At 43.5% G+C, this 57,142-nt stretch carries 59 protein-coding genes, 1 tRNA gene and 1 riboswitch (1 of these 61 cut by a window edge); of the genes, 27 read left to right on the top strand and 33 right to left on the bottom strand.

Annotated features, from left to right (window positions below):
* Nucleotides 1–366, top strand: partial view of an adenylyl-sulfate kinase gene (gene cysC / locus IQO02_RS03360; RefSeq protein WP_010435090.1) — the 3' portion only. Its footprint begins 255 nt before the window's first position; only the last 366 of its 621 coding nucleotides appear in the window; the start codon falls outside the window, past its left edge; the stop codon is at nt 364–366.
* Between the two features lie 164 nt (nt 367–530).
* On the opposite strand, the gene IQO02_RS03355 is transcribed toward cysC, so the two are convergent.
* From IQO02_RS03355 to IQO02_RS03325, 7 genes are all read right to left on the bottom strand, one after another.
* On the bottom strand, nt 531–1,439 hold the full coding sequence (locus tag IQO02_RS03355) for a TIGR03899 family protein (protein WP_010435089.1): 909 nt from the start codon (nt 1,437–1,439) through the stop codon (nt 531–533).
* A 351-nt stretch (nt 1,440–1,790) separates the two neighbouring features.
* Entirely contained in the window at nt 1,791–2,306 is a 516-nt protein-coding gene (locus IQO02_RS03350) for a DUF3299 domain-containing protein (RefSeq protein ID WP_010435088.1), read from the bottom strand.
* A 14-nt stretch (nt 2,307–2,320) separates the two neighbouring features.
* Complete coding sequence (locus IQO02_RS03345) at nt 2,321–3,580, bottom strand: ABC transporter permease (protein ID WP_010435087.1); 1,260 nt, start codon at nt 3,578–3,580, stop codon at nt 2,321–2,323.
* Complete coding sequence (locus IQO02_RS03340; RefSeq protein WP_016783717.1) at nt 3,577–4,293, bottom strand: ABC transporter ATP-binding protein; 717 nt, start codon at nt 4,291–4,293, stop codon at nt 3,577–3,579. Before IQO02_RS03340 ends, IQO02_RS03345 begins: the two co-directional genes overlap by 4 nt.
* Before the next feature lie 138 nt (nt 4,294–4,431).
* A complete protein-coding gene (zrgA, locus tag IQO02_RS03335) occupies nt 4,432–5,247 on the bottom strand; it encodes a zinc uptake protein ZrgA (RefSeq protein ID WP_065107004.1) in 816 nt (271 codons plus the stop codon).
* Between the two features lie 41 nt (nt 5,248–5,288).
* Nucleotides 5,289–5,579, bottom strand: coding sequence for a DUF2607 family protein (locus tag IQO02_RS03330; protein WP_010435081.1), 291 nt, complete (start codon nt 5,577–5,579; stop codon nt 5,289–5,291).
* Nucleotides 5,580–5,669: 90 nt separating this feature from the next.
* Nucleotides 5,670–6,221: a YtfJ family protein gene (locus IQO02_RS03325; RefSeq protein ID WP_010435079.1), complete on the bottom strand. Its 552-nt coding sequence runs from the start codon at nt 6,219–6,221 to the stop codon at nt 5,670–5,672.
* Between the two features lie 252 nt (nt 6,222–6,473).
* Here IQO02_RS03325 and IQO02_RS03320 point away from each other — a divergent pair, with 252 nt between their 5' ends.
* Nucleotides 6,474–6,674, top strand: coding sequence for a DUF1107 family protein (locus IQO02_RS03320; protein ID WP_010435077.1), 201 nt, complete (start codon nt 6,474–6,476; stop codon nt 6,672–6,674).
* A 108-nt stretch (nt 6,675–6,782) separates the two neighbouring features.
* On the opposite strand, the gene msrA is transcribed toward IQO02_RS03320, so the two are convergent.
* Nucleotides 6,783–7,412 carry a peptide-methionine (S)-S-oxide reductase MsrA gene (msrA, locus tag IQO02_RS03315; RefSeq protein ID WP_010435076.1) on the bottom strand — a complete coding sequence of 210 codons (630 nt, stop codon included), beginning with the start codon at nt 7,410–7,412 and terminating at the stop codon, nt 6,783–6,785.
* Nucleotides 7,413–7,625: 213 nt separating this feature from the next.
* Here msrA and IQO02_RS03310 point away from each other — a divergent pair, with 213 nt between their 5' ends.
* The 4 genes from IQO02_RS03310 to IQO02_RS03295 all read left to right on the top strand — a co-directional run bounded on the left by IQO02_RS03310 (nt 7,626) and on the right by IQO02_RS03295 (nt 13,954).
* Nucleotides 7,626–9,338, top strand: coding sequence for an autotransporter assembly complex protein TamA (locus tag IQO02_RS03310; RefSeq protein WP_029203017.1), 1,713 nt, complete (start codon nt 7,626–7,628; stop codon nt 9,336–9,338).
* Entirely contained in the window at nt 9,335–13,087 is a 3,753-nt protein-coding gene (locus tag IQO02_RS03305) for a translocation/assembly module TamB domain-containing protein (RefSeq protein WP_016793859.1), read from the top strand. The genes IQO02_RS03310 and IQO02_RS03305 overlap by 4 nt, the downstream gene beginning before the upstream one ends.
* A 73-nt stretch (nt 13,088–13,160) precedes the next feature.
* Nucleotides 13,161–13,520 carry a gamma-glutamylcyclotransferase family protein gene (locus IQO02_RS03300; RefSeq protein ID WP_010435072.1) on the top strand — a complete coding sequence of 120 codons (360 nt, stop codon included), beginning with the start codon at nt 13,161–13,163 and terminating at the stop codon, nt 13,518–13,520.
* Between the two features lie 77 nt (nt 13,521–13,597).
* Nucleotides 13,598–13,954, top strand: a complete 357-nt coding sequence (locus tag IQO02_RS03295; RefSeq protein WP_010435071.1) for a DUF2799 domain-containing protein — start codon at nt 13,598–13,600, stop codon at nt 13,952–13,954.
* A 98-nt stretch (nt 13,955–14,052) separates the two neighbouring features.
* Here IQO02_RS03295 and fbp read toward each other — a convergent pair whose 3' ends face one another.
* Nucleotides 14,053–15,063: a class 1 fructose-bisphosphatase gene (gene fbp, locus IQO02_RS03290; RefSeq protein ID WP_010435070.1), complete on the bottom strand. Its 1,011-nt coding sequence runs from the start codon at nt 15,061–15,063 to the stop codon at nt 14,053–14,055.
* 270 nt (nt 15,064–15,333) lie between these two features.
* On the opposite strand from fbp, the gene mpl reads away from it, so the two are divergent.
* From mpl to thiQ, 5 genes are all read left to right on the top strand, one after another.
* Nucleotides 15,334–16,692 (top strand): UDP-N-acetylmuramate:L-alanyl-gamma-D-glutamyl-meso-diaminopimelate ligase, encoded by a 1,359-nt coding sequence (mpl, locus tag IQO02_RS03285; RefSeq protein WP_010435069.1) that lies wholly within the window; start codon nt 15,334–15,336, stop codon nt 16,690–16,692.
* 38 nt (nt 16,693–16,730) lie between these two features.
* Nucleotides 16,731–17,354, top strand: a complete 624-nt coding sequence (locus IQO02_RS03280) for a flavin prenyltransferase UbiX (protein ID WP_016787846.1) — start codon at nt 16,731–16,733, stop codon at nt 17,352–17,354.
* 43 nt (nt 17,355–17,397) lie between these two features.
* Nucleotides 17,398–17,517: riboswitch (TPP riboswitch) on the top strand.
* Between the two features lie 53 nt (nt 17,518–17,570).
* Complete coding sequence (gene thiB, locus IQO02_RS03275; protein WP_016793858.1) at nt 17,571–18,563, top strand: thiamine ABC transporter substrate binding subunit; 993 nt, start codon at nt 17,571–17,573, stop codon at nt 18,561–18,563.
* A gap of 85 nt (nt 18,564–18,648) precedes the next feature.
* Entirely contained in the window at nt 18,649–20,244 is a 1,596-nt protein-coding gene (thiP, locus tag IQO02_RS03270) for a thiamine/thiamine pyrophosphate ABC transporter permease ThiP (protein WP_016791196.1), read from the top strand.
* 10 nt (nt 20,245–20,254) lie between these two features.
* Entirely contained in the window at nt 20,255–20,959 is a 705-nt protein-coding gene (gene thiQ / locus IQO02_RS03265; RefSeq protein ID WP_010435064.1) for a thiamine ABC transporter ATP-binding protein, read from the top strand.
* A gap of 113 nt (nt 20,960–21,072) precedes the next feature.
* Here the strand turns inward: thiQ and yjgA are convergent, their stop codons facing one another.
* Entirely contained in the window at nt 21,073–21,597 is a 525-nt protein-coding gene (yjgA, locus tag IQO02_RS03260; protein WP_010435062.1) for a ribosome biogenesis factor YjgA, read from the bottom strand.
* Nucleotides 21,598–21,715: 118 nt separating this feature from the next.
* Here yjgA and pmbA point away from each other — a divergent pair, with 118 nt between their 5' ends.
* Nucleotides 21,716–23,059: a metalloprotease PmbA gene (pmbA, locus tag IQO02_RS03255; RefSeq protein WP_016793857.1), complete on the top strand. Its 1,344-nt coding sequence runs from the start codon at nt 21,716–21,718 to the stop codon at nt 23,057–23,059.
* Between the two features lie 114 nt (nt 23,060–23,173).
* Here the strand turns inward: pmbA and mgtE are convergent, their stop codons facing one another.
* The 12 genes from mgtE to IQO02_RS03195 all read right to left on the bottom strand — a co-directional run bounded on the left by mgtE (nt 23,174) and on the right by IQO02_RS03195 (nt 32,443).
* A complete protein-coding gene (mgtE, locus tag IQO02_RS03250) occupies nt 23,174–24,529 on the bottom strand; it encodes a magnesium transporter (protein ID WP_010435057.1) in 1,356 nt (451 codons plus the stop codon).
* Nucleotides 24,530–24,676: 147 nt separating this feature from the next.
* Nucleotides 24,677–24,952 (bottom strand): HPr family phosphocarrier protein, encoded by a 276-nt coding sequence (locus IQO02_RS03245; protein ID WP_010435056.1) that lies wholly within the window; start codon nt 24,950–24,952, stop codon nt 24,677–24,679.
* A 2-nt stretch (nt 24,953–24,954) separates the two neighbouring features.
* The gene (gene rapZ, locus IQO02_RS03240; protein ID WP_010435053.1) at nt 24,955–25,824 is read right to left on the bottom strand and encodes an RNase adapter RapZ; all 870 of its coding nucleotides are present in this window, start codon (nt 25,822–25,824) and stop codon (nt 24,955–24,957) included.
* 1 nt (nt 25,825) lies between these two features.
* Nucleotides 25,826–26,287, bottom strand: a complete 462-nt coding sequence (gene ptsN / locus IQO02_RS03235; protein WP_004738707.1) for a PTS IIA-like nitrogen regulatory protein PtsN — start codon at nt 26,285–26,287, stop codon at nt 25,826–25,828.
* 1 nt (nt 26,288) lies between these two features.
* Nucleotides 26,289–26,576, bottom strand: coding sequence for a ribosome hibernation promoting factor (gene hpf / locus IQO02_RS03230; RefSeq protein ID WP_010435048.1), 288 nt, complete (start codon nt 26,574–26,576; stop codon nt 26,289–26,291).
* Nucleotides 26,577–26,636: 60 nt separating this feature from the next.
* The gene (locus IQO02_RS03225; RefSeq protein WP_016793856.1) at nt 26,637–28,097 is read right to left on the bottom strand and encodes an RNA polymerase factor sigma-54; all 1,461 of its coding nucleotides are present in this window, start codon (nt 28,095–28,097) and stop codon (nt 26,637–26,639) included.
* Between the two features lie 54 nt (nt 28,098–28,151).
* Nucleotides 28,152–28,877: an LPS export ABC transporter ATP-binding protein gene (gene lptB, locus IQO02_RS03220; RefSeq protein ID WP_004735304.1), complete on the bottom strand. Its 726-nt coding sequence runs from the start codon at nt 28,875–28,877 to the stop codon at nt 28,152–28,154.
* A gap of 2 nt (nt 28,878–28,879) precedes the next feature.
* On the bottom strand, nt 28,880–29,374 hold the full coding sequence (gene lptA, locus IQO02_RS03215) for a lipopolysaccharide transport periplasmic protein LptA (RefSeq protein WP_010435043.1): 495 nt from the start codon (nt 29,372–29,374) through the stop codon (nt 28,880–28,882).
* On the bottom strand, nt 29,355–29,918 hold the full coding sequence (lptC, locus tag IQO02_RS03210; protein WP_010435041.1) for an LPS export ABC transporter periplasmic protein LptC: 564 nt from the start codon (nt 29,916–29,918) through the stop codon (nt 29,355–29,357). Before lptC ends, lptA begins: the two co-directional genes overlap by 20 nt.
* Complete coding sequence (gene kdsC, locus IQO02_RS03205) at nt 29,915–30,472, bottom strand: 3-deoxy-manno-octulosonate-8-phosphatase KdsC (protein WP_016768636.1); 558 nt, start codon at nt 30,470–30,472, stop codon at nt 29,915–29,917. The genes lptC and kdsC overlap by 4 nt, the downstream gene beginning before the upstream one ends.
* Nucleotides 30,472–31,443 (bottom strand): arabinose-5-phosphate isomerase KdsD, encoded by a 972-nt coding sequence (gene kdsD / locus IQO02_RS03200; protein WP_010435037.1) that lies wholly within the window; start codon nt 31,441–31,443, stop codon nt 30,472–30,474. Before kdsD ends, kdsC begins: the two co-directional genes overlap by 1 nt.
* Before the next feature lie 34 nt (nt 31,444–31,477).
* Nucleotides 31,478–32,443 (bottom strand): calcium/sodium antiporter, encoded by a 966-nt coding sequence (locus IQO02_RS03195; RefSeq protein WP_010435036.1) that lies wholly within the window; start codon nt 32,441–32,443, stop codon nt 31,478–31,480.
* A 264-nt stretch (nt 32,444–32,707) separates the two neighbouring features.
* Here IQO02_RS03195 and mlaF point away from each other — a divergent pair, with 264 nt between their 5' ends.
* The 8 genes from mlaF to IQO02_RS03155 all read left to right on the top strand — a co-directional run bounded on the left by mlaF (nt 32,708) and on the right by IQO02_RS03155 (nt 38,184).
* Nucleotides 32,708–33,502, top strand: coding sequence for a phospholipid ABC transporter ATP-binding protein MlaF (gene mlaF / locus IQO02_RS03190; RefSeq protein ID WP_016787842.1), 795 nt, complete (start codon nt 32,708–32,710; stop codon nt 33,500–33,502).
* Between the two features lies 1 nt (nt 33,503).
* Nucleotides 33,504–34,283 (top strand): lipid asymmetry maintenance ABC transporter permease subunit MlaE, encoded by a 780-nt coding sequence (gene mlaE, locus IQO02_RS03185; protein WP_010435033.1) that lies wholly within the window; start codon nt 33,504–33,506, stop codon nt 34,281–34,283.
* Between the two features lie 2 nt (nt 34,284–34,285).
* On the top strand, nt 34,286–34,777 hold the full coding sequence (gene mlaD, locus IQO02_RS03180) for an outer membrane lipid asymmetry maintenance protein MlaD (RefSeq protein ID WP_010435031.1): 492 nt from the start codon (nt 34,286–34,288) through the stop codon (nt 34,775–34,777).
* 58 nt (nt 34,778–34,835) lie between these two features.
* Nucleotides 34,836–35,459, top strand: a complete 624-nt coding sequence (locus IQO02_RS03175) for an MlaC/ttg2D family ABC transporter substrate-binding protein (protein WP_022570894.1) — start codon at nt 34,836–34,838, stop codon at nt 35,457–35,459.
* Complete coding sequence (locus IQO02_RS03170) at nt 35,459–35,767, top strand: STAS domain-containing protein (protein ID WP_010435029.1); 309 nt, start codon at nt 35,459–35,461, stop codon at nt 35,765–35,767. The genes IQO02_RS03175 and IQO02_RS03170 overlap by 1 nt, the downstream gene beginning before the upstream one ends.
* A 13-nt stretch (nt 35,768–35,780) precedes the next feature.
* A complete protein-coding gene (gene ibaG, locus IQO02_RS03165) occupies nt 35,781–36,035 on the top strand; it encodes a BolA family iron metabolism protein IbaG (RefSeq protein ID WP_010435028.1) in 255 nt (84 codons plus the stop codon).
* An 8-nt stretch (nt 36,036–36,043) separates the two neighbouring features.
* Nucleotides 36,044–37,309: a UDP-N-acetylglucosamine 1-carboxyvinyltransferase gene (gene murA / locus IQO02_RS03160; RefSeq protein WP_016768634.1), complete on the top strand. Its 1,266-nt coding sequence runs from the start codon at nt 36,044–36,046 to the stop codon at nt 37,307–37,309.
* 149 nt (nt 37,310–37,458) lie between these two features.
* A complete protein-coding gene (locus tag IQO02_RS03155) occupies nt 37,459–38,184 on the top strand; it encodes a 1-acylglycerol-3-phosphate O-acyltransferase (RefSeq protein ID WP_010435026.1) in 726 nt (241 codons plus the stop codon).
* A 126-nt stretch (nt 38,185–38,310) separates the two neighbouring features.
* Here IQO02_RS03155 and IQO02_RS03150 read toward each other — a convergent pair whose 3' ends face one another.
* The 5 genes from IQO02_RS03150 to arcA all read right to left on the bottom strand — a co-directional run bounded on the left by IQO02_RS03150 (nt 38,311) and on the right by arcA (nt 42,909).
* On the bottom strand, nt 38,311–38,700 hold the full coding sequence (locus tag IQO02_RS03150) for a RidA family protein (protein ID WP_004735319.1): 390 nt from the start codon (nt 38,698–38,700) through the stop codon (nt 38,311–38,313).
* A 136-nt stretch (nt 38,701–38,836) separates the two neighbouring features.
* Complete coding sequence (gene pyrI, locus IQO02_RS03145; protein WP_010435025.1) at nt 38,837–39,298, bottom strand: aspartate carbamoyltransferase regulatory subunit; 462 nt, start codon at nt 39,296–39,298, stop codon at nt 38,837–38,839.
* A gap of 12 nt (nt 39,299–39,310) precedes the next feature.
* Complete coding sequence (pyrB, locus tag IQO02_RS03140) at nt 39,311–40,240, bottom strand: aspartate carbamoyltransferase (RefSeq protein WP_004735321.1); 930 nt, start codon at nt 40,238–40,240, stop codon at nt 39,311–39,313.
* A 287-nt stretch (nt 40,241–40,527) separates the two neighbouring features.
* Entirely contained in the window at nt 40,528–41,532 is a 1,005-nt protein-coding gene (locus IQO02_RS03135) for an ornithine carbamoyltransferase (protein WP_102282696.1), read from the bottom strand.
* Nucleotides 41,533–41,688: 156 nt separating this feature from the next.
* The gene (gene arcA / locus IQO02_RS03130) at nt 41,689–42,909 is read right to left on the bottom strand and encodes an arginine deiminase (protein WP_010435019.1); all 1,221 of its coding nucleotides are present in this window, start codon (nt 42,907–42,909) and stop codon (nt 41,689–41,691) included.
* Between the two features lie 577 nt (nt 42,910–43,486).
* Here arcA and rraB point away from each other — a divergent pair.
* Nucleotides 43,487–43,903, top strand: a complete 417-nt coding sequence (gene rraB / locus IQO02_RS03125; protein WP_010435017.1) for a ribonuclease E inhibitor RraB — start codon at nt 43,487–43,489, stop codon at nt 43,901–43,903.
* 124 nt (nt 43,904–44,027) lie between these two features.
* A complete protein-coding gene (locus tag IQO02_RS03120; RefSeq protein WP_010435015.1) occupies nt 44,028–44,822 on the top strand; it encodes a glycosyl hydrolase 2 galactose-binding domain-containing protein in 795 nt (264 codons plus the stop codon).
* 25 nt (nt 44,823–44,847) lie between these two features.
* Here IQO02_RS03120 and IQO02_RS03115 read toward each other — a convergent pair whose 3' ends face one another.
* The 5 genes from IQO02_RS03115 to pepA all read right to left on the bottom strand — a co-directional run bounded on the left by IQO02_RS03115 (nt 44,848) and on the right by pepA (nt 51,058).
* Entirely contained in the window at nt 44,848–45,342 is a 495-nt protein-coding gene (locus IQO02_RS03115; RefSeq protein ID WP_010435013.1) for a GNAT family N-acetyltransferase, read from the bottom strand.
* A 49-nt stretch (nt 45,343–45,391) separates the two neighbouring features.
* A complete protein-coding gene (locus IQO02_RS03110) occupies nt 45,392–45,796 on the bottom strand; it encodes a DUF2061 domain-containing protein (RefSeq protein WP_016783722.1) in 405 nt (134 codons plus the stop codon).
* A 216-nt stretch (nt 45,797–46,012) separates the two neighbouring features.
* On the bottom strand, nt 46,013–48,886 hold the full coding sequence (locus IQO02_RS03105) for a valine--tRNA ligase (protein WP_016793855.1): 2,874 nt from the start codon (nt 48,884–48,886) through the stop codon (nt 46,013–46,015).
* 102 nt (nt 48,887–48,988) lie between these two features.
* Nucleotides 48,989–49,438, bottom strand: coding sequence for a DNA polymerase III subunit chi (locus tag IQO02_RS03100; protein ID WP_010435007.1), 450 nt, complete (start codon nt 49,436–49,438; stop codon nt 48,989–48,991).
* A 99-nt stretch (nt 49,439–49,537) separates the two neighbouring features.
* On the bottom strand, nt 49,538–51,058 hold the full coding sequence (gene pepA / locus IQO02_RS03095) for a leucyl aminopeptidase (RefSeq protein ID WP_010435005.1): 1,521 nt from the start codon (nt 51,056–51,058) through the stop codon (nt 49,538–49,540).
* Between the two features lie 192 nt (nt 51,059–51,250).
* Here pepA and lptF point away from each other — a divergent pair, with 192 nt between their 5' ends.
* On the top strand, nt 51,251–52,351 hold the full coding sequence (gene lptF, locus IQO02_RS03090) for an LPS export ABC transporter permease LptF (RefSeq protein WP_010435003.1): 1,101 nt from the start codon (nt 51,251–51,253) through the stop codon (nt 52,349–52,351).
* Between the two features lie 3 nt (nt 52,352–52,354).
* The gene (gene lptG / locus IQO02_RS03085) at nt 52,355–53,425 is read left to right on the top strand and encodes an LPS export ABC transporter permease LptG (RefSeq protein WP_010435002.1); all 1,071 of its coding nucleotides are present in this window, start codon (nt 52,355–52,357) and stop codon (nt 53,423–53,425) included.
* Nucleotides 53,426–53,489: 64 nt separating this feature from the next.
* Here lptG and IQO02_RS03080 read toward each other — a convergent pair whose 3' ends face one another.
* Nucleotides 53,490–53,966 (bottom strand): RDD family protein, encoded by a 477-nt coding sequence (locus IQO02_RS03080; RefSeq protein ID WP_010435000.1) that lies wholly within the window; start codon nt 53,964–53,966, stop codon nt 53,490–53,492.
* 195 nt (nt 53,967–54,161) lie between these two features.
* On the opposite strand from IQO02_RS03080, the gene IQO02_RS03075 reads away from it, so the two are divergent.
* From IQO02_RS03075 to IQO02_RS03065, 3 genes are all read left to right on the top strand, one after another.
* Nucleotides 54,162–54,246, top strand: a tRNA-Leu gene (locus tag IQO02_RS03075).
* A 474-nt stretch (nt 54,247–54,720) separates the two neighbouring features.
* Nucleotides 54,721–55,128, top strand: a complete 408-nt coding sequence (locus tag IQO02_RS03070; RefSeq protein ID WP_010441580.1) for a VOC family protein — start codon at nt 54,721–54,723, stop codon at nt 55,126–55,128.
* An 83-nt stretch (nt 55,129–55,211) separates the two neighbouring features.
* Entirely contained in the window at nt 55,212–56,465 is a 1,254-nt protein-coding gene (locus IQO02_RS03065) for an HD-GYP domain-containing protein (RefSeq protein ID WP_016783725.1), read from the top strand.
* The last annotated feature ends 677 nt before the right edge of the window (nt 56,466–57,142 follow it).

Below are 57,142 nucleotides of genomic sequence, written 5' to 3'. Positions count from 1 at the left end.
CGTAGAGAGAATATCCGACGTATTGGTGAGCTGGCTAAATTGATGGCGGATGCAGGTTTAATTGTACTGTCTGCTTTTATTTCTCCTCATCAAGCGGAGAGACAGTTAGTGCGAGACCTGCTACCGGAAGGCGAGTTTTTAGAGGTGTTTGTTAACACGCCGCTCGAGGTGTGCGAGCAGCGCGACCCTAAAGGCTTGTATAAAAAAGCACGTGCTGGAGAAATCCCGAATTTCACGGGCATTAGCTCTGCTTATGAAGCCCCTCAGAACCCAGAAATCGATCTACCGGCAGGTGAGAAGACACTCGATGAACTGGTCGAATTGTGTATTGATGCGTTAGAGAAGCGTAATATTTTAGCCAATTAATAGGGTTGGTATGACTAAGGCTACCCATTTACTTATCTGCATATTTACGCTTTCATAAGTAATCCAGCTTGGGTTTATCGAGACACGAAACCTATCTACTAGATTTCTATTCCTCTCAATAATCGTCACTTTTTATATTGTCTATTGCTTACACCGTCTATTGTCTAGACGGTGTAGTTTACGGTGCTTTTAACTTCTGTTTGTACCGTAAATTTTTGGCTTAATAAAGCAATAAGTTGGTCGTAGTACTGCCCATTGGGTTTATTCCCAAGCAAGGCGCACAGCTCATTTCCAGTAGGACTGAATCGGTAGTAAATCAGCTTCACCCCTTTTGACAACGGTGCCAGTGACATACCTTTCCCTTGATAGGTTAGGTGCAAGGCTGGATCGAAATCAATCTCCCCAGACTCTAGCTCAGTCCCCAGAATAATCCCGAGTTCAATCAGATGTAATAGGCTTGAATAGGGTAGGTTATGCCCACCAAGGTTAATGGTATTGGTGGTGTCTCTTTTGCCAAAGCTGAATATCCCTGCATGGTTTTTGAAACCGAGTAATAGCTTCCTGCTGTTATCACTACCAAAACTACAACCCAGTGACGCTGCTCGTTGCAGGGTGAGCGCTTCTTTTGGTGTCATGTCTTTTAAGATCTGAAGCGCCTTCATTGACGTCGATCCTGGGTTGGTGACTTCTCGTTTCAGTACTTGAGCCCATAGCCTCTGCATCGATGTATTGTGGATCTCTTGTGCCATATCGAAGAAACGGTATAGCCAGTCCTGATCAGGGTCTCCAGCCGCTTCATCCTTACATGAAGAGTGTGCCAACTTTAGAATCTGCTCTAGGTTCTTTTGACGCTGCTCTCTACGTTTTTTTTCTCGTAACAGTGCCCGCTCGATAAGTGTACTTTCACTTTTATCAGTTGGTTTTGCACTATGGCTGATTAAGGAATCTAAACCGAAGCTTTGTGCGATGTGCAACATTCTGCTGGCACTGTCGGCAATGTGAGGCTTTTTTTCATGCTTATGCTGGGTATCGCTAGCATGTTCGATGATTACTGGCTGTTTGGTTTCTGACATAAGAGTACCGTTACGAGACGACTTAACTGTCTAAAATGTAACTCTTTATCTTAATGGTGGCTAGATTTTGCGTGCAGAGTTGAAGACTTCAACAAAATTTTACTTTTGCTAATGATAATAAAATGTTAAATTTGTTGTAATTCTCAAGGAGGAGTTATGAATCAAGTCAATGATAACAAGCTGAAGAAACAGCTTGGCATAGGGCTATTACTCGTTACATATGTCGCTGTGCTAGCTTATTTATCTGATTACATCGCGTAAGTTAGATAAACAACATCGTTATTAAACTGTTGTTGAATAAGATCATTTGTTCAGTGACCGCAGCTCATCCATGAGCCACCCTTCTAATGACTACATGTCGTCGTATTCTTCAATCGCTGTACCTTCAATAAGATAACCTGTTTGCGCTAATTCGTGGCTGATCGACTCTGTTTTCAGCGTGCCTACTAAATAGATCACATCCCATAATTGCTGTATTGGTGCTCCTTGTGGGAATTTCACGTAGATGATTTGGTTTGGTGGCGGTGGTGGTACGTGGATACATGCGCCAAAGTACGGTACCAGTAGAAATTCTGTGATCATGTTCTCATCACCCTCCAATGGAATGACAAAACCAGGAATCTTCACTGTGCTGCCATTCAACTCGGGGCGAACAGCACCAATTGTCGATTGCTGAGGTTTGTCCATACTGTCGTGGTTAACCATCGGCATGCCAAATGAGTCTAGTTGTGCTCGCTCTGATTCTGGAATTAAGTCAATCCAATCGAGTGTTAATACCGATTCGTCAGTCTGAGTTGTGTCAGCGTGAGCTGTGCTGATAAATGGAAATAAAAGCAGTCCAAGTATCAGTAGGAATTTGCGTTGCATCGTAGGTTCCTAATTTAGATTCGAATAGTCATGCCATCAGACAATGACTGACGGTAAGCCCGGAAAGCGGGAATAAAGCCGATAATAATACCTGCAATTTGAACCAACATAAGTAGTTTCCATTCATGAGGTGTGATTGCGGATATCGATATGTTGATACCATAACTTTGTTGCACAATTGGAGCAACTACTGCGATCAGTGCAAACAAGAGTGCGACACCTAAGGTTATGCCAAGGAAGGTTAGGGCACTAGCTTCACTAATCAGCAAACCGAAAACATGTCGAGGCCTTGCTCCCATTGCTCGGAGGATGGCCATTTCTCTACGTCGCTCTTGTAAGCTAGTGAGTAGGCTACTCAGCATACCCAATAATCCAGCAACGACAACAAATCCTGACACAATCAGCAGTGCTTGTTCAGCAACGGCCATCATGCCCCACAATTCATGCAATGCAATGCCCGGCATAATTGCGCTCAAAGGTTCTTGACGGTAGTTATTGATTTCTCGTTGCAGTGCAAAGGTTTGAATCTTCGAGTTTAGTCCCAGCATCATTGCGGTAATTTGTTTAGGCTGGAAGTCACGTTGCTTCAATACTTCAGCGTTCGGTGTATGCCCTAGATTTGCTCCAGATTCCCAGCCGACATGAATTGCTTCAATGGCTTCTAATGAAACGTGCACGGTTTTGTCTACTGGCGTTCCAGTTGGAGAAAGGATTCCTACGATAGTGAAAGGCAGGTTATCGTGTCGGCTGAAGGCGACGTCGCTGATGCCATGAGCAAGAATGATATTATCACCGATCTTGTAATCCAATTTTTTCGCGACATCAGCACCAATCACAACATCAAATAGCTCTTCGAACTCTTTGCCTTTTTGAAAAGTAAGTGGCTGCTTACTTCCATAGCGATAATTCTCGAAGTAGCTATGGTTGGTGCCCATTACGCGGAAGCCTTTATGTGAATCACCCAATGAGATTGGTATGGCCCACTTTACAGCGTTGTGCTGGCTAAATTCTTCATAGCTTTTCCAGTCGATGTTGTTGGTGGCATTGCCGATTCTAAATACCGAATAAAGCAGTAGGTTGACCTGACCGGATCGACCTCCGACAATAAGATCAGTGCCTGAAATCGTATTAGCAAAGCTGCTCTTAGCTTCGGTTCTTACACGTTCCACACCGAGTAATAGAATGACTGACACCGCTACGGTAAGAATCGTCAGAATGGCTGTGGCTTTACGGTTGAGTACGCTTTTTAGGGCTAAGTGAGTAATTACTTTCATACGACAACCTTAGCTTGATTAACGGTTTTTAAATCTATGGTTCGAGTGAACAGTTTCTCTAATGTCGGATCGTGACTAACAAAGATGAGAGTGGAACCTGCTTGGTTCGCTTGTTCTAGTAACAACTCGATAAAGGCTTCTCGGTTGTTATGATCCAGAGCCGATGTCGGTTCGTCGGCAATGATGATTTTAGGTTGGCCTATCAAGGCTCGAGCTGCAGCGACACGTTGCTGTTGGCCTATACTCAACTCAGTAACGGGTTTATCCATCAAGGCTTGAGGCAGCTTTAGTCTGATCAACAATTCTTGAGCGGTTGCTTGTAGGCTGTTCTGACTTTCAATGACTTGCTGTCTACGAATTTTTGAAAATTGGCAAGGAAGTGTCACATTGTCGATTACTGATAAGTAAGGCAGTAGATTAAATTGTTGGAATATATAACCGATATGATCGGCTCTAAACTTATCCCTCTGACGTGGTGTCAATTGGGTAAGGTCTTGGCCTAAGATAGACACTTCGCCTTGTTGCGCTTGGTTTATCCCCGTAAGTAACCCTAACAGTGTTGATTTACCACAACCACTTGGCCCCTTAATAAAAAGGTGCTCTTTAGGTTGAATATGTAATGAAGGTATTTCTAACGTTGGGGGTAATTCAGGTTTCCAACGAAAACTGATATTTTCTAGTTTGACCACAAGTGATGAACTGTCAAAAGACATACTAGCTCCAATATTTAAAGCGGTGTCTCTTCTGGACAGTCTAAAAGACAATTAATTCCCCAAGTACACCGGTTTTAACAACCAAGTAAGTGAATACTTACTTGGTTGTTTATCTACGCAAAATCTATCGAATTCTTATTAGAATCGGAAGCTAACACGTTCTGCATTAAGAACTTCTTGCGTTTGAACACTATCTGTCAGTAAGTTCACGGTCATTGACTTTGTATTACTGAATTTCGAGAACCATTGGGTATTAACAGTATTCAGATTAGCAATATCTGAACATTGGTAGTGGTACTCGGCTGTAAATTCACCGTGGCCGCCTTCTGAGTGGTCATGGCCTTCATGGTCATCATGATCGTGTTCTGCATGGTCATGGCCTTCGTGGTCATCATGATCGTGTTCTGCATGGTCATGGCCTTCGTGGTCATCATGATCGTGTTCTGCATGGTCATGGCCTTCGTGGTCATCATGATCATGTTCTGCATGGTCATGGCCTTCGTGGTCATCATGATCGTGTTCTGCATGGTCATGGCCTTCGTGGTCATCATGATCATGTTCTGCATGGTCATGGCCTTCGTGGTCATCATGATCGTGTTCCGCGTGGTCATGGCCTTCATGGTCATCATGATCGCCTTCCAGTGTGTTAGTCACTGACTTGAACTTCAGCGTACAGCTAGTGTTATTGAAACCAAATAGCTCTTCTGGCTTGTTTAATTGTGCGATAGCTTGCTCAAACAAAGCTTTCTGCTCTGCAGTTTTTGGAGCATGTTCAAAGCCAACCACATCAGCGCCTGGAGCCGTCACTTCAACAAGCAGTTCTTGCCCATCTTGAGCTATGTTCACTTCAACTTTACCGTGCACATGTGCGTCGTGAGAGCGGAATTCTTCGTTTGCTAAAACGTTCGTAGACACAGCCATGCCGATAACAACGGCTAAAATAGTAGGTTTCATGTTTTTTTCCTGAATAAAGGTTAATTAAAAAGTAATGGTAATTAAGCGATCTTTACAGGAGGTGAGCGTGCTAAATAGGCAAAATATAAGCGCTGTAACGAAATTATTGACTCTGTGGTAGCGACAGTAAACTCTGAAGGGAACTCTGGAACCTGTGGAAGTGAGTGCGCCGTGATGAATTGGTTTATCGAAAACAGTTCACAGTGGTGTGAAGTATGATGCCCTGGATCAGAGTCTACCATATGTGTGGCTGCTAATACGCTGAGCAAGAGCATCAGCCCGAGCAAAAAGCCTATTTTGCGTTTCACATTGTTAGGTGTGTTTTGCCACATGAAGATGATTTACCACAGAATTAAAAAAAGATACTGTTATAATATAACAATATCCTTTGGTTAGGTCTCGAAAAAGACGCGAATATCTGATTAAAGACTCGCTTTAATCAGCTCAATGACTTGAGTGACTTCAGTTTCGTTAAGTGCGCCTTCTTTAACAAACAAGATTTTACCTTGCTTGTCCTGAACGATAATCGCTGAGCTCTCTTCTTTTAGAGCCCATGATGACGCTACCGTTCCGTCTTCATCTAGCACCATCGAAGACCATGGAAATTCTTCTTTACTGCTTTCTGCTGACGATTTAACAAAAGACCCAGTACCCCAAATGGCATCATCTTGGTTGATGATTGTGGTGGTTTGGTAGCTGTCTTCTGAGAATTTCGATGCTGTAATTGCAGCCATCAGTGGTGCGTTTAGCTCTTTAGAGCTGCTACGACCAGCGATAGCTTGAACGACGCGAACTTTTCCTAGGAGCTCATTGGTTGCCCAAGTTTGATATCCTGTTTTACCGTCGTTTATGACAATTTCACCATAATTGCTAACATCGACAGCAGGCAGAGAAGAGCCTACAGATAGATTGTGAGCGTTGGCGAGGAGTGGAGAGGCTGCGGCTAAAAAAGCCAGTAGAGTTTTGTTTTTCATTATATTTTTGTTCCGCTTATTGGTTTGCATTGGAAGTATAATATGAAATCTGAAAAATGCCTCTTTAACTTTTTTATCGTACGGTGTAGAAACAAGTTGCGGGCTTGTTACTAAAAGGTATAATGCGACAGTATCAGGGTAAACAATAGATTATCTTGCTGTTAGCTAACGGATTTAGCAATGAGATGTGCTTTGAATAAGGCTTTGTTCAGAGAAGCAGCAGTTGTACTCAAATGGAATTGAGGTTGTATTATGTTAAGAGAGTTTTCTACTTACCGTCCACATCAGGTGGCGCGTTTCGTTAAAGTCCTATTCAAAGGCCAGTTTGCTATTGAAGGTATCGGCGAGTTTCGCTTCGACCAAGGCAAGGTGCTTCTCCCTGAAGTTTCAGATAAACAAAAATTGATTATTTTTAAAGAAGTTAATGGCACGATAGCTGCGTTGCCCGTGTAACTTAACTTCGTTTATTGTCGTACCTAAAACATGCTAACAATTGAAAAGGGCTTCGTTAATGAAGCCCTTTTTAATGCGAGTCGTTCTAGTTTTATATCCGGTTATACTTTATTGCGGTGGGAAACAAACACCTGTTCCACCTAGTCCACAATAACCATTCGGATTTTTTGCTAGGTACTGCTGATGGTAAGTTTCGGCGAAAAAATATTTTCCAGCAGGCAGAACTTCCGTTGTGATCTCGTTGCCTAAAGATTCAGTCATTGCTCGCTGGTATTCACGTTTAGAGTGCTCAGCGATAGCCTGTTGCTCTTCACTGAAAGTATATATGGCTGAGCGATATTGAGTGCCTAAGTCATTACCTTGGCGCATCCCTTGAGTTGGGTCGTGACGTTCCCAGAATGTTTCAAGTATTAGTGCTAAAGACGTTTGCTCACTATCAAAAATAACTCGAACAACTTCTGTATGGCCTGTTTGCCCGGTACATACTTGCTCATAAGTTGGATTAACTGTGTATCCGCCAGCGTAACCAACGGAGGTAGAAATTACACCATCAAGTTGCCACAACAGTCGCTCTGCTCCCCAGAAGCACCCCATACCAAGTAATACTTCTTGTTGGGAACCTGTAGGCGCATCGAGTAAGTCGGTTTGATTGATGAAATGGCGTTCAGTGATACGGATTGGATCAGCATTCCCCGGTAATGCGGTTGTAGCGGAAACCAGTTGTTGTTTATTTAGCATGTTGTATTCCTTTTCGCATACGTTTACCGCGTTAGTTAACATTAGATCTAGGTTTATATTAACTGTAGGCTCATATTTACTGTTGGTTTATATTGAATCAGTCTTTAAATTAGACCTTGTTATTCTAGGATTTATTACAGACTCAATGCCTTTTTAGCGGTATTATTTCTATTCACTTTATTAACGTATTTATAACTTCTGCACCAATTAAACATGATAAGAAAAACTTTACCAGTTCTGATTAGCACTCTATTGTCATCGACGCTTGCTTTCGCTGATGTTTCCCTTGAGATTAAAGGGCTTGATGGAGCGCTTGAGGATAATGTTGATGCTTATCTGAGTGCGATCCCCGAAGAAGAGTATTCGGCTTCATTGAGGTTCCAATCTCGCTTGGAGTCTATTATTAAAGAAGCGTTGAATGCGTTAGGCTACTACCAACCTCGTATCGCTTTTTCCCATTCCGAAGACGACATTGAATTGACCGTTACGGTTGAACCAGGTGAACCCGTTGTTATTTATACCTCAGATATCGTATTAAGTGGTGAAGCAGAAGATGATCCTGATTTTCTAGCACTGATCGCCAAGAGCAAACTGTCGAAAGGTTCGATTCTTAACCACGGCAATTATGACTCTTTGAAATCATCTATCCGTAATCTTGGATTAGCCAAAGGCTATTTCGATGGCTCGTATGAGCTTAGTAAGTTAGAAGTTGCGCCCGAATTAAATCGTGCTTATGTTCGCCTTCACTATAACAGTGGCATTCGATATCACTTTGGTGCTACCCAGGTGACGGGTAGCCAAATTGAAGATGAAAAGGTGCAATCCCTTAAACCATTTGAAGATGGTGAACCGTACTCGATCACAAAAGTAGGCGAGTATAACCAAAATCTCTCTAATACTGATTGGTTCTCATCTGTTTTTGTTGAGCCTGATTTAAGTCAGTTGGGTGATGGCAGAGAAATTCCGATGAAGGTGAGCCTTGCTCCGCAAGCGCGTAACCAAATCGAAACAGGTATCGGTGTATCTACTGACCTTGGCGTAAAAGGTACCCTCAAATGGAAGAAACCTTGGGTAAACTCACTTGGTCATAGTTTCAATAGCAGTTTGTCTATCTCTAAACCAGAGCAGACGATAACAGCAACGTATAAAATCCCTTTGGATGATGTACTTAATGATTACTATCAAATTAAGTACGGTATGAAGAATCTGGATAATCGTGATACCAAGAGTTTGGAGTCAAACCTCGCTTTGGAAAGATATTGGCGATTAGATAACGGCTGGCAACGTACGGTGTTCATTCGATACCTAGTTGAAAACTATGAACAAGGTCTACAAGACGATTTAGCGCAATTTGTGTTACCAGGCGTGGCGTTTTCCCGAACTCGAACTCGAGGTGGTTCGATGCCGATGTGGGGAGATAAACAGAGCGTCATGATTGAAGCGGGCGATGACACAATATTGTCTGAAACTAAGGTGGTTCGTTTCCAAGGACAAACTGCATGGATCAGAAGTATTGGCGATAATCATCGAGGTTTAACTCGGCTTCAGTTTGGCGGTAACTTTGCTGACGAGTTTGATAAATTATCACCTTCACTAAGATTTTTCGCGGGTGGTGATAATAGTCTCCGTGGTTATGGCTATGAGTCTATATCTCCTAAAGATGAAAGTGGTGCATTAACCGGTGCAAAATTTATTGCAACCAGCTCGTTTGAATACCAATACCGCCTAGTTGGAAATTGGTGGGGAGCGGCCTTCTACGATATTGGTGATGCCTTCAATGATAAACCAGAATGGAAGCGCGGTACTGGTGTTGGCGTTCGTTGGGCATCGCCCGTTGGACCGGTAAGTTTAGATTTTGCGTGGGGGCTTGATGCTGACCCAGGTGATGAGTTTCAAGTGCACTTCAGTTTAGGGCCTGAATTATGATCAAAGTGATGGGTAAGTGCATTAAGTGGACATCGATATCTTTGACGTCGATTCTATTGTTATTGATAGCACTTTTAGGTTTTGTTTTATTTACTAACCTAGGACTTAACACGGTGTTGTGGGGGGCTGAAAAAGCGCTGCCACAGCTTAAAGTTGAAAGTACTAATGGGGCACTTTTTCCGAGTTTTACTCTCCATAACGTTCAATTTAAAGATGACAGTCTTCATATTGATACCAAGGTTCAAAAAATGGCATTGGCTATCAACCCTCGCTGTTTGCTTGATCCTAAGTTGTGTGTCGATCGTTTAGCGATTCAAGGATTGGACTTCGCATTTACTGAATTGCCTCCTGCCTCTACAGAAGAAACAGAACCGACTCCGCCAGTGACATCGGTGAAAACACCGCTGCCAATCGTGATCAACCGTATTGCTTTGTCTGATATTAAACTGAATATCTTGGGGCATGAGATTGAATGGGGGTTGTTTTCAACGGCTTTGAGTATGCAGGGTGAGAAGCTGACTGTATCGCCAACCTTATTTAATGATCTTAAGGTTAAACTTGCAGAGTCTACCGAAGAGCCGCAAGCAGAAATCGTCGAACCAGAGACTGCAACTAAGGCTGCTATCGAGTTGCCTGAAGTTTGGGTCCCTTTACAGATTGTGCTGGAGCGTTTTGACCTCAACCGTTTCACCTTAGAACAAGAAACACCGATTGTGGTAAACCACCTTGGGCTTGAAGCTCGAGCGGGTAAAAACACGGTCGAAGTTTCTACTCTTGAACTTGATATGCCACAAGCAAGCGCTAACCTTGCCGCTAAAGTTGAGCTTAAAGATGGCTATCCGTTAGACCTTTCTTTAAATGCACAGGTGAAAGAAACTGATCTTACAGGTCAAAAACTGTCGCTGAAAGCACAAGGGAGTGTCGCGAAGCTACACTTCGATTCTCAGTTTTCTGAACTGATTGAGGCAAAGCTGTCAGGAGATATTCAATCTTTAGAGCCGACTCTGCCATTTGACCTTCTTTTAGAGGGAGGTAAAGCGCAATGGCCTCTTACTGGTAAAAGTGATTACCAAGCGGTTATCGAGAAGTTTAAAGCCGATGGCTCATTAGATGGTTTTAATGTGCAGTTTAAAGGTGAAGCGGATGGTCAGGAGATACCTGCCTTAACCATCGACCTAGAGGGTAAGGGCACCACCGAGCAGATTGAACTTGAGCGCTTAAAACTGAACACGCTGGGTGGTGAACTCAATGGTGTGGTTAAAGCGAGTTGGAAGAAGCTTATTAACTGGCAAGCCGATGTGACGCTGAAGGATATTCAGCCGGGTCTGCAGTGGCCAGAAGCCGAAGGTAACATTAGCGGAAGCATCGTTACTTCGGGTGAGTTGACCGAAGCGGGTGGTTGGGCGATTGAGCTGCCTAAGTTAGATATCGAGGGGATCTTGCGAGAATATCCTCTGGATATCGAAGGCCAGTTATCAGCGTCTGACCGCAGCGCGAGCGGTGAGCCTAAACTAAAAACCAGCGGCCTGAGCTTAGCTCACGGTGTTAATTCTATAAAAGCACAGGGTCAACTCGACAAGCAGTGGGATATGGGCGTTGCTATTAACCTTCCCCAATTGACGAAAAGTATTCCTGAACTGAAAGGTACAGTGATTGGCGATATTGGTCTCAGCGGGCCTTTCAAAGAGCCGGAAGTTGACATGGTTCTTAACGTCGACCGTGTCGATTGGAACGATGAAGCTACATTAGAATCTCTATCTCTTCGTGGTTCAGTGATTCCATTGCCTGCGCCTCAGGCTGATTTGGTATTGAAAGCGAATAACCTAGCCTATCAAGAGCAAAAGGTTGACAGCATTGATCTCACCGTGAAAGGTGGTGAGAAGCAGCATACCGTGACGCTCGACGTGGTATCCGACGTGATTTCCACAAGCTTGGCTATTTCGGGTGAGCTGATTCAAAAGCCTTCTATTATTTGGAATGGGTCGTTAGATCGAGTCAAAATCGCCACGGAACAAGGACCTTGGGTGCTAGATCAACCCGTCGCAATTAAAGCCGATGCCGACAAGCAGTTTGCCGATATTCAAGCTCATTGTTGGAAACAGGCCGGTTCTAGTGTGTGTTTGGATGAAGACGTTCGTGTTGGAAATTCGGGTGAGGCCAAGTTGGCCATCAACCAATTCGACTTCGATCAGATTAAAGCCTTTGTGCCTAAAGAGACGCAACTAGAGGGCTTAGTGAATGCGACCGCTCATGCCAAATGGTCGAAACAAGGTGAACCTGAAGTAACGGTTAGCGTCGATATGCCAAAAGGTCAGGTTGTTCAGCAAGTCGGAGAGCCAATCACACTGGGGTGGGAAAGTGTTGCATTGAATGCACGGCTGAAAGACAACAAACTGGATGCCGACTTTAAGTTGGATGTTTCTGATAATGGTGACTTATCTGGCACGGTGTCGTTACCAGATATTGTTGCTGAAGACAAAATGGTCGATGCGGCAATTAAACTAACGACATTCCATTTGGACTTCTTACAGCCGATCCTTGGTGAATACAGCATGCTGAAGGCTGATCTTGAGACTGACTTAAAGGTCCAAGGTTCTTTGATGCACCCCCAAGTTTTTGGTCAATTCTCGGTTAATGGGATTCAAGTTAAAGGGGATGTGACGCCTGTGGATGTTAAAGACGGTCGTATTGATCTCGACTTTAACGGTTACAGCGCAAAGCTTGATGCGAATGTCGAGACTCCAGACGGCCACCTTGATATTGAGGGCTCCGGAGATTGGCAGGATCTTCAAGCATGGCGATCAAATGTCCGAATCTTTGCTGATGAGTTGATGGTTGATATTCCACCGATGGTCAAGGTTAAAGTAGTTCCTGATATGACCATTGATGTTACGCCGGAGCTTGCAAAAATTACGGGTGACATTGCATTGCCATGGGGGCGAATTGTCGTAGAAGATTTACCTCCGTCAGCAGTTGGTGTGTCTTCTGATCAAGTTATTTTGAATAAAGACCTTCAACCAGAAAGTGAAGATACGATTCCATTCAATGTGATGACTAATATTAATATTTCAATTGGTGATGACTTTAAGCTTTCAGCCTTTGGCCTTGAAGGTGATTTAGTGGGTAAGTTGAATGTGGCTCAAAAAGATCAAGGCCCGTTTATCACCGGAGAAGTAAATATCGTAGATGGTACTTATCAATCATTCGGTCAAGACCTCCTGATTGAAGAGGGCAAGATCCTAATGAATGGGCCACCGGATCAGCCATATGTAGCGATAAATGCGATTCGCAACCCTGATAATACTCAGGATGACGTGACTGCTGGGATTCGAGTTACAGGCCCTGCTACAGAGCCGACCATCGAGATTTATTCTGACCCTGCGATGCCGCAAGCCAACGCGCTATCCTATATCTTACGGGGCCAAGATATCGATGGAGAGTCGAGTGGTTCTATGACGACCACATTAATTGGTTTGAGCTTAGCGAAGAGCGGTAAGGTCGTTGGCGAAATTGGCGAGGCATTTGGCGTACAGGATCTACAATTGGATACCGCAGGCTCTGGAGATGACTCTCAAGTGACGGTGAGTGGTTATATCCTTCCGGGGTTACAAGTCAAATATGGCGTGGGTATCTTCAACTCATTGGGTGAGTTTACCGTTCGTTATCGATTGATGCAGGATCTCTACGTGGAAGCAGTATCTGGCCTTGATAGTGCTGTGGACCTTCTTTATCAATTTGAATTTGAGTAAATTCATTTGAATTCGAGTTGCTGTGGTTTCATACATTGATTGGTACACAAATAGAAAGGGTCATGGAGGGCGTATGCAGCATCTTGTTTTTGTATATGGAACGTTGAGACAAGGTCAATCTAACCATCACTATTTGCAGCAGTGCGAGTACTTAGGAAGGTTTGATACACCTGAATATTATGCTATTTTTGATTTAGTTGCATATCCAGCGATGGTTTTTGGAAAGAAAAGTGTCGCTGGTGAGGTCTATTTAATTAACGACGAAGTTCTGGCATCGCTCGATCGGTTAGAGGATGTCCCGGTTGAGTATCGTCGCGAGCAAATAGAAACTATATTTGGATTAGCATGGGTATATTTGTATCAGCTTGATCTAGCAGAGAATAAAGAAATACTTTCGGGTGACTGGTGTAAGCGAAATAACCGCTTTAGTTGATGAACTACTGAGAGCATTCTGACGTAATAGTTAAAAGTCTCGATATAGGCTAATCATATTTTCAAAAGGAGGAAATTATGAAATATCTACTAGTGGTATTTTCGGTAATGCTATTTGGTTGTGCGCAAACTCCACCGCCAACATCATCCAACACCATGGATTGGCAGAGTTTTGGTGAAGAGATGGCACTAAAAGGAAAAACAAAACAGACGGAAGAAAGTTTGGCTGAAGCTGCGTCTTCACCTTCTATTGATGCAAATTTGTATGCTGCTTATGGCCAAGGTTATGAAGTCGGTAAAACTCAGTATTGTTCTCAGAACCCAAGAACGCTAGGACGCCGAGGTGAGACTTATCTGGGGATTTGTGATGATGTAGACAAATGGTTCCGTTTTAACTTTGAACGGGGCGCAGAATCGAAGTTTAGTGTTCGATAATACTGTTTTATCCTAAAACAGATACAATGAATAACAAAAAGCCAGCATGTAAATGCTGGCTTTTTTAATGACGTTATTTTGATAATTAATCGAGAAAACTAGTCTCGGTTAAGCTCAAGAAACTCTTCTACTTTACGTACCATACTTGTTGAGCCAACGAAGAAAGGCACACGTTGATGTAACTCAGTTGGTTTGATATCCATGATGCGTTGAACACCATCTGATGCGATGCCACCAGCTTGCTCCATAAGGAAAGCAATTGGGTTGCACTCGTACAACAGACGTAGTTTTCCTTGAGGGTGACTTTGTGTACTTGGATACAAGTAGATGCCACCTTTCAGTAGGTTACGGTGGAAATCCGATACTAGAGAACCAATGTAACGAGAGGTGTAAGGACGGTTGTCACTCGGCTCATCTTCTTGGCAGTACTTAATGTACTTTTTAACACCCGTAGGGAAACGGAAGTAGTTACCTTCGTTGATTGAGTAAATCTTACCTTCATCAGGGACCATCATGTTTTCATGAGACAGACAGAAAGTACCCAATGATGGGTCGTAGGTGAAGCCATTTACACCAGCGCCTGTCGTGTAAACAAGCATGGTTGAAGAACCGTAAATCACGTAACCTGCGGCTACTTGCTTGTGTCCAGGTTGTAGGAAATCTTCTTCTGTTGGCGGAGTGCCAATCGGTGATACTCGACGGTAGATAGAGAAAATTGTACCAACAGATACATTCACATCGATGTTTGAAGAGCCATCAAGTGGATCCATCAAAACAACGTATTTTGCATTTTTGTTTAGCTCTTTATTGAAGGCAACTGCTTCGTCTTCTTCTTCACTTGCTACACCACAAACTTGATCGCGAGCTTCTAGAGCTGCTTTAAATTTGTCGTTAGCGTAAAGGTCTAGCTTCTGCTGCTCTTCACCTTGAACGTTGTCTGTACCAACAGCGCCAGTAATGTCGACAAGACCTGCTTTGTTGATTTCACGGTTAACAATTTTTGCAGCAAGACGAATTGATGACAAAAGGGATGATAGATCACCACTTGCATGGGGAAAGTCATTTTGTTTTGCAACAATGAACTCACCAAGGGTGCGCATCTCAGACATGTTATTTCCTTAAACTTCTCTCAATATTAGGGGGGATTTGAGCACTGTAGATTCTGCCTCTTGTGTGGGCTTTATTCATCTAGACGCTTACCTAAATTCTACGGCTTAGATCTTTTTAATGGTAATGAACTAAGCGACACAGATCTCACTTACTATGTCGACTAAATTTGTTTTGCATTGCCACTCGCTTTTAATCGTCAATTCATGATAATGAAGGCTGATAGTTTGATTTAAACATGGTTCATTTAGCCAAGCGTTTGGAAGCAATATATGCATATTCATATCTTAGGAATTTGTGGCACCTTCATGGGTGGTGCTGCGGTATTGGCTCGTCAATTAGGTCACAAGGTTACGGGTAGTGACGCGAATGTTTATCCTCCAATGAGCACGCTGTTGGAATCTCAAGGGATTGAAATTATTGAAGGGTTCGACCCGAGCCAATTAGAGCCAAGGCCGGACCTAGTGGTTATCGGCAATGCGATGAGCCGTGGTAATCCGTGCGTTGAGTATGTATTGGATAATAATCTTAGATACACATCTGGCCCGCAATGGTTGCAAGAGTTCCTACTGCATGACCGTTGGGTTCTGGCGGTGTCGGGTACGCATGGCAAAACTACAACATCAAGTATGTTGGCTTGGATCTTAGAAGATTGTGGTTATGCGCCAGGCTTCTTAGTGGGTGGCGTATTGGGTAATTTTGGTATATCGGCTCGCCTTGGTGAAAGTATGTTCTTCGTGGTGGAGGCCGACGAATACGACAGTGCTTTTTTCGATAAGCGATCTAAGTTTGTTCATTACCACCCAAGAACTTTGGTAGTGAATAATCTAGAGTTCGATCATGCTGACATCTTCGATGATCTTGAAGCGATTAAGCGACAGTTCCATCATTTGGTGCGCACTGTACCAAGTAACGGTCGTATTTTTTCACCTAAGCAAGACACCGCTATTCAAGATGTTCTAGCTCGCGGTTGCTGGAGTGAAAGAGAATCGAGTGGTGAGCAAGGCGACTGGGATGCTAAGAAGCTGGTTAAAGATGGCTCTCAATTTGAGGTTTACCTCCAAAATGAATGTGTTGGAACGGTAAACTGGGATTTAGTGGGCGACCACAACGTAAATAATGCTTTGATGGCGATAGCTGCTGCACGACACGTGGGCGTGACACCAGACCTAGCTTGTGAATCGTTAGCTACTTTTATTAATACTAAGCGTCGTTTGGAGTTTAAAGGCGAGGTGGCAGGTGTTTCTGTTTATGATGATTTTGCACATCACCCAACGGCGATTGAACTTACTCTGGGCGGATTACGTAATAAGGTCGACACGAAAAAAATCATTGCCGTTTTAGAGCCTCGTTCTGCCACAATGAAACGTGGTGTGCACAAAGAAACTTTGGCTGATTCGTTGAAACAGGCGGATTCTACCTACTTATTCCAACCGGATAATATTGATTGGTCGGTTCAAGATGTCGCAGACGCTTGTCACCAACCTGCGTATGTGAGTGATGATATGGATGCATTCGTTGCTAAAATTGTCTCAGAGGCACAAGCGGGCGACCAAATCTTGGTAATGAGTAATGGTGGCTTTGGTGGCATTCACCAAAAACTGTTGGATGGATTGGCACTCAAAGGCTAACGACATCCACGACCTTATAATTTGAAGTAATTGAGAACATGACAAAACACGATAAAGCGATAACCCTCGCTTTCACTGGCGCATCTGGTGCGCCTTACGGACTGCGTTTACTTGAATGCCTACTGGCGGCAGATTATCAGGTTTATTTGCTGATATCGTCGGCAGCTCGAGTGGTGTTGGCGACCGAGCATGAACTTAAGTTACCTGCTGGGCCAGATGCTGCGAAACAAGCTTTAGTTAAGCATTTAGGTTGCGACCCAGAAAAGCTGGTGGTGTGTGGCAAAGATGATTGGTTCTCACCGGTTGCCTCTGGTTCAGCAGCACCGAAGCAGATGGTGGTGTGTCCATGTTCTGCTGGAAGCTTGGCATCCATTGCTCACGGCTTATCGGACAACCTGATCGAGCGAGCAGCGGACGTGGTTATGAAAGAGCGAGGCCAGCTGTTGTTAGTGGTTCGTGAGACGCCATTTTCTACGTTGCACTTAGAGAACATGCACAAACTCTCGACCATGGGCGTAACGATCATGCCCGCGGCTCCGGGTTTTTATCACCAACCTAAGTCGATCGAAGATCTGGTCGATTTTATGGTGGCGCGTATTCTCGATCATCTTGGTATCGAGCAAGGTTTAGTGCCACGTTGGGGGTACGATCAACGTAATTGATCCAAACTTGATAGCTTATTGTTAAAATTCGAATTACAATTCTGAACACTCATCGGGGAGCAAACCATTCAAATAATGAATGCGAGCTGAGATCAAGCAAGTGCTTGGGACCCGTAAACCTGAACCAGATAATGCTGGCGTAGGAATTGAGTTAGGAACAACTTCTACCGTTCTCCTCCCTCAAACCTGTGCCGCTCAGACCATGGAGAGCGTCCAGTGAAATTAACATTTACAACTCTTGCTGTTACTACAGCTATCTCTTTCTCTGCCGTTGCTGCAGACAATACTCTAACTGTATATACCTATGATTCTTTTGCTGCGGATTGGGGCCCTCGTCCTGCCGTTGAAAAAGCATTCGAAGAAAAGTGTGGTTGTGATGTGAATTTTGTCGCGCTAGAAGATGGCGTGTCTATTTTAAATCGCTTGCGTCTTGAAGGTGGTAACAGCAAAGCTGATATCGTGTTAGGCCTAGATAACAATCTAATGGCTGAAGCGAAAGCGACGGGCTTATTGACTGAGCACAGTGTTGATACGTCATCAGTAACGCTTCCTAATGGTTGGAGTGACAGCACTTTTGTTCCATATGACTTTGGCTACTTTGCTTTTATTTACAACAAAGAGAAGTTGGTAAATCCACCTAAGAGCCTTAAAGAACTGGTTGAGCAGCGTGATGATCTTAAGGTTATCTACCAGGATCCACGTACATCAACACCAGGTCAAGGCATGATGCTATGGATGAAGTCTGTTTACGGTGATGAAGCGACAGACGCGTGGAAGAAGCTCGCTCAGAAAACGGTTACTGTGACTAAAGGTTGGTCTGAGGCTTACTCTATGTTCCTAAAAGGCGAGTCGGACTTAGTCCTGTCTTACACGACTTCTCCGGCTTACCACATCATTGCAGAAGGTGATTCTAAGTACGCAGCAGCAAGCTTTGAAGAAGGTCATTATACTCAAGTCGAAGTGGCAGCTAAGGTCAAAGGCAGCAAGAACGAAAAGCTGGCTGATGAATTTATGGTATTTATCCTGAGTGACGAGTTCCAATCAGCGATGCCAACGGGTAACTGGATGTACCCAGTGACAGATATTGAGCTTCCAAAAGGGTTCGAGCAACTTACGGTTCCTCAAAAAGCGCTAGGTTTCACGCCTGAAGAAATAGCATCTAAGCGTAAGCCATGGATTCGTGAATGGCAGAGTGCACTTACTTTTTAACTTACTATTAAAAAGATGAGCGCCCTGTACTTAAAGGCTCATTCGTGATGTTTGGAATGAGCCATTTACGGTAAATAATTAATTTATGATAAAGAAAACACCTAAGGTCGGGATCTGGGTTGCGATACTCATTACCGCCTTCGTGGTTTCAGCAGTTGGGGCATTGCTTAGCAATGCCCCTTCTCTTGATATCAGCCTAGTATGGTCTGATCCTTACTATTGGCATGTAACGAAATTCAGTTTTTATCAGGCGACACTCTCAACTGTGCTGAGTGTTGGCTTTGCTATACCTATTGCGCATGCTCTGTGTCGCAGACAGTTCTTTGGAAGAGCCTTGTTATTAAGGTTGTTCGCGTCAACCTTGGTTCTACCTGTGTTGGTCGGCGTATTTGGCTTGCTGGCGATTTACGGCAACAGTGGTTGGTTAGCTAAGTTCTTAGCGAACTTCGACATAGAGCTACCATTCTCGATTTATGGCTTGAATGGTATTTTGCTAGCGCATGTTTTTTTCAACCTGCCTTACGCCAGCCGTTTACTTCTGCAAGCTTTGGATACCGTGCCTGCCGAGCAGCACAAGCTGTGTGCTCATTTAGGCATGAGCCATTGGAATAAATTTAAATGGGTTGAATGGCCGAGGTTAAGACAGCAGCTGCCGCATGTGTGCGGTTTGGTCTTCATGTTGTGCTTCACCAGCTTTGCTACCGTGATGGCGTTGGGTGGTGGTCCGAAATCAACCACCATTGAGCTAGCCATCTACCAAGCAATTAAATTCGACTTTGACCTGCAGGCTGGCGCGTTACTCGCGATATGGCAAATGCTGTTGTGTGGCGTATTAGCGGTGAGTATTCAGCGTTTGTCTAAGCCCATCTCTGTGACGGCTAGTCAGCTGTCGGAAGATAAATATTTGGTTAAGGACAGCTGGTGGTCAAAAGCTTGGGATAGCTTTTGGATCATCATAGTCTCAATACTGGTATTACCGCCATTAGCCATGGTTGTTCTAGGTGGTATTAACTCCCAGGCACTCACTGTACTGAGCAGTGAGCCGTTTTGGGCTGCGCTAATGACCTCGGTTCGTGTTGCTTCCCTCGCAAGCATTATCGCCGTTGGTATTGGTATCGCAATCCTTCTAACTAGTCGCGCATGGCGTTTGCAAAACAAGAACTATAGAGCGGATAAGATTGAGCTGATTGGCACTATTATTTTGGTGACGCCTGGCTTAGTGATCAGTACGGGCCTCTTCTTATTACTGCGCTCATTTACCGATGTGTTCAGTTTGGCTTTCTTTATTGTGATTGCTGTAAACAGCTTGATGGCGCTGCCTTACGTGATTAAAACCTTGGCCCAACCTATGCTGCATCTTTCTCAGCAGTATCAGTATGTGTGTGCAAGCTTAGGAATGACAGGGTTCACTCGCTTTAGGCTCGTGGAGTGGCGCGCATTGCGCAAACCGATGGCGCAAGCATTCTCAATCAGCTTTATGCTGGCGATGGGCGACTTAAGTGCGATAGCCTTGTTTGGTAGCCAAGACTTTAGAACTTTGCCTTTGTATCTATTTCAATTGTTAGGCAGCTATCAAATGGAAGCGGCGGCAGTGGTGTCAGTGAGTTTATTGTTACTGAGTGTGGGCAGCTTTAGTTTGATTGAATTTTTGTTTACTCGAAGCTCAAAGCTAAAGAGTTAAGGAACCGATGATGTTAGTGATGAAAAATGTGGATTACCATTATCACCAAGAGTTGTTTAGTTTTGATTTCCAAGCAGAGCAGGGCGATATTGTTGCTCTTATGGGGCCAAGTGGTGCGGGGAAATCAACGCTACTCGCATTGGTTGCTGGCTTTATTGAGCCAACATCGGGCGAGATCTCGGTGGCAGGCCAATCGCTGATTGGCAAAGAAGCACATCAGCGCCCATTGGCGATGTTGTTCCAAGAACACAACCTATTTGCGCACCTCACGGTGCGTGAAAATATTGGCCTGGGTTTGCACCCAGGATTAAAGCTTACGGTAACCCAAAAGCTAGAAGTCGAACAAGCTGCTACACAAGTAGGGGTTGCTGAGTATTTAGATCGGCTGCCAGAGCATTTATCGGGTGGTCAGCGTCAGCGTGTTGCGCTAGCTCGCTGTTTTGTACAGCCGCATAATATTTGGCTGCTTGATGAGCCATTTTCTGCGCTTGATCCTTTGCTTCGTGAAGAGATGCTGAGCTTAGTGAAGCGATTAGCGGCAGAGCGAAACATTACTGTTTTGATGGTGACACACCATTTAGGTGATGCGCGCAGTATCGCGAACAAGTTTGTGTTTGTGGCATTGGGTAAGGTTTTAGTCGAAGACTCGATAGATGCGCTAACTGTCGATCACCCACAAGTCGAATTGAGTTCCTTTGTTCGAGCAGGTGAGTGAAGACTCATTCAGCCTTGATATTGAATACTTCTTGATATTGAGAGCGTCGAAAACAAAAAGACCTAGCATGTGCTAGGTCTTTGATTATCTTTACAAGTAAAGCGAGACGAAGATTAGTCGCCTAGCTTTAGCTCTTTTAAGATTTGGAAGATTTCACGAGAAGCTTTGGCTGGCTTGTTCGCTGATTTTTCTTTGTTAGCTTGGCGAGCGAGCTGACGAAGACGTTGACGGTCTGCTTCAGGGTACATCTCCATAACGTCTGAAATGGCAGTATCGCCTTCAGCTACAACACGGTCACGCAGTTGCTCAAGCTTATGTAGCTCAGCGGTTGCTTGTGAGTGCTTGTTACGTACTTTATCCAAAGCCGCTTGAATTGGCTCAGGATCGACACTACGCATTACTTTACCAATGTACTGAAGTTGACGGCGCTTCGCTTCATTTTTAAAGCGTTGTGCATCTTTAATCGCTTGTGCCAAATCTTCAGACAGAGGAAACTTGTCTAATACAGAAGGCTTTAAACCAACAAGCTCTTCTCCCAGCTTTTGCAGGGCATCCATGTCCGTTTTCATTTCTGTCTTACTTACCCAGATGATTTCTTCTTCTGGTTCCCATGGGGCTTTTTGGTTTTTGCGAGCCATCTTTTCTGCCTATGTCACTATCTCAAACGAATATATTGCCTATTTTAGCAAGAATCTTGGGGAGAAAGCGAAATTCTTGTTATCCTACCTAATATTGACCTACAAAATTAGAATAGATATGGATGTAAAACAGCAAGTCGCCCAGCAAAGAGTTGAGCTAGAAGCCGCAGTAGCTAAAGCGTTGGATATGGCATCAGTGAGTGCAGACGCAGCTGAGGTCGCTATTACTAAGTCAACGGGTTTAAGTGTTTCAACACGTATGTGTGAAGTGGAAAACGTTGAATTTAATAGTGATGGTGCACTAGGTATTACTGTTTACCGTGGCCAGAAGAAAGGCAGCGCATCCACATCTGATCTAAGTGAGAAGGCTATTGCTCAAACTGTCGCAGCGGCACTAGACATTGCTCAATACACTTCGGAAGACCCATTTGCTGGCCCTGCCACAAAAGAATATATGGTGAAAGAAATTCCAGATTTGGATCTTTTTCACCCTGATGAACCAAACCCAGACTATGCCGCGGAGATTGCGATAGCTGCTGAGAAGCAAGCATTAGCTTATAGCGACAAGATCAAGCAAAGTGATGGTGCAAGCTACGACAGTCACTATGGCGTTAAAGTTTATGGTAACAGTCATGGCTTGCTTGCGAGCTACGCTTCCAGTCGCCACAGTACGAGCTGCTGTGTGATTGGGCAAGGCACTAACGGTGAAATGGAACGAGACTACAGCTACACAGTTGCACGTCACCGTGACGAGCTCTGGACGCCTGAGCGTGTAGGTCAAGAAGCTGCAGAAAAAACGATCAGTCGTTTGGATGCTAAAAAACTACCAACAGGCCAATACCCGATTATGTTCGCTAACGATGTCGCAACTGGCTTAATTGGTCATCTTGTGATGGCAATCAGTGGTGGCAACCTTTACCGTAAATCATCTTTCTTGTTGGATCACCTCGGTCAGAAAATTCTACCAGATTGGTTCAATATCTCAGAGCGCCCACATCTTTTACGTGGTTTGGCTTCGAGTCCATTTGATAGTGAAGGTGTTTACACTCAAGACCGTGAAATCATCACCGATGGTGTTTTAGCCACTTACCTACTGACGAGTTACGCTGCTCGTAAAATGGATATGACGCCAACAGGCCATGCCGGTGGCATCCATAACTGGTTCGTTAAATCGACAGGTCAAAGCTTTGAGCAAATGCTAAAAGAATTAGGCACAGGTTTCCTTGTGACTGAAGTGATGGGTCAAGGTGTGAATACCGTTACTGGCGATTACTCTCGTGGCGCTGCGGGTTTCTGGGTTGAGAATGGAGAAATCCAGTACCCAGTATCTGAAGTGACGATCGCGGGCAATCTAAAAGACATGTTCACTCAGATTGTTGCGGTTGGTAACGACGTAGAAACACGTTCGCAAATTCAAACCGGTTCTATCTTGCTTGAGTCGATGAAAGTCGCAGGCGAGTGATTTGCTTAATTTGCTTAGGTTTAAACATAAGATTTAAACCTGAAGCTTAAATCTGATGTATTAAAAAAGGGAGCCAATGGCTCCCTTTTTGTATTTACCGAGTCGGTAATCAAGCTAGATAAGTATGGTGGCTAAGCCTAAGAACACCGATAGGCCAATTACATCGGTTACCGTTGTGAGTGCCATACCACCAGCAAGGGCAGGGTCGATATTCATCTTCTTCAGCATCACTGGAATGGTTACGCCTGCAATACCCGCGACAATCAAGTTTGTCATCATCGCTGCAGAGATAATGCCTCCCAAGATCCAATTGCCTTTCCAAGCAACCACTATACCGCCAATGATAACGGCCCATAGAATGCCGTTAAGGAAGCCTATAGAGGCTTCTTTGAGTAGTAATTCACGTTTGTTACTGTCACCAATGTGACCAAGTGCTAAACCTCGAATGACCAGAGCAACGGTTTGGTTACCAGCAACACCACCCATGGACGGTACGATGGTCATCAAAACAGCGATGGCTGCCATCTCATTCAGTGTCGCCTCAAACATATTAGACACAGACGCTGCTGCGAGTGCCGCCAAAACATTTGCGCCTAACCACACACTACGACGACGAGCGGATTTGACGACCGGAGCGAAGGTGTCTTCGTCATCGTCCATACCCGCCATACTCATCATAGAGTGTTCAGCATCTTCACGAATGACATCAACCACGTCATCGATCGTAATACGGCCAACAAGGTGTTGATTTACATCGACAACAGGAGCTGAAACCCAGTTACGACGTTCGAAGAGGCTGGCGATATCAGAAGCACTGGTTTCCACAGCGATAGCTTCGTCGGCATCTTCCATTACTTCCGAAACCGCCACATCGGGTTGTGTTGTGATCAATGTACTGAGTGAAAGGTTACCAATGAGACGTTCATCGTCGTCGATAACATAGAGAGCATCAGTTGCGTCAGGTAATTCACCACGCATACGTAAGTAACGCAAGACAACTTCAACATCGACATCACCACGGATTGTGATTACGTCAGTGTTCATTAACGCACCCGCTGAATCTTCGGGGTACGATAGTGCGGTTTCAACTAAAGCACGATCAACGGAGTCCATTTGAGAAAGTACTTCGCGAGAAACATCGTCGGGTAGGCTTCGAAGTACGTACGCGACGTCATCGGTTTCCATGCCTTCGGTTGCTTCTGCCAAGGTTTCTGGTGCCATTTTCGACACAAGAGCATCTTTGACGTCTTCGTTTAGCTCATCAAGAATTTCACCGTAGTCTTCAGGATCGGTGAGTTGCCAGAGTACATCACGACTTTTGCGAGGGGAGGCTTCTAAAAGGTGTGCAATATCTTCAGGTTCCATGTCCTGAAGCTGTCGGCGTACATGAACAAATCGGCCGTTTTCTAGGGCTTCGCTGACTTCTTGGAGGGTTTGGTGAGCTTGGTCGAATTCTAATTGCTCTGCCATATTTTCCTCCTATCTCATTATTTTAACAATGCTTGGAATAGTAACTTAATTCTGGGGCTTATTTAAATCATTAACTTAGGTAGAACTAAGATTTAATATTGGTTGGTTCGTTGTTTGAGTTTTTGGCGGCGTGAGTGACGTATTTCGTTACTCACCCTCATCAAACTTTGCTTCAATTAGCTGACAGACAGCATCAAGAGCTTGCTGAGAATCAGAGCCTGCCGCTTGAATGGTAATGTGTTGCCCTTGCGCTGATTCCAGCATAAGTAGCCCCATCACGCTATCTGCAGTCGCGATCTTATCTTCTTCGCTATGGATAGTAATGGTCGCATCAAAGCTTTGCGCTAGCTCAACCAACTTGACGGCTGCTCTAGCGTGAAGACCCAAGCGATTTTGGATCAGTACAGTTCGAGTTAATTCCATGGTTAGCCCTGTTGGTGCTTCTCTAGGGAGGCGTGTCTGATCTGAACTTGATGGCCAAGTTGATCGAAATACTCACCAATTTTCTGAGTCAGATAAACCGAGCGGTGTTTGCCGCCAGTACAGCCAATCGCGACCGTTAGGTAACTGCGATTATTCTTTTCTAGCATTGGTAACCACTGCTCGATAAAGCCTTGGATTTGTTGCTTGAGCTCTAGAACTTCCGGGTGCTTTTCTAGAAAAGAGTGAATAGGGGCATCAAGACCTGTTAATGGTCGTAGAGCGGGTTCCCAATGAGGGTTCGGCAAGAAGCGTACGTCAAACACATAGTCAGCATCGCTTGGTAGACCATATTTAAAGCCGAAAGACTGAAAAACAATGATCAGCTCTTGCTTCTCTTTACCTTCAACTTTAAAGCGAACCTTTTCACTCAATTCGTAGAGGTTGCAGTCGCTGCTATCAATTACAATGCAGGCTTGTTCAGCAAGCGGTGTTAGGAGTGTCTTCTCTAAATCGATAGCTTGTTCAAGAGAGAGCTTTTCTTGGCCAATCGACAAAGGATGGATTCGGCGAGTTTCACTGTAGCGTTTAAGTAGCGTTTGCTTGCTCGCATCTAAGAACAACACGTTCACATCGATGTCGGTTGCAGACTCAAGCTGCTCAAGCGTATCTGTGACTAATTGAGGCTCTTTCGGTAAGTTACGAATATCAATGCTAACGGCGACGTTTTGATTGATTTCACGAACTGACTCGACGAAGTCGTTGAGCAGATTTACTGGAAGGTTATCGACACAGTAATACCCCAAGTCTTCAAGGACTCGTAGCGCGACACTTTTACCTGCTCCTGATTGGCCACTAACAACGATTAACCGCATGTTATTGCTCGCAAGTTGGCACTTGAATCATGATGTCGTAAAGCTCTTGATCGCTTTGAGCATTACGCAACTGTTTAAGAGTCTGCTTGTCGTTAAGTCGTTCTGCCATGCAAGAAAGGGTTTTTAGATGCTCCTTACATTGTTCACTTGGAACAAGCAGAGCAAATAGTAGATCGACAGGACGGTTATCAATCGCATCAAATTCGATGGGATCTTGGCATTGCAGTAATACAGCAATTGCTTTGTCACTGACGTTCATACGAGCATGGGGAATAGCAATGCCATTACCAATACCTGTACTGCCCATTTTCTCGCGGCTCAACATGCACTCAAACAGTTCTGTTGAATCTTGACCACAGCTTTCTGCTGCGATCTGACTGATGAGCTCAAGGGCTCTTTTCTTGCTTGTGCATTGGACTGCACTTTTGGTGCAGTCCAATGAAAGTACTTCGCTTAATTGCATGTTAGTGACTACTTAGCTTTTCTTTGTGCTTGTTGAGTTGACGGACGAGTTTATCAACCAATGAATCAATCGCAGCATACATACTTTCATCTGTTGCTGTTGCATGAATCTCTCCTTGGTTTACATGAAGGGTCGCTTCTGCAATTTGATTGATTTTCTCAACTTTTAAAACAACCTGAATGCTATTGATGTGATCAAAAAAGCGTTCAAGTTTTTCGAATTTGGTGTGAACATAGTCTTGCATTGAATCGGTAAGATCAACGTGATGGCCTTGAATATTGATTTGCATAGACTTTCCTTTTCAGTTGGTTGCCTGACTATAACTAAATCTATAGCTAACTAAATTAGCCTACAGCAGGCGTTTACGCTGACTAGATGGGGCGATGCCCAGAGACTCACGGTATTTTGCTATGGTACGTCTAGCTACCTGAATTCCTTGGTCAGCCAGTAAAGCAGCAATCTTACTATCACTTAGAGGTTTCGCGGTATTTTCCGCCGCGACAAGCTTCTTAATGAGCGCACGAATTGCTGTCGATGAACACTCTCCGCCATTGTCTGTACTGACGTGGCTCGAGAAAAAATATTTGAGTTCGAAGATGCCACGTGGTGTGTGCATGAATTTTTGAGTCGTCACACGAGAGATTGTGGATTCATGCATATCAACGGCTAACGCAACATCGTTGAGAACCATAGGTTTCATCGCTTCTTCGCCATGTTCGAAGAAATCATGTTGATGTTCAACAATACATCGTGCAACTTTGAGTAGCGTCTCATTTCGACTTTCTAAGCTCTTAATTAGCCATTTTGCTTCTTGCAAATTTGAGCGAATGTACTGGTTGTCGGCGCTGCTACCTTTGCTTCCAAGGTCGGCGTATTGTTGATTCACTTTCAGTTTAGGCACGCTGTCTGGATTTATGGTGACTAACCACTTACCAAGATCTTTGAATACTGAAACATCAGGAACAACATATTCGGTTTCATCTGGTGTAATCTTACTGCCAGGTCGTGGATCCAGTTGTTGAATCAGTTGCAAAACCTCACGCAGTTCTGCTTCTTTCAACTTAGTTTCTTTGATAACCAGTTTGTAATCACGGTTACCTAGTTGGTCGATATGGCTAGTAAGTACTAACTTAGCTTCATTAAGCCAAGGGGTATCTTGCGGGAAGGTAGCCAGTTGTAGTAACAAGCAATCTTGCAGGTTGATTGAACCGACACCTAAAGGGTCAAACTGCTGAATACGTTTGCGAACGGCTTCAATCTCATCAAGCTCTACTTCTTCTCTATCGAAGTTTTCAAGAATATCTTCACAAGATACGGTGAGGTAGCCATAGTCATCAATGGCATCTATTAAAGCAAAAGCGATGCTTCTATCTGTTTCAGTGAATGGTGTTAGGTCGAGCTGCCAAAGTAAGTAATCATGTAGGCTTTCAGTCGTCTCACCTTGGTAAACTGGCATGTCATCATCAATCGCAATACCAGTGTTTCCGGTGTTTGCACTGTAGACATCCTCCCAAGTTGTGTCGATTTCTAGTTCATTACCAATCTCTGATTTTTCGATTAAGTCTGAGCTATCAGGTAAGTCTTGCTCTGTGGCTTCAACTGTTTCTTTCTCGTCACTGCTAGGTTTTTCTTCCGATGCAGGCGTTTCTTCATTGCCTTCTTCGACATCGAGTAGTGGGTTAGATTCAAGTGCTTCTTGAATCTCTTGCTGCAAATCTAATGTAGACAACTGCAACAAACGAATCGCTTGCTGCAATTGAGGAGTCATTGCTAACTGTTGGCCTAGCTTAAGTTGTAATGAGGGTTTCATTCAGTGTGACTTACCTAGTTATTATTCTTAGAATTCTCGATACTCTCTATCTAATCATAGACGGAATTGTTCGCCTAGATAAACTTGTTTAACTTGCTCGTTATTGAGAACATCTTCAGGAGTACCTTCAGCAATCAGGTGCCCTTGGCTTACGATGTAAGCTTTTTCACACACGTCTAATGTTTCACGGACGTTGTGGTCGGTAATTAGAACACCTAAGCCGCGATCGCGTAGGTGAACAATGATTTTTTTGATATCAATAACCGAGATTGGGTCAACACCAGCAAAGGGTTCATCCAATAGAATGAACTGAGGGTTTGCCGCTAGAGCTCGAGCAATCTCAACACGACGACGCTCACCACCTGACAGAGCCATACCATTACTGGTGCGGATATGTTGGATGTGGAACTCTTCTAGAAGGTCTTCTAACTTATCTTGACGCTGCTCGTTGGTCATCTCGTCACGCGTTTGTAAAACGGCCATGATGTTGTTCTCAACGGAAAGCTTTCTGAAAATAGAAGCTTCTTGAGGTAGGTAACCGATACCAAGACGCGAGCGACTGTGCATTGGCAAAATACTGATGTCTCGGTCATCAATGCTAATCGTGCCTTCATCACGAGCGACCAGACCTACAATCATATAGAAAGAGGTCGTTTTGCCTGCCCCGTTAGGCCCAAGTAGTCCAACGATTTGACCAGACTCTACCTGCAGGCTTACGTCGGTTACAACTTTACGCTTGCTGTACGTTTTTGCTAGGTTTTTTGCTTTAAGAACAGCCATGGCTACTTATTCACTTCCGCAGGTTGTAAGACCGTTGATACACGTTCGCTACTATCACTATCGGCAACCAGTTTTTGAGAAGCGATTTGATAAGTAATCTTAGAGCCACGGATGATACTGCCATCTTGAGAGAGCATTGCATTCTTGGTCATGATCAATTTATCGGCAATCAGTTGATAATGTAAATCATCAGCTTCACCGTAAAGTGTTTTTCCATCATCAGTGAGTTGAGAGAAAGTCGCAGGCTTGCCATAGCCTTGAATTTCTTCTATCTCACCGTTGACCGCATTTCGAGTAACAATGACCTTATCGGCATTGATGTTGATGCTACCTTGCTTAAGGTTTACATCACCAAGGAAGGTCACTTGGTTACTTTTCATATCCAATTGCTGGCTGTCTGAGTCAATGTAGACAGGCTGCTCACTATCCGAAGATAGGGCATAGACATTAGGTGCCGCAAGGGTCAAAGCGAATAAACTAAGGTGTAAGAGTTTCATATCTACCTTGAACAGAATTAAAGAGAGTCGCATTGTTGGTACCGAAGTTACCCTTCATTGCTTGACCCTCAGTTTCAAAAAATGTACCGATCATATGGACCGGAGTCTCTGAATAAAAATCTCGGCTAGTCAGCTCAACAACCATTTTATCTGTGGTCATAGTATCGAAACTGGCTTCTGGCAATAGATTCTTTGCCACAACGTTGTCATAGAACGTGACAACTTGATTCTCATCCATAATCGCGCGATCAGCGGTGACTTGCCATTCAATCGTATGTCCTTCCCGGAACACCGAAAGAACAGGATTTTGAAAATGTGTATCACCAACTACTGAATAGTGTTCTAAATACGTCGACTCAACTTGATAGCTACGGATACCTGATTGGTCATAGCTTATGTTGTTTAGACTTTTGCCGCTAAAAGCGGGCAGCTCCAAATTTGGAGCCACTTGTATTGTCGAAGCTTGCTCTTTGTCGAACAAATAATAGGTCGACCAAGAAGCAATAAATATGAGTATTAAATAGATAATACGAGTAAAACTCATATGCTTAAACCTTTATGCACGTCGAGTTCATTTCTTGCTTGCAGAATAAGGTCACATACTTCACGTACAGCACCATGGCCGCCGTTAATCGTGGTCACATAATTCGCTCGCTTCGCAAGTAGTGGGTGACCATCTGCCACGCATACCTTTAAGCCAACTTTTTCCATGACAGGCCAGTCGATCAGATCGTCTCCGATGTAGCCTGTATTTTCAGGCGCAACAGAAAGTTTATCGCAAATATCGTAATACGCTTTTACTTTATCATCTTGGCCTTGATAAATAAGTTTAATACCCAGAGCTGTCATGCGGTTTTCAACAATTTGAGATTTACGACCAGTTATGATTGCGATTTCAATACCAGCATTCATCAGTGATTTGATACCGTAGCCATCACGAGTATGAAAGGTTTTCAGCTCTTCACCGTTGTTGCCCATGTAAATACGACCGTCCGAGAATACGCCATCGACATCACAAATTAGCAGTTTGATCTCTTTTGCTACGGCAAATACGTCTGAATCGACCGTGCCGTATAACGTTTCAACTGTCTGCGTCATTACATTACTCCTGCTTTCAGTAAGTCATGCATGTTCAAAGCTCCAACTAATGTACCTTCATGGCATAACATCAGGCCATTAATACTTTTAGCCTGCATTAAGTTTAGCCCCTCAACTGCAAGCATGTTTGGTTCTGCTACCGTAGGATTAAGCGTCATTACGTCGCCAATCTGAGTGTTATGAATATCAACACGTTTGTCTAAGATACGGCGTAAATCACCATCAGTAAAAATACCGGCCATTTGACCATCGCTACCAACGATTGCCGTCATGCCTAAGCCTTTCTGAGATATCTCTAATAGAGCATCTCTTATCAGAGCATCCGGAGCCACAACAGGCAGAGCATCACCTGTGTGCATGATGTCATCGAGTTTCAACAGTAATTGACGACCTAAAGCGCCACCTGGATGAGACAGAGCAAAATCTTGAGCGGTAAAGCCTCGTGCCTGTAAAAGTGCAACGGCTAGTGCATCCCCCATCACCAAAGTAGCAGTGGTACTGGTTGTTGGCGCTAAGCCCAGTGGGCATGCTTCTTCCGGTACTGAAATTTGTAAATGGATATCAGATAAGGTCGCCATGTTCGACGCTGGCTTACCTGTCATACTGATAATCTTAATGTTCAAACGCTTTAATACTGGGAATAGGCTGAGGATCTCTCCTGATTCACCTGAGTTTGATATTGCAATCACAATATCGCCAGGTTCGATCATTCCTAAATCACCATGTGCCGCTTCACCTGGATGTACAAAGAAAGCTGATGTACCAGTACTTGCCAGTGTGGCTGCTATTTTGTTACCAATGTGGCCTGATTTACCCATGCCCATCACAACGACTTTACCTTTGTTGTTCAGGATAAGATCGCAAGCCTTGCAAAAATCATCATTAAAATATTGGTCTAATTGAGTAAGACCTGCAACTTCGGTTTCCAAAACTTGTTTTGCAACACTGCGATAATCAAATGGCTGAGACATCAAATACTCCAAGTACGGGAATTTAAATCAACAATTAAGCCGACATGTTCATAAGTAAGTAAGCTTGGTAGGCCACGAACGTTATGATTAACACGCCGCCTTCAATACGATTCACACTGCGAGATTTACCTAGTGCCATTACCACGAGTAAAAGTGATACGCCTAGCATTACCCAGAAATCTCTACCCATAGCAAATTCACTTAAGATTGAAGGGTTGAGGATGCCCGGTATCCCCATCACTGCAAGAATGTTGAATACGTTCGAGCCAATGATATTACCTACGGCCATGTCATCTTCCCCTTTCATTACACCGGCAAGTGATGCGGCAAGTTCGGGAAGACTGGTACCAACAGCAATAATGGTTAAACCAATCACAAGATCGCTCATGCCAAAGAACTTCGCGATAACAACCGCGTTATCAACCAACATATTGGCCGCTAAAGGTAGAATAATTAGACCAACTACTACCCACATGGCGGCTTTAAGGTTACTTACGCCCTCAGGGATCTCTGACTCTTGTTCATCAAGGAAAGCATCGCCGTTCTTTTTCTCGCTACGGCTGATTTGTAACATCGCAAATAAGAAAGCGGCGAAAAGAACAAACAACAACACGCCTTCGTAGAAACCTAAATGGTTATCCCAAAGCAGTGCGCCTGCTAGTAGAGTGACACCAATCATTAATGGTAGTTCACGGCGAATTACGCCTGAACTAATTGATAGCGGTTTGATAAGTGCTGTAATACCCAAAATCAGAGCGATGTTGGCGATGTTAGAACCGAGAACGTTACCAACAGCCGTATCTGTTTTGCCGTCAAGAGCTGCTGTTGCTGAAACCATCATTTCAGGGGCTGAAGAGCCCATTGCTAGAATCGTCATACCGATAACTAATGGTGATATACCGAAGTTGCGAGCAAGAGCGGCGGCGCCGAAGACCAGTTTATCTGCGCTCCACACCAAAAAACCTAGGCCGATAATAAGAAACGCAATCGCTTCAAGCATGATGATTCCTAAAAATTAATAAAAAACGGAGAATTAACCGCTAATTTTGACTTGTTGCTAGATAAAAGGGAAGTCACTCGACAAATTAATTGCCCGTTAGCAGTAAAGAAATGTCGCTGAATGATGAATTTCTTAATGCTTTCAAATCCCTGTCACTGTTTTCTGTTTTGTACAATTAATTGAACAGTGCTTTTAATTCTAAAGTAGACTCATTATTATTGCAGCCACAATTGGCGTTTTTTAGAGCAAGGAAACAACAAGATCATGTTGAATACTGAGCTTGTAAAAGTTAAAAACCTAAGTTTCTCTCGAGGTGAACGAGTTATCTTTGATGACATCAGTTTAGAAGTACCTCAAGGAAAAATAACCGCAATTATGGGCCCTTCAGGGATCGGTAAAACGACCTTGTTGCGTTTGATCGGTGGACAATTACCGCCAGATAGCGGTGAAATTTGGTTTGATGGGGACAATATCCCTGCATTATCTCGTCGAAAGCTCTATCAAGCACGTAAGAAAATGAGCATGCTTTTTCAATCGGGTGCACTTTTTACGGATCTCAATGTCTTTGATAATGTGGCGTTTCCACTGCGAGAGCACACTGAACTTAATGAAAAATTCATTCGTACCATCGTATTACTAAAACTTGAAGCGGTGGGTTTACGAGGCGCAGCAGAATTAATGCCAAGTGAACTGTCTGGTGGTATGGCGAGGCGTGCGGCGTTAGCTCGAGCAATAGCGTTGGATCCGGAACTTATCATGTACGATGAACCTTTTGTTGGCCAGGATCCAATTACCATGGGCGTTTTGGTTGAACTCATCCGAAACCTCAACCAAGCTTTAGACTTAACCTCGATTGTGGTGTCGCATGACGTCCCAGAGGTGATGAGTATCGCTGATTGGGTTTATTTGATGGCTGATGGGAAGATTATTGCATCGGGCTCGCCTGAGGAGTTGTACAACAATAGCGATCCTCGAGTGCAGCAATTTTTGCAAGGTGAAGCGGATGGTCCCGTGCCATTTAGGTTCCCTGCAAAGAGCTTAGAAGAGGATCTGTTTTAATATGATTGTTAAAACTATTGTAGGTGTCGGTAGACGCACACTTGCGATCTGTGAGTCATTTGGTCGAGCAAGCCTAATGTTATTTGGGGCTTTGTTTGGCATCCCGCGACTAAAAAACTTCCCCTTATTAGTAAAACAACTTTATAGCGTTGGCGTTCAGTCATTGGCTATTATTTTAGTTTCGGGTTTATTCATCGGTATGGTGCTGAGTCTTCAAGGCTATGTCGTACTTATCGACTACGGCGCTGAAGGTAACCTTGGTCAAATGGTCGCACTTTCACTGTTACGTGAGTTGGGCCCAGTTGTGACTGCGTTATTGTTTGCAGGCCGCGCAGGTTCAGCATTAACCGCTGAAATTGGTTTAATGAAAGCAACAGAGCAGATTTCCAGCCTTGAGATGATGGCTGTTGATCCTCTTAAACGTATTATTGCACCACGACTTTGGGCTGGGCTTATCTCAATGCCGTTGTTAGCTATGATCTTTATGGCGGTCGGGATTTGGGGCGGTCAGCTAGTTGGTGTTGATTGGAAAGGCATTGATCACGGCAGTTTCTGGTCTGCGATGCAGTCTTCAGTTGAGCTTGGTCGAGATATTGGTAATAGCATGATCAAATGTATGGTTTTCGCTATCACCGTAACTTGGATCGCACTTTTCAACGGTTATGACGCAGTACCGACTTCTGAAGGCATTAGTCAGGCAACCACGCGCACAGTCGTGCACTCTTCTCTAGCGGTACTAGGGCTAGATTTTATTCTTACCGCATTGATGTTTGGGAATTAATCATGCAACAAACTCGAAAACTAGAATTATGGGTCGGCACCTTTGTTATAGCCGGAATTTGCGCAATCTTAATCATGATCTTTCAAGTCGCTGACGTAAAAGGCTTAGGTTCAAACCATACTTACAACTTAAAAGCGACTTTCGACAATATTGGTAGTCTAAAGGTTCGTTCTCCAGTGAAGGTCGGTGGCGTTGTTGTTGGTCGAGTTAAAAGCATTGAGCTTGATACCGAGAGTTACCTTCCTGTAGTCGAATTGTCTATTGATGCGAAGTACTCACAATTTCCTGATACCTCTAGTGCTCAAATCTTAACGTCAGGCTTGATCGGTGAGCAATATATCAGCCTAGTACCAGGGTTCATTTTTGATGACGAAGAGATGCTGGTTGATGGTGATTCGATTGAAGACACTAAATCAGCACTAGTGCTAGAAGATTTGATTGGCCAAGTGCTGTATAGCGTTGGTGGTTCTGATAACAACGAAGCTAAGGAGTAGTCTCATGTCACAGTTCAAAAACATGTTGAAGACTAATGCCATTTTGAAAAGATTGGTTATGACTGCGGTCGCTTTATTGATATCGACTCAAGCCTTTGCTGCTGAATCGATTGACCGCACTCAGCCTTATCAGATGATGACTCAAGTAGCTGAAGTCGCTTTTGAACGTTTAAAAAACGAGCAAGAAAACATTCACAATGATCCTGAGTTACTAAAGGTCATCGTGGAAGAAGAATTGATGCCTTATGTGAATGCTCAATATGCGGCACTTAAGTTGTTAGGGCCTAACTTAAAAGGTGCGGACAGAAAAGATGTACGCGTATTTATTGATGCATTCCGTAAATACCTCGTTTCTTCTTATGCTCAAGTGTTGACTCAATACACAGATCAGACAATTGAATTTGGTCCAGAGCCAAAAGTGAAGCCGGAAAGCCGCATCACCAGTATCAAGGTTGATATTATTGATACACCTCGACCAAACATTAAACTTGAGTTTAAGCTACGTAAAGATAAGAAGTCGGGTGAGTGGAAGGCATTTGATATGGTTGCTGAAGGTATTAGCCTATTATCGAGCAAGCAATCAGAGTGGAATACTAAAATTCGTCAAGAAGGCATTTTACAAGTTGCTGATGAATTGGAGAAACTGTCCGCACAGCCGATTCGTTTTGAGAGTAATAAATAATGAGCGACTCTCAATGGCAAAAGCTAAGTTCTAAAGAGTTCCAACTTCTCGGAGACATTGACCGAGATACCGTCCCTGCAATCTGGCGTATATTAGAAAAGTGGCAAACGACGGAATCGAGTGTTGAAATTAACCTCAGCCATATAAATAGAGTCGATTCAGCAGGAATGGTGATGCTAATTCACTTATTAGAGCATGCAAAAAATCAAAACTGTCATATAATGCTCAGTTTCGTGCCAGAACAATTACGAACGTTGTTCCAATTGAGCAATATCCAGCCAATGATGGCAGAACACATAAAAAATTAGGCAGGAGCTATTTGTGGACAGCACAAAAGTACAAGAATTATTAGCAGAAGCACTGAACCTTCAGGAAATTTTCGTGAAGGGAGAAGGCAGTCATTACGAAGTTGTTGCGGTTGATGCATGTTTTGACGGCATGAATCGAGTTAAGAAGCAGCAACTAATCTACGGCCCACTAATGGAATACATTCAACGCAATGATATCCATGCTCTTTCTATTAAGGCTTTTACGCCTGAAGAGTGGGAACGTGATAAGAAACTGATGTCACTTTAAGGTTTATGATGGAAAAGTTTCGAGTTATTGGATCGGATAAACCGCTAAGCGGTGAAGTGACGATCTCCGGCGCAAAAAATGCAGCGCTACCTATTTTATTTGCTTCAATTCTTGCTGAAGAGCCAGTAGAAGTCAGTAATGTTCCTCACCTACGTGACATCGATACGACGATGGAATTGCTTAAGCGTTTAGGCGCAAAAGTATCGCGTAATGGTAGCGTTCATGTTGATGGCAGCGAAATCAACGAGTTCTGTGCGCCATATGATTTAGTGAAAACAATGCGTGCTTCTATTTGGGCTTTAGGTCCGCTAGTCGCTCGCTTTGGTGAAGGACAAGTGTCACTTCCTGGTGGTTGTGCTATTGGTGCTCGACCTGTTGATTTACATATCCATGGCCTAGAACAATTAGGTGCGACCATTAAACTGGAAGATGGTTATGTGAAAGCAAGTGTTGATGGCCGCTTGAAAGGCGCGCACATCGTGATGGATAAAGTAAGTGTGGGTGCCACCATTACTATCATGTGTGCAGCAACGCTAGCAGAAGGAACGACAGTACTTGATAACTCGGCCCGCGAGCCTGAGATTGTTGATACAGCTGATTTCCTAAACAAGCTAGGTGCTAAGATTTCTGGCGCAGGTACAGACACGATTACGATCGAAGGCGTTGAACGTCTTGGTGGTGGTCACCACTCTGTGGTTGCTGACCGTATTGAAACCGGTACTTTCCTAGTTGCTGCTGCTGTGTCTGGCGGTACCGTGACTTGTCGCAATACTAACGCTCATCTTCTTGAAGCTGCATTAGCGAAGCTTGAAGAAGCGGGTGCGAAGGTTGAAACGGGCGAAGACTGGATAAGTCTTGATATGACAGGTCGTGAGCTGAAAGCGGTAAAAATCGTAACAGCACCTCACCCTGGTTTCCCTACTGATATGCAAGCACAATTTACTTTGCTTAACATGATGGCGAAGGGCAGTGGTGTTATCACGGAGACTATCTTTGAAAACCGCTTTATGCACATTCCTGAATTACAGCGAATGGGTGCGAAAGCTGAGATTGAAGGTAACACGGCTATCTGTGGTGAAACGGAAAAATTGAGCGGTGCTCAAGTAATGGCAACGGACCTGCGCGCATCTGCGAGCCTTGTTATTGCTGGCTGTATCGCTCAAGGCGAAACTATCGTTGATCGTATTTATCACATCGATCGTGGCTACGATAAGATTGAAGATAAGCTTTCAGCCCTAGGCGCAAACATTACACGATTTAGTGATTCGAACTAACTTCGGTTAGTGGGTTCTTGAATTAGTGACATGAAAGCATAAAAGTCGGAACCTTGGTTTCGGCTTTTTTATAGTTGTATTTACCGCAAGTGAATCTGATGCCAATTTTGTGCGAATAGGTGAAAAACTTGACGGTTGAGAGGAACAAAATGATAGCAATATTACGTATTTTCGCAGTGGCGATATTTGCGATTCTTATGTTTGTATTTGGGTGTGGTTACTGTTTACTAAGCCCACGTAACCCGAAACACGTATTTACCTTTGGTCGTTACTTCGGTCGTATGTCTAAAATATTCGGCATGAAGTTAGAACTTCGTATCCCGGAAGATGCTTACTCTCGTGGCCAACATGTTTATGTGGCGAACCACCAAAACAGCTGGGATCTATTCACTATCTCATCAGCAGTGACACCTAAGGTAGTGACGGTTGGTAAGAAAAGCTTAGTGTGGATGCCTCTATTTGGTCAGCTTTACTGGCTGACGGGTAATATCCTAATTGACCGTGCCAATCGCAGCAAAGCGGTAGGTACGATCGACCAAGTAGTGACGAGCTTAAAAGAGAGCGATGTTTCAGTATGGATGTTCCCTGAAGGGACTCGTTCTCGTGGTCGTGGTCTGTTGCCATTCAAAACGGGTGCTTTCCATGCCGCAATTGGCGCTGGCTTGCCTATTATCCCTATCGTGTGTAGCTCAACAGGTGGCGTGAAGCTAAACCGTTGGAACAATGGTCACGTGATAGTTGAAATGTTGCCGCCTATCAGCACTGAAGGTTACGACAAGTCGAACGTTCGTCAACTTGCTAACCTAGCCCGAGAGCAAATGGCCGCTAAGCTTGAAGAGTTAGACAAAGAAGTGGTTGAGCTTAATAAGAAGTAATTTAAGCTAAGCGAAACGATGAATAATAAAAAAGGTTGCCAATAGGGCAACCTTTTTTGTCTCTGATAAACATTCAGCTTTATGCCAACTTGTTTACTAGAAACCGTTTATTCTAGATATTAAAATCTATTTGCGAACTGCAATCGCTTCGATCTCGATACCTACATCTTTTGGTAGACGCGCTACTTCAACACATGAACGTGCTGGGTAGTTTGCAACGCCGTGTTCATCGAAGAATTTACCGTAAACTTCGTTTACTGTACCGAAGTCGTTTAGATCTTTAACGAATACCGTTAGTTTTACGATGTCTTTTACAGTCAGGCCTGAAGCTTCAACTACGGCTTGAACGTTATCTAGAGATTGGCGAGCTTGTTCTGCGATATCTGCAGATACTTCACCAGTTGCTGGGTTTACTGGGATTTGACCAGAAGTCAGTACCATGTTGCCAAGGTCAACACCTTGTACGTATGGGCCGATTGCAGCTGGAGCTGATTCTGTGTGAAGTACTTTAGTCATTGGTTTATTCCATCAGTTATTAGATAAAAAGCAATTTTCAGTGTGCCTACAAACTTTCGATAGGTAAAGAGCAAAATACCCCGCATAGGCGAGGTATTTGATAGTTTATAGGTTCGGTAAATATTGCCGTATGGCGTTATCTTTCTGTCACGATTTCGCGAGAGAAAACTTTTTCGCAGTACTTACACTTCAATCGAATATCTTCTTTCTTTTCAAAGATCTTAAAGCTGCTTTCAACTGGTTCATTGTGAGTAATACAGTTGGTGTTTGGACACTCAAACACATCGTTGATTTGCTCTGGAAGCTCTAATGCTAATTTCTTAACTACTTCGTAATCTTCGATTTGGTTAACCGTAGCGTGAGGTGCATATAGTGCCAGTTTGCTTGCTTGTTCTTCAGTGATAAACACATTCTCAATCTTGAGTAGGTCTTTGCCTCCGAGCGCAGATGAAGGTAGATTTAGGCCAATCGTCACACGTTGATGAGAGTTATGCATGTCGAACAGTTTTAGCACTTTGATCCCGATGTTTGCTGGGATATGGTCGATAACCGTTCCGTTCTTGATTGCTTCAACTTTTAATTGAGTCTCTTTAGACATGATATCTCTCCTCTACAGCGTTTCGTTAAGAACAAGGGCTAGTAATGCTTCACGTGCGTAAACACCGTTCTCTGCTTGCTGGAAGTAGTAAGCGTAAGGTGTTTTATCGACATCGACAGTAATTTCATCAACACGAGGAAGAGGGTGAAGAACCTTTAGGTTATCACGTGCATTTTCCAACATCGGAGCGGTCAAGATGTACGCCGATTTGATGTGCGCGTATTCCGATTCATCAAAACGTTCTTTTTGAACTCGAGTCATGTAAAGAACATCAAGTTCAGGAATGACATCTTCCATGTCTGTCAGTAGTTGGTATTTGATACCCGCTTCATCAAGCTCTTCACAAATGTAGTCAGGCATCGCTAGTGCTTCTGGAGCAACGAAGTAAAAACAGATGTTGTCGAATTTAGCTAGTGCTTGAGTCAGCGAGTGAACCGTACGTCCGTACTTAAGGTCACCGACAAATGCAACATTGAGATTATCTAAGCGGCCCTGTGTCTCAGCGATAGAGAATAGATCTAACAGTGTTTGAGTTGGGTGTTGGTTTGCACCGTCACCTGCGTTAATAACAGGTACACCGTTAGAAAACTCAGAGGCCAGACGCGCAGCACCTTCTTGAGGGTGACGCATTACGTAAGCATCAACATAAGAAGAAATAACCTGTACAGAGTCCGCTAGCGTTTCGCCTTTCTTCGCCAAGGAAGTGTTACCACCACTGTCGAAACCAATCACATCACCACCGATGCGTTGAATCGCAGTTTCAAAAGAGAGACGAGTTCGCGTTGAAGGTTCGAAGAAGCAGCTTGCCACAACTTTGTTCTTGATGAGTTCTGGGTTCGGTTCAGCTTTGAGTTGACCAGCTGTTTGAACAATTAATTCTAGCTCTTCACGAGAAAGCTCTGGAATTGAGATGATGTGCTTTTGATAAAGCGAATTCGCCATGATCTTCTTCCCCACAATAATGTATTGGCCATAAAAAAGCCCCCCATAATGGGAGGCTTTAAAAAAGTGCTGAAAAGCAGAATAGACGACCTGGTAAGCATCTTAGCTTACGAGCAATATTTGGTGTTTTCACAATATTATTATGTGTTTTCACAATATCATTATGTTTTATCACAACATTGCTTGGCGTCATTTTCACTACTCTCAGACAAATTGCCGAGAATTATACGCTTTCAAATTGTGAGCGCAAGCGATTACATCAAGCTTTTGTTTACTTTCATTCTTAGTTATTGACCTAAGGTCGCCACCATTATCGCTTTGATGGTATGCATACGATTCTCTGCTTCATCAAATACAATTGAGTAGTCAGACTCAAACACTTCGTCAGTGACTTCTAAGCCGTTCATTCCATACTTGTCTGCAACTTGCTGGCCGATCACGGTTTCATTGTTGTGGAAAGCGGGCAGGCAATGCATAAACTTCACTTGAGGGTTACCAGTGAGCTTTATGACATCCATATTCACTTGGTAAGGCGTCATTACTGCTACTCGTTCGTCCCAAGCTTCGGGCGCTTCACCCATAGAAACCCAAACATCGGTATAAAGGAAATCACAACCTTTCACGCCTTCGGCAACGTCTTCTGTCAGCGTGATTTTTGCACCAGTATTTTTCGCAATAGCTTGGCACTCTTCAATAAGCTGCTCTTCTGGCCAGAACGCTTTAGGTGCAATAAGGCGAATATCCATCCCCATTTTAGCTGCACCTACTAACAGAGAATTACCCATGTTGTTACGTGCATCTCCTAGGTAAGCAAAACTGATTTGATGCAGACGTTTACCGCGACCATGTTCGATCATGGTGAGGAAATCAGCCAAGATCTGAGTTGGATGGAACTCATCGGTTAGACCGTTCCAAACCGGCACACCCGCATAAGCGCCAAGATCTTCGACAATACTCTGGCCAAAACCACGATATTCAATACCATCGTACATACGACCTAATACACGCGCCGTATCTTTCATTGATTCTTTTTGACCAATCTGAGAACCAGAAGGGCCTAAATAAGAGACTTGAGCTCCTTGATCAAAAGCAGCTACCTCAAAGGCACATCGAGTTCGAGTTGATGCTTTTTCAAAGATCAAAGCGATGTTTTTACCGTTAAGCTTTTTTTGCTCTGTACCTGCATACTTAGCTTTTTTAAGGTCAGCAGACAAGTCGAGTAAAAACTGAATCTCTTTAGGAGTAAAGTCGAGAAGTTTTAGAAAGTTACGATTGCGAAGATTAAAGGCCATCTCTCGCTCCTTGTGTATATAGAATCAATGAAGAACTCAGTTAAACATAAAAATGCTGTATTTGTGAATATTTATTTTATTAAATTGATAAAAAAGGCCAGTACAATGGTACTGGCCTAGATAAGTTAGTGTGTTCGCTTTATTAAATTTTGTAGCTTAGATACCGTCTCTTTCGATAGGACAGCTCATACAACGAGCGCCACCGCGACCACGACCCAGTTCATTGCCTGGAATCGTCAGAACTTCGATACCTGCTTTGTCGTATTTCTCATTGGTGTAAACATTACGCTCATAACCGATAACCGTACCTGGTTTCACGGTAAGTACGTTGTTTGCGTCATTCCACTGTTCACGTTCAGCTTCGTAGTTGTCACCACCTGTGGTTATAATCTTCAGTTGATCGAGTCCTAATGCACCTTCAATAGCAGAAAGGTAGTTGTCAGCCTTTTCTACACGCATCTCGCCATTTTCTTTTGGCGTTAAGCGCCAGGTGTCTAAGTCTTTGCGAACAATTTCTGGGTAGACTGAGAACGTGTCGATATCCATATGAGTCATAACCGTATCAAGGTGCATGCAAGAGCGGTGCTTTGGTAAATCAATTGCAATGACTTCTTTTGCTTGACCCGATTTGAATAAACTCGCTGCTAGGTTTTCGACACCCTGTGGTTTAGTTCGCTCTGAAATACCGATAAGCACGGCGCCTTTACCAATAACTAGGACATCGCCGCCTTCAATATTTGCGTTATCGTAGTGAAGATCCTCATCACCGAAATACTTAATAAAATCTTGGCCAGCGAAGACAGGATGCCAGCGGTATATTGCTCGTAAGTGATTTGTTTCTCGTTGACGAGCAGGCATCATCATCGGGTTAAGAGAGACGCCTCCATAAACCCAACATGAGGTATCTCGTGTAAATAGATGGTTAGGGAGCGGTTCGATAACGAAATCGAGTGGGCGATGCATCTTCGGTAGCATTGAAGATGATTTGATAGGAAGCTCAGAGTAAGCTAAACCACCAAGTAGGATGGTAGCCAAATGCTCATTGTCCATTTGAGCAAGATATTCTCTCAAATCACGCGCAAATGTTGGACCATAACGAAAATCAGATATTTGAGTATTAAGCAACCATTCACGAGCTGGAGCAACAGCAAGTGTCTCAACCAGTAGGTCATGCAGTAATAACACTTCAACGTCTTGGTTACGAAGTGTTGTCGCAAAGGCATCGTGTTCTTCACCTGCGGCTTCTACTGCAAGTACATCATCAAAGAGTAACTCATGACAGTTAGAAGGGGTGAGGTGGGTGAGTGCCCTTTCAGGTCGATTTAGGAGAACTCGTCTTAATTGACCGACTTCGGAGCCAACGTACAGCTTACTCATTTTGCATCCTTACTATTAATCCAGCGTCTATTTATGACAAGCTTGATCGTAATATGCAAGTTTTAAAGCTTGTGTTAATACGAGGTGTTTCTAGAATATTTAGTGTTAAATCCCATATATATTCTATTTATTTATATTTTAACCCAAATAACAGATGTAATTCCCCAACAACCTTTTTGACGATCTATGCTCAAAACCTTGTGAGTTTGGAGTCGACTTTTGTCTGATAATAGTGATTTTTTATTCACTATTATTCATTTTTTGATTTCAGGTCGAGATTTTATGCAACTCTAAAGTTGTCAGGAGTATGCATTTTGTGTGACTAAGCACGCAGTTTTTATTCACTTTCGGCAAAGAGCGCAATAAAAATGAAATGCTAAAACACGCATGGGTTAATAATATGTTGAAAATTTGTTTCTGTGATTTTGATTTCACTTTTTTATTGGTATTGCCTTTGTTATCCGGCGAGAAACTTACCTTTATAAGCCTGATCTAGGTGGCTTTTCTGGACGATCCATGACATATTTCGTGGCAATCAAATTTGATCTTTTCATAGTCAACACTCTGGAGCAGACACATGTCTCACGAAGATGAATATCTATCAGTAGCGGAATTAATTGAATTTCAAAAGGAAGAGACTCGCGACATCATTACAGCGTTAATTGAAGATGGTAGCGATCCTGAAGCTCTATACGATATCGAGCATCACCTATTTGCTGAAGATTTCGGTGTACTTGAGAAAGCGGTTGTTGAAGCCTTCAAAATGGGCTTTGAAGTTCTTGAAGCTGAAGAGACAGAAGACGAAGATGGCAATAAGCTACTTTGTTGTGATGCGACGATGCAGTGTACTCTGAATGCAGAAGCGATTGATGAGCAAGTTGAGAAGCTTGTGAATCTTGCAGAGAAGTTTGACATTATCTATGACGGGTGGGGCACTTACTACGAAGGTGAAGATGCTATCTACCCAGATGAAGATGATGAAGGCGAAGAGTAATCTCTCCCAGTTTTAAAGAATGCCAGCTTCGAGCTGGCATTTTTTTGTCCTCAGAAAAATAAATGTCTTTATATGCATTCATTCTTTATAATGCGTTCAAAATTGATCTAGCTCAAGGAATGACATGCGGCTACCTCTCGATGGTCTTTGGCAAATTTCGCCACTGACGGATCTTTCTATTCCACAAGATGACATTGCCTTTCCTGCTCCGTTAAGTTCAAAGCTCCCTGATAGCTTGAGTGAAGACGATATTGCAAAGCAAGAATGGCACTTGATGCACGACATTGAAGTGGATGATGCCATGTTGGCATGCCCGTTTGTTGAGCTAGTGGTTGCAGGCGTCGATTACTTTGCAGAAGTACGGCTTAATGGCGTTGCTGTGTTTGACTGTGATGGCAGCGAATCTGAATACCGTAAAGACATTCGCCCTTATATGCAGCTTGGTCGAAATCGTTTTGAGATTCTTTTCTTAGAGGAAGAGGAGAGCTTGTTGCTTGAAGAGGACATGGATGAGTCAGCCTCTTCAGCAATTGTCGCTAAATCTGATTCGCGTATCGGGGTTTGGCACGCACCGTACTTGCAATTTGTTCGTAACGTCAAGCTAGAGCAAGTTGTCACCGAGCAAATTTGGCATCACGGTGGCGGCTGTGAGTTTAAAGTGGATGTTATTTATCAGACACTAAAAGCAGGGTTGGTGTCGGCTTCTATTAAATTTAATGGTATGACATTAGTTATGCCGATAGATGTGCGAGCCGAACATACTGGCGTTGTGTTCCAGGTTGAGGCTCCGATCTGTTTTGATCTTGAGAACCCCAATCCTAAGCATTTGTATCCGTTAGAAGTTGAACTCGATGGGCAAAAAGAAAGCTCTTTTGTGGCCTTGAATCCAGCTTCTTGCGTGAGTAACTTCCTGCGTTAGAAGAGTTATTTCTTAGTTACTCTTTTTACAACGATCTGGCCATGACAACTTCACAAGCATCATGGCCAGTTTCTCCCCATGCTGAATCCAGGTGTTCAAAGCCTAGCTTTTCATAAAGTTTCACCGCTGCATTAAGGCATTCTGTCGTTTCTAAGTACATATGTTGATAACCTAAACCTTTAGCCCGGTCCATCGACATATTGACCAACTTCTTAGCTAAGCCTTTACCTCTAGTTACTGGTAAGAAGTACATCTTTTGTAGTTCGCATACTTCGGGCATTCCTGCTAACGGCGCAAATCCACCGCCACCGACGACCTTTCCATTAAGCTCAATCACCCAATATTGCGATCTTTCATTGTTATAAACACTGAACATGTCTTCTAATGTTGGATCTGCTACGCCATAGCCTTTGTCTTCTGTCAGTCCGTTCTCATAAGAAACTTGGCGAATTACGTTAGCAATGCTTGGATTATCTTCTAATTCAATTGAGCGAATAGTGAGGTTAGCAATCTGTTCCATGTTCTGCCTATAAAAATGGGTTACTCATCAGAAGCCCAATATATTGTGATTAAGCATGTTGGTGCAAACAAAACTGTAATTGTGTTGTTTGGCTTTCTGTTTTTCGTAACCAAACTTTTTCGTGGAAATAGTAAGCGATTGTATTTAAAGCTGGCTCTAGCGTGGCCATCACACCGCCAATAAAGGCATCACCAGTTAATAAATAGACAACGGCAAAGGCAACACTAAAATGGATAGCGGCAAAGCTTGCTGTTTTTAGTTTAGTCATAAATTGGCGAGCTTTAAGTGCTGGAATTTGAGCCCAAGCCTTTTCATGAAAATAAAAAGCGACTGTATTTACGGAGGGTTCAATCATGGCAATTAAGCTACCAATCAAGATGTCGCCCGTTAGTACGTAAGCGACACTAAATGCGATAGTAAAATGCAATGCGGCAAAGGTTAGTGTCTTTTTCATGATAATTACTCAATCGTTTTGTTGTTTTGATAGAACTATTATTGAGAATTATTATCATTAATTAAAGTGGGTTGTAAGGATTGATTCGATAGATGAAACCTATCAATAAGTGTGGCGAGTAAGATATATTGGAATCAGAGGCATAAAAAAAGGCTGGTCACGAGGACCAACCTTTCTATTTAGATCGAGAAGTTCGAAGCTTTCTCGTTCAATCAGTTAAAGCGCAGCGATGGTCGCTTTTTGCTCTTCAAGCTTAACAAGAGTCTCTTGGTAGCCTTCAAGCTTTTCACGCTCTTTCGCGATAACAACTTCAGGTGCTTTAGCAACGAAACCTTCGTTACCTAGTTTACCTTCGATACGTTTGATTTCGCCTTGAGTCTTAGCCACTTCTTTATCTAGACGAGCAAGTTCAGCATCTTTGTCGATAAGACCCGCCATTGGGATCATCAATTCAGATTTACCAACAAGCTTCGTTGCACAAGCTGGAGTCACTTCACCATCAGCCAGTACTTTGATGTCATCTAGTTTCGCTAGAGAAGTAAGAACGATCTTGTTTGCTTCGATACGCGCAGCATCTTTCTCATCAGCGACTTTGATCATCACTTCTAGGCCTTTGCTAGGAGCAATATCGTATTCCGCACGTAGGTTACGGATAGCAGTGATGAAAGTCTTAACCCATTCGATATCGTCAACGATCTCAGCATTGAAGTTAGCTTCATTAAACTGAGGAAGTGCTTGAGTCATGATTGTCTCTCCTTCAACACCGTCTACTAGTGGCTTAACGCTCTGCCAGATAGATTCAGTGATGTAAGGAAGAACTGGGTGAGCAAGACGCAGTGTTTTCTCAAGAACCGTGATCAAAGTGTAACGGGTCGCTTGTTGTTGAGCTTCAGTACCCTTCCAAAGAACCGGTTTAGTTAGCTCTAGGTACCAGTCACAGAATTGGTTCCAGATGAATTCGTAAAGCGTGTTTGCTGCCATGTCTAGACGGTAGTTGTCTAGGTGAGCATTAAATTCTTTCGCTGCAACTTCAAACTGAGATTCAATCCACTTATCTGCTAGAGAGAATTCCATGTTTGCACGGTCTTCAACAGACAGTGACATGCCACAATCGTGCTCTTCTGTATTCATCAGTACGTAACGGCTTGCGTTCCATAGCTTGTTACAGAAGTTACGGTAACCTTCAAGACGCTTCATGTCCCAGTTGATGTCACGGCCAGTTGAAGCCATAGCAGCAAGAGTGAAACGTAATGCATCAGTACCGTATGGTTCGATACCATCTTCGAAAGTTTTACGTGTAGCCTTTTCGATCTTAGCAGCCAGTTTAGGTTGCATCATGTTGCCACAACGCTTCTCTACTAGCTCTTCAAGGCCGATGCCGTCAATCATGTCGATTGGATCAAGTACGTTACCTTTCGACTTAGACATCTTGTCGCCGTTTTCATCACGGATAAGACCTGTCATGTAAACGGTTTTGAAAGGTACTTGAGCCTTGCCATCTTCGTCTTTCACGAAGTGCATGGTCATCATGATCATACGAGCAACCCAGAAGAAGATAATATCAAAACCAGATACTAGTACTTCAGATGGGTGGAATGTTTTTAGTGCTTCAGTATCTTCAGGCCAGCCTTGCGTGCCGAATGTCCAAAGTGCAGAAGAGAACCAAGTATCTAGTACGTCGTCGTCTTGCTTAAGTACAACAACAGGCGCTAGGTTGTTCTTTTCACGAACTTCTTCTTCAGTGCGACCTACGTAAACCTTACCATCGTTGTCGTACCATGCTGGGATACGGTGGCCCCACCAAAGTTGACGAGAGATACACCAGTCTTGCACGTCACGCATCCACGCGAAATACATGTTTTCGTACTGTTTAGGTACGAATTGGATTTGGCCATCTTCAACCGCTTTAACCGCAGGTTCTGCAAGAGGTGCTGTGCGCACGTACCATTGGTCAGTCAGCATTGGTTCGATAACCACGCCACCACGGTCGCCGTAAGGGACAGTCAGGTCGTGATCTTTGATCTCTTCAAGAAGACCAAGCTCATCGAATTCAGCAACGATAGCTTTACGTGCAGCAAAACGCTCCATGCTTTGGTATTTAGCAGGGATGTCCGTTGAGTAAACATCGCTTTCTTCGCCGTTCGTTGTGAAGACTTCAGCAGCATCACGGATATCAGCGTTGAACGTTAGGATGTTGATCATTGGTAGGTTGTTGCGCTTACCCACTTCGTAATCGTTAAAGTCATGAGCTGGAGTTATCTTCACACAACCCGTGCCTTTTTCCATATCTGCGTGCTCATCGCCTACGATAGGAATAAGACGGTTTACAACAGGAAGTAGGATTTCTTTGCCGATAAGATCTTTGTAACGAGGATCTTCTGGGTTAACAGCAACGCCAGTATCGCCAAGCATGGTTTCTGGACGAGTCGTCGCTACAACGATGTAATCTTTACCATCAGCCGTTTTAACACCGTTCGCTAGCGGGTAGCGGAAGTGCCACATGAAACCTTTTTTGTCTTTGTTTTCAACTTCAAGATCCGAGATTGCCGTGTGCAGTTTAGGATCCCAGTTTACTAGACGCTTACCACGGTAGATTAGGTCTTCTTCGTATAGACGAACAAACACTTCTTGAGTCGCAGCCGATAGGCCATCATCCATAGTGAATCGTTCACGATCCCAATCTACAGATGCACCAAGACGACGAAGTTGTTGAGTGATCGTGCCACCCGATTCGCCTTTCCATTCCCAGATTTTATCGATGAAAGCTTCACGGCCGTAGTCGTGTTTTGTTTTGCCTTCTTCAGCAGCGATCTTACGCTCAACAACCATTTGAGTTGCGATACCAGCGTGGTCAGTACCCACTTGCCAAAGCGTGTTTTTGCCTTTCATACGTTGAGCACGGATAAGCGTATCCATGATCGTATCTTGGAACGCGTGACCCATGTGTAGGCTGCCAGTGACGTTCGGTGGCGGGATCATGATGCTGTAAGCTTCTTTTGATGTGTCACCGTGTGGCTTAAAGTAGCCTTTCTCTTCCCAAGTCTTGTACAGAGCTTGTTCGATTGATGTTGGGTTGTATGTCTTTTCCATAGTGCTCTTAAACGGATACTGTGAATGGTTAATCGTGGTCAAACTTCATAAGTGAAGCTTCTTGAGTTTAAAGTCAAAGAGAGCTTTAACTATGACGTTTGACTATGGATGTTGAATCTCGATAGTTTGTAGCTGATATCCAGCTTGACGGTAAATTTTATACCTTTCTCGAGCGAGTTGCTTAGCTTTTTCTTCGCAAGGCACGAAGTCTATCACCTGAGCAAAGGCGTTCGCAAAGGTTGTATGATTATCGGCCAGATTAATTACTAGCTGACGATTCCAATTATGTTTTACGCCTTGGTAGCCGATTTCGACGTTGGTTGAATACTTTGGTCCTTCGCCAACCAAGTTGTGTGCCATAAATTCACTGGGTTCAACTTGCCAGAAAACTTCCGCAATACGTTCGGCATGCTCTTTGTCATTACAGTTGAGATAAAGTTTAGCGCCTTGTTTTGCAAAGTGCTGAACAAGAAACAGCACATAGTGAGTAAAACCATCTTCGCGGGCTTGCGGACTGTCTGAAGGCACTATGTAAAAAGTGGCAGTTTGCATACTTAACACTCGAACTGAAAATTGTGGACCTCAATATTACTTGGTCTACAGACTCTAACAAATAGCAGTTATTAAAAAAGGGCCCGTAGGCCCTTTTTACTATTTTGAAGATTGCTCTTCAGTCTCTTGGCCGCTGCGGTTCAATAAGAATTGGACAAGCATTGAGACAGGACGACCTGTCGAGCCTTTCGCTGCGCCTGACTTCCACGCCGTACCAGCACTGTCGATGTGTGCCCAGTGGTACTTCTTAGTGAATTTAGACAGGAAGCAACCAGCAGTAATTGTGCCGCCAGGACGGCCGCCGATGTTCGCCATATCAGCGAATGGGCTGTTTAGCTGCTCATGGTATTCGTCAGCCATAGGTAGACGCCATGCTCGGTCGCTTGCTTGCTCTGAAGCATTAACAAGTTCATGAGATAGTGGGTTGTGGTTTGATAGAACACCACTGATGTGGTGACCTAGAGCAATAACACATGCGCCAGTTAGTGTCGCAACGTCGACAACACAATCAGGTTCAAAACGCTCAACGTAAGTTAGAGCATCACATAAAACCAAACGACCTTCTGCATCAGTATTTAATACTTCAACGGTTTGACCAGACATCGTAGTTAGGATGTCACCAGGGCGATAAGCGTTGCTACCAGGCATATTTTCACAACCCGCTAGAATACCAACAACGTTGATTGGCAGGTTAAGTTTCGCCAATGCTTTCATTGTACCGAATACAGAGGCAGCACCACACATATCGTACTTCATCTCATCCATGCCTTCGCCAGGCTTAAGTGAGATACCGCCTGAATCGAAAGTAAGACCTTTACCGACTAGGACGATAGGTTTTGCGTCTGGATCCGCAGCGCCTTTGTATTCCATGATAGACATCATCGATTCGTTCTTAGAGCCACGGCCTACTGCTAGGTATGAAGTCATACCCAGTTTTTCCATCTCTTCTTCGCCAATGATCTTAGTCTTCACAGTTTCATAATCGTCAGCTAGGCGACGAGCTTGAGATGCAAGGTAAGCAGGGTTTGCGATGTTCGGTGGCATATTGCCTAGATCTTTCGATGCTTTCACACCTGAAGCAATAGCAAGGCCATGAGAAATAGCTTTCTCACCAAGGCTCAATTCACGACGTGTAGGTACGTTGAATACCAATTTACGTAGTGGGCGACGAGTCTCTGGCTTATTACTCTTGAATTGGTCAAACGTGTAAAGGCCATCTTTAGTTGCTTCTACAGCTTGACGAACTTTCCAGTAAGTGTCGCGACCTTTAACGTGAAGTTCTGTAAGGAAACATACTGCTTCCATAGAACCTGTTTCGTTTAGTGTGCTGATGGTTTTTTGGATGATTTCTTTGTATTGACGTTCGCCTAGCTCACGCTCTTTACCACAGCCTACCAGTAGAACACGTTCTGAAAGTACACCAGGTACTTGATGCAGTAGTAGCATCTGGCCAGGTTTACCCTCTAGATCACCGCGACGAAGCAGTGAACTAATATAGCCATCGCTAATCTTATCTAATTGCTCGGCGACTGGAGAAAGGCGGCGCGGTTCGAATACACCGACAACGATACATGCGCTGCGTTGTTTCTCTGGGCTGCCACTTTTTACACTGAACTCCATGCGTACTCCTACATCCTGAAGACAAATCGAACTAAATGTTAGATAATGGGTTCTTACTTGTTGGATCCTATAATGGAACTAACCTTAAAGAAGAACGCTAACACTTAGCTAAAAATTTAAAAAAATAAAAGGTTCAACGGGAAATTATAGTGATTCAATCAAAAAAACAAGTTTTGTATAGGTAATTTGAGCGTGATTATTGTTAGATATTTGATCCGCGAGACAATCAAGAGCCAATTTGCGATCTTTTTTGTTCTCTTTCTCGTGTTTCTCAGCCAAAAATTCATCAGTGTTTTAGCGGACGCCTCTGATGGTGATATCCCAGCGAGCCTCATATTATCAATTGTTGGCTTAAATATGCCCGCGATGGGCTTATTGATGCTTCCACTCAGTATCTATATTGGTATTTTACTTACTTTTGGTCGCCTTTACGCTGAAAGTGAAATAGTCGTAATGAACGCGACTGGTATTGGTAATAAATTCCTTATTCAATCTGCACTTTACTTGGCCTTAATCACAGCATCTGTTGCTGCTTTTAACTCATTTTGGCTGTCTCCTTGGTCGCAAGATAAAGTTGAGCAAATGTATGAAGAAGTGGCTGCAGAGAACAGTGTGGATTTACTGCCAAAAGGTAAGTTTGAAGGCACTCCTGATGGTTCTTCAGTCGTTTTCATCGATGACATCGACGGTAATAAGTTAGAAAATGTGTTTGTAGCTCAAATGCGCCCACGTGATTCAGTGTTACCTAGTGTAATGTTCTCTAAATCCGGAGACGTAAAAGAGCTTAGCGATGGTCGACAAGTGATTGTGATGTACGATGGTACCCGTCATGAAGGTGTTCCAACTCGTCTTGATTATATGGTGACACACTTTGAAGAGTACGAAGGCCTGATTGGCCAACGTGAAGTTGAGAAGAAAGGCCGTGACTGGGAAGCCATTCCTACGCTCGATCTGATTGGTAATCCAGAAAACAGTGCGAAAGCAGAATTGCAGTGGCGAATTTCATTGGTGCTTTGTATTCCATTGTTGACCATGCTTGTTGTGCCACTGTCTGCAGTAAACCCTAGACAAGGTCGTTTCGCCAAAATCGGCCCAGCTATACTGATTTATCTAACTTACTTCTTAGCAATCAGTGCAACCAAATCTTCGATTGAAGAAGGGAGTATTCCCGCGGTAGTCGGCATGTGGCCAATAAATGCGTTGTTGTTACTTGTCGCGATTGGTGCAAACTTTATGGATAGTGTGCCAGTAAGGCGTTTGAAAGAAAAATTCAAGAATAAGAGGTTGGCTTAAGCCGTGTTTAAAATTCTCGATTTATATATAGGCAGAACCATCATCGCAACGACGTCATTGGTATTGGTGACGTTTGTTGGCCTCTCTGGGATCATCAAGTACGTAGAGCAGCTTAGAAAGGTTGGTCGCGGTACATACGATCTATTACAAGCGCTGTATTTCGTTTTGTTGAGTATCCCACGTGATATTGAAATGTTCTTTCCAATGGCCGCTTTGCTTGGCGCATTGATCGGGCTTGGTATGCTTGCTGCAAGTTCTGAACTCGTTGTAATGCAGGCTGCGGGTTTCTCTAAGTTAGATATCGGCCTATCGGTACTCAAAACCGCAATCCCACTGATGATCGTTGTGACATTGCTTGGTCAGTGGGGCGCACCTCAAGCACAGAAAATGGCTCGTGACTTAAGAACCATATCAATTGCTGGTGGTAATATTATCTCGACTCAAAGTGGTGTATGGGCTCGCGATGCCAATGATTTTATCTTCATTGTCAAAATTGATGATGAGAAGCTATATGGAATGAACATGTGGCGCTTTGATGAGAATAAAGCTCTAAAGACCGCTATTTACTCTGACGAAGTTGATTACGTTGGAGATAACGTGTGGACGATGAAAAATGTAGAGATCACGTCTTTTGAAAACGAACTTCAAATTACTAAAGAAAGCCTGCCAACTTATTCTTGGAAGACATCATTAGCACCGGATAAGCTCGCGATAGTAACGGTTAAACCAGAAGAGCTTTCATTAAGTGGATTGTATGATTATGTTTCTTATCTCAAAGCTTCAGAACAAGATGCATCACGCTATGAACTGGCGTTATGGCGAAAGATAACTCAGCCTATCTCGATAGCGGTCATGATGCTGATGGCATTATCGTTTATCTTTGGCCCTCTACGTAGTGTGACCATGGGTGCTAGGATTCTTTCTGGTGTTATCGCAGGTTTTACTTTCTACATATCCAGTGAGTTTTTTGGTCCAGTGAGTTTGGTTTATCAAATTCCCCCCGCTTTTGGTGCGCTAGCTCCGAGTGTGGTATTCCTCGGAATAGCAGTCATGCTCTTGAGGCGGAAACTGTAAATAGAAAAAAGGAAGGTATAACGCCTTCCTTTTTTGATCTTGATTAGAGCTAACTTAAATCACGCTATCGTGCTTGTGGTAACACAACGACTTCGGTCTTTGCCCAGATATCGTGAAAGCCACGCTTTTTTGGATCGAATGGAACACATAGGTTTGCCAATCCAAAACCTGAAGTACCCAAACGAATCATCGCCTGAGTTACTGTAATAGCTGAACCGTCTTTGTTTTGAACGCGTAGCTTCCAGGCTCTCATTCCCAGAGTTTGTCCTGCTCTTGTCCAGAAGAACACAAAGAAGTAAACCCAAACGACCACTAAGTAAAAAGTATACGCTGGGCTCCAAATCGGATGGTTTGTTAAGAAGTCACTAACATCTGCATATCCGCTATGGTTAAAAATACCAAGAGCCATTAGAGCGTGCAGCAGAGCGACAATAACGCCAGCTGCCAACATTTCAATAGCGATTACAATAAGGGCGTCATAGAACAAAGCACCAAATCGGCGCATTACTCCTGCTGGTGGCAGAGTGTTTGTTGATGTCATTGTGTTATTACTTCTTCAAAAATTGAGGCGTCAGAATATAGTTTAAGGCTTAGCGTGAAAAGAGACATAACGCACAGCTTATGACTTAGTGGCGAAATTATCGGCAAACACACATGAATTCAAGTTTTTATACTTGCCACATCAGTTCGCATACGTATAATGCCAGACATCGAAAGGGCAATGCCCCAAGATAATGCCGGTATGGTGAAATTGGTATACACGACGGATTCAAAATCCGTTGCCTTCGGGCGTGGCGGTTCAAGTCCGCCTACCGGTACCATATTTAAATGACAAAGCCTCGACTCAAGTCGGGGCTTTGTTGTATCTGGAGAGCAAAAAACGTTGCCTTCGCTGTGACGACAGGGGTGCCTGTCCAATCAGTCCGCCTGCGGGTACCAAACATAGAAAGGTCGTTTTTATCTCGACCTTTCGTCGTTTTGGGCGTTTGTGAATTCCTAACCCAGGGTGCCGGCTTGGATGCAAGCCCAGTCAAGTCGCCTATCGGATCATATTTAATGACAAAGCCTCGACTCAAATCGGGGCTTTGTTGTATCTGGAGAGCAGAAAACGTTGCCTTCGCTGTGGCGGCAGGTATGCCTGTTCAATCAGTCAGATCTTGATGTTTCATTCCTAAATTTCATCATTTCTCTTCGTAATCTAATGTGCCAATGAATTAATTATCTTAAATCAGAATGTTACCTTTAATTCTCACATCTATTGTCTATGTTTAAGATAGATCATAAAGGAGAGAGATATGCTGAAAGTTACCCCTTACTTATTTTTTGATGGTCGTTGTAATGAAGCATTGGACTTTTATCACAAGTGCTTTGGTGGTGTAGTTTTATCAAAACAACTATTTAGTGACGCACCACAGGTAATAGAGGGTGCTCAGCCTGATTGGGTTATGCACGCAGAGTTTGAAGCATTCGGTATGAAGCTTATGATGTCAGATGGCGTCAAAGCGAAAGAATTAGAAGGAAACAATCTTGCACTCTCCCTTGTTACTGAGGATACGACGACTCAAGAGCAAATCTTTGAAAAATTAAAGCAAGGTGGTCGTATTATGACACCTTTAGCGGATACTTTTTGGGGAGCGCGGTTTGGTAAAGTGGAAGATAAATTTGGTATACGCTGGATGGTACATTGTGACTCTTTAAGTTGAACCAGTGAAATTGGATAGTGAAATTGCTGCTTGGTTTTATTAGAATTATAAATAGAGATTATTGATCGATATTATATATAAAAATGGGCAGCATAAAGATTACCGTAGATCGCATTCAGCCCGGTCTACACATACGACTCCCAGTAAAATGGAATGAACACCCATTTCTACTCAACAGTTTCAAAATCAAAGATGATGCTCAAGTACAAGTAATTCGACATCTTGGAATCAAGCACGTCTATATAAATCCGAATCAGAGCGATACATCCCCTCTACCAGTTAACCACGTGAATGAACAAGCCTTGGATACTGATTTACAGGCAAGTATTGAAACGGAAAGAATGTGGAAAGATAAGCATGAACGTATTGAAACTCTAAGTTCTTACCGTCGCAGAGTAAGCCATTGTGAGAAAGAGTTCGAACGTTCGCTTGCTCGAATGCGTTCTGTTATGACCAAGATTCGTAATCGTCCTTTAGCTGCGGTAGGGGAGGTGAAGGCTCTTGTTGACGATATTGTCGAAACACTCGTGAGCGATGACAACGTTACCCTGCATCTTATGAATACTAAAGTGGACTTTGATGACCTCTACTTTCATACATTGAATGTTTCTGTTGTTGCACTAATGATAGGTAAGGCTAAAGGTTTCGATACTCAACAATTAAAAGAACTCTCCTTTGCTGCGTTATTTCACGATATCGGCAAAATAAAAATACCTACGGCTATCTTAAGAAAACAGACTGCGTTAACGGTACCGGAAGAAAACTATTTAAAGCTTCATACGAAATACGGTGTGGATATAGTCGCAGGAATTGATGATTTTCCTGACAGCGCGAAGAAGGTAATTGGTCAGCACCATGAAATGAATGATGGTTCAGGTTACCCCGAAGGGTTAACGGAAGGAGAGATTGATGAATTTGCGAAGATAGTCGCTGTAGCGAATACCTTCGACAACCTTTGTCATGGCAGAGGGCAACCTCACCCTAAGATCCCTTATCTAGCATTGTCCCACTTATACAAGAATTGCAAACACCTATATAGTCAGGACAACTTGAGTTTGTTAGTTAAGTTTATGGGTGTGTATCCGCCAGGTACGGTGGTACAACTTTCCAATGACTCTATTGGTGTTGTGATCTCCGTTAATGCGAAACATATGCTCTACCCGAATGTACTGATTTATGATCCTAGCGTCCCTAGAACTCAAGCTCCGATTATTGACTTGCTTAATAAAGAGATAAAAATCGTTAATGCAGTACATCCAAGCAAACTACCCGAGCAAGTGAGAGAGTATTTAAATCCACGAGCTCGATTATCTTACTTTTTTGAAAGTAACGACTAGTTATCCACAAGGTTCTGTGGTTAATTTGTTTAAAAGTTGGGGTGAGATTGGTATAAATAGACTCTTGGTTGAAATCTCTTCGCTTAGCCTCTTTTTTTAATGAAAAACGTATTTAATGCTTGCCAATGAGAGCTGCATCTCTATAATGCCGCCTCACTGACACGGCAGATGCCATAAGGCTTCAGCGAAGAATGTTAGTAAGGCAACTAGCTTTAAGCGATGATTCGCTTTTACTTTTTAAAAGTAGAAATTAATTCCGAATAAGTGTTTGACACTGAGAATTAAATCGCTAGAATGGCCGCCTCTTCCGAAGTGATGTAACTCACAACGAAGAGAAGCTCTTTAACAATTTAAACCTATCAATCTGTGTGGGCACTCGTTGATGAATATCAAAACGTTATTACTTAGGTAGTAACAGTTACTTCGGTAACAAACTTGATTTCAATGAACTGAGTGACCAATACGTTTAACTACTTTCTCTTGTAGAAAGAAATTATTCGGCACAGTCAATTCATTACCATTCTGTTGGAATGGTAATAGCTTTAGAATTACATGTTCATCAATCTTTTTCGAAAGAACAATGAATATTAGTTTTGAAGTCAGTATTCGTTGAGTCACACCTATTAATTTAGGTAATCAAAACTTTAAATTGAAGAGTTTGATCATGGCTCAGATTG

The organism is Vibrio sp. OPT24, assembly GCF_015163545.1.
In the GTDB taxonomy this organism is placed as follows: Bacteria; Pseudomonadota; Gammaproteobacteria; order Enterobacterales; family Vibrionaceae; genus Vibrio; species Vibrio cyclitrophicus.
The sequence above is the reverse complement of the archived record's forward strand: the minus strand, read 5'-3'. Positions and strand labels throughout refer to the sequence as shown.

Coding starts and splice junctions, on each gene's coding strand:
- IQO02_RS03355 (WP_010435089.1), bottom strand. CDS start 1,439: ATGTCAGAAACCAAACAGCCAGTAATCATCGAACATGCTAGCGATACC.
- IQO02_RS03310 (WP_029203017.1), top strand. CDS start 7,626: ATGATAAGAAAAACTTTACCAGTTCTGATTAGCACTCTATTGTCATCG.
- mgtE (WP_010435057.1), bottom strand. CDS start 24,529: ATGGCAGAGCAATTAGAATTCGACCAAGCTCACCAAACCCTCCAAGAA.
- IQO02_RS03330 (WP_010435081.1), bottom strand. CDS start 5,579: ATGTGGCAAAACACACCTAACAATGTGAAACGCAAAATAGGCTTTTTG.
- IQO02_RS03115 (WP_010435013.1), bottom strand. CDS start 45,342: ATGGAACAGATTGCTAACCTCACTATTCGCTCAATTGAATTAGAAGAT.
- IQO02_RS03350 (WP_010435088.1), bottom strand. CDS start 2,306: ATGCAACGCAAATTCCTACTGATACTTGGACTGCTTTTATTTCCATTT.
- yjgA (WP_010435062.1), bottom strand. CDS start 21,597: ATGGCTCGCAAAAACCAAAAAGCCCCATGGGAACCAGAAGAAGAAATC.
- IQO02_RS03105 (WP_016793855.1), bottom strand. CDS start 48,886: ATGGAAAAGACATACAACCCAACATCAATCGAACAAGCTCTGTACAAG.
- pyrB (WP_004735321.1), bottom strand. CDS start 40,240: ATGGCGAATTCGCTTTATCAAAAGCACATCATCTCAATTCCAGAGCTT.
- arcA (WP_010435019.1), bottom strand. CDS start 42,909: ATGAGTAAGCTGTACGTTGGCTCCGAAGTCGGTCAATTAAGACGAGTT.
- zrgA (WP_065107004.1), bottom strand. CDS start 5,247: ATGAAACCTACTATTTTAGCCGTTGTTATCGGCATGGCTGTGTCTACG.
- rapZ (WP_010435053.1), bottom strand. CDS start 25,824: ATGCGGTTAATCGTTGTTAGTGGCCAATCAGGAGCAGGTAAAAGTGTC.
- IQO02_RS03300 (WP_010435072.1), top strand. CDS start 13,161: ATGCAGCATCTTGTTTTTGTATATGGAACGTTGAGACAAGGTCAATCT.
- lptA (WP_010435043.1), bottom strand. CDS start 29,374: ATGAAACTCTTACACCTTAGTTTATTCGCTTTGACCCTTGCGGCACCT.
- IQO02_RS03080 (WP_010435000.1), bottom strand. CDS start 53,966: ATGACATCAACAAACACTCTGCCACCAGCAGGAGTAATGCGCCGATTT.
- IQO02_RS03175 (WP_022570894.1), top strand. CDS start 34,836: ATGACTGCGGTCGCTTTATTGATATCGACTCAAGCCTTTGCTGCTGAA.
- IQO02_RS03120 (WP_010435015.1), top strand. CDS start 44,028: ATGCGGCTACCTCTCGATGGTCTTTGGCAAATTTCGCCACTGACGGAT.
- pmbA (WP_016793857.1), top strand. CDS start 21,716: ATGGATGTAAAACAGCAAGTCGCCCAGCAAAGAGTTGAGCTAGAAGCC.
- lptB (WP_004735304.1), bottom strand. CDS start 28,877: ATGGCTGTTCTTAAAGCAAAAAACCTAGCAAAAACGTACAGCAAGCGT.
- IQO02_RS03110 (WP_016783722.1), bottom strand. CDS start 45,796: ATGAAAAAGACACTAACCTTTGCCGCATTGCATTTTACTATCGCATTT.
- IQO02_RS03280 (WP_016787846.1), top strand. CDS start 16,731: ATGACAAAACACGATAAAGCGATAACCCTCGCTTTCACTGGCGCATCT.
- pepA (WP_010435005.1), bottom strand. CDS start 51,058: ATGGAGTTCAGTGTAAAAAGTGGCAGCCCAGAGAAACAACGCAGCGCA.
- pyrI (WP_010435025.1), bottom strand. CDS start 39,298: ATGTCTAAAGAGACTCAATTAAAAGTTGAAGCAATCAAGAACGGAACG.
- IQO02_RS03155 (WP_010435026.1), top strand. CDS start 37,459: ATGATAGCAATATTACGTATTTTCGCAGTGGCGATATTTGCGATTCTT.
- IQO02_RS03295 (WP_010435071.1), top strand. CDS start 13,598: ATGAAATATCTACTAGTGGTATTTTCGGTAATGCTATTTGGTTGTGCG.
- thiQ (WP_010435064.1), top strand. CDS start 20,255: ATGTTAGTGATGAAAAATGTGGATTACCATTATCACCAAGAGTTGTTT.
- IQO02_RS03135 (WP_102282696.1), bottom strand. CDS start 41,532: ATGGCCTTTAATCTTCGCAATCGTAACTTTCTAAAACTTCTCGACTTT.
- kdsD (WP_010435037.1), bottom strand. CDS start 31,443: ATGTCTCAGCCATTTGATTATCGCAGTGTTGCAAAACAAGTTTTGGAA.
- murA (WP_016768634.1), top strand. CDS start 36,044: ATGGAAAAGTTTCGAGTTATTGGATCGGATAAACCGCTAAGCGGTGAA.
- IQO02_RS03070 (WP_010441580.1), top strand. CDS start 54,721: ATGCTGAAAGTTACCCCTTACTTATTTTTTGATGGTCGTTGTAATGAA.
- msrA (WP_010435076.1), bottom strand. CDS start 7,412: ATGCTAAATAAACAACAACTGGTTTCCGCTACAACCGCATTACCGGGG.
- rraB (WP_010435017.1), top strand. CDS start 43,487: ATGTCTCACGAAGATGAATATCTATCAGTAGCGGAATTAATTGAATTT.
- IQO02_RS03245 (WP_010435056.1), bottom strand. CDS start 24,952: ATGGAATTAACTCGAACTGTACTGATCCAAAATCGCTTGGGTCTTCAC.
- IQO02_RS03170 (WP_010435029.1), top strand. CDS start 35,459: ATGAGCGACTCTCAATGGCAAAAGCTAAGTTCTAAAGAGTTCCAACTT.
- fbp (WP_010435070.1), bottom strand. CDS start 15,063: ATGTCTGAGATGCGCACCCTTGGTGAGTTCATTGTTGCAAAACAAAAT.
- mlaD (WP_010435031.1), top strand. CDS start 34,286: ATGCAACAAACTCGAAAACTAGAATTATGGGTCGGCACCTTTGTTATA.
- IQO02_RS03065 (WP_016783725.1), top strand. CDS start 55,212: ATGGGCAGCATAAAGATTACCGTAGATCGCATTCAGCCCGGTCTACAC.
- mlaE (WP_010435033.1), top strand. CDS start 33,504: ATGATTGTTAAAACTATTGTAGGTGTCGGTAGACGCACACTTGCGATC.
- lptC (WP_010435041.1), bottom strand. CDS start 29,918: ATGAGTTTTACTCGTATTATCTATTTAATACTCATATTTATTGCTTCT.
- IQO02_RS03195 (WP_010435036.1), bottom strand. CDS start 32,443: ATGCTTGAAGCGATTGCGTTTCTTATTATCGGCCTAGGTTTTTTGGTG.
- mpl (WP_010435069.1), top strand. CDS start 15,334: ATGCATATTCATATCTTAGGAATTTGTGGCACCTTCATGGGTGGTGCT.
- IQO02_RS03305 (WP_016793859.1), top strand. CDS start 9,335: ATGATCAAAGTGATGGGTAAGTGCATTAAGTGGACATCGATATCTTTG.
- hpf (WP_010435048.1), bottom strand. CDS start 26,576: ATGCAAATCAATATTCAAGGCCATCACGTTGATCTTACCGATTCAATG.
- IQO02_RS03320 (WP_010435077.1), top strand. CDS start 6,474: ATGTTAAGAGAGTTTTCTACTTACCGTCCACATCAGGTGGCGCGTTTC.
- IQO02_RS03225 (WP_016793856.1), bottom strand. CDS start 28,097: ATGAAACCCTCATTACAACTTAAGCTAGGCCAACAGTTAGCAATGACT.
- IQO02_RS03100 (WP_010435007.1), bottom strand. CDS start 49,438: ATGCAAACTGCCACTTTTTACATAGTGCCTTCAGACAGTCCGCAAGCC.
- IQO02_RS03340 (WP_016783717.1), bottom strand. CDS start 4,293: ATGTCTTTTGACAGTTCATCACTTGTGGTCAAACTAGAAAATATCAGT.
- mlaF (WP_016787842.1), top strand. CDS start 32,708: ATGTTGAATACTGAGCTTGTAAAAGTTAAAAACCTAAGTTTCTCTCGA.
- kdsC (WP_016768636.1), bottom strand. CDS start 30,472: ATGACGCAGACAGTTGAAACGTTATACGGCACGGTCGATTCAGACGTA.
- IQO02_RS03345 (WP_010435087.1), bottom strand. CDS start 3,580: ATGAAAGTAATTACTCACTTAGCCCTAAAAAGCGTACTCAACCGTAAA.
- IQO02_RS03150 (WP_004735319.1), bottom strand. CDS start 38,700: ATGACTAAAGTACTTCACACAGAATCAGCTCCAGCTGCAATCGGCCCA.
- thiP (WP_016791196.1), top strand. CDS start 18,649: ATGATAAAGAAAACACCTAAGGTCGGGATCTGGGTTGCGATACTCATT.
- ptsN (WP_004738707.1), bottom strand. CDS start 26,287: ATGCAATTAAGCGAAGTACTTTCATTGGACTGCACCAAAAGTGCAGTC.
- IQO02_RS03325 (WP_010435079.1), bottom strand. CDS start 6,221: ATGAAAAACAAAACTCTACTGGCTTTTTTAGCCGCAGCCTCTCCACTC.